Source organism: Candidatus Babeliales bacterium (assembly GCA_041660205.1).
Taxonomy (GTDB): domain Bacteria; phylum Babelota; class Babeliae; order Babelales; family Chromulinivoraceae; genus JACPFN01.
In genome coordinates this window covers 1-54,475 of the sequence record JBAZWT010000009.1, presented here as the reverse complement: position 1 = coordinate 54,475, position 54,475 = coordinate 1, and the positions used below count along the sequence as shown (strand labels likewise).

The window sequence follows — 54,475 nt, the reverse complement described above, 5'->3', positions numbered from 1 at the left end:
AGTTCATGCACGCTTCCCGAACTATTCAGTAGGAGTTGGACGTAGTCTTTTACAAAACGAAAAAGAGATAGGGTTGTTTGATGCTGGTATTGCATTTAACTTTCCTTTACCGCTCCTGCTCGATAGACCAGAGCGAGCAGTTGACGTCATTATTATTTATGATTCTAATCCTGGAGATGTTCCAGTATTTAAAACTGCTGAAAAATATTTTAAACGTAAAAACATTGCTATTCCTGATTTGTCTTCGGTAACAACTGGTGATAGTAAAAAGGCAAAAGCATTATTGCTCGCATCGGTTATGACGGTATTTAATGATCCAAGAACAGTGTCTTATAATCCAAAAGTACCAACGTTTATCTATTTCCCAACTCGTCCACCAATTGATATTTCAAAAGCTCCGTTTACGACAGCAAACTTTGGATATAGTGCGCAAGATATTACAACTCTTGCAGGAGACATGGAAAAAGCTTTTGAATCGCAAGTTCCTGCGATGAAAAACATTTTAAAAATGGTTGCGCAAAAACGACATGGACAAAAAGGAATGGAAAAAACAATTATTAAAAAAGTAGATGTGAAAGTCGTACCAAAGAAGAAAAAAAAGTAATTCGAAAAATAAGATAAATTTTCTTTTTGATTTGTGAATAAACGAGGCTGCGCAAGTGGCCTCGTTTATTTGAGTAAACTAATTTTGCAACTTCATGGGTGATGAGTTACACTAAAATAACGTTTAAACTATCACTTTCTAACCAGGTATTTCATGAATTATTCTTTTCTACAAGGTCGCAAATATCTTCTTGGAATTCCTGAAATTGACAGCGCAAAAGCTGTTGAGATCTCACAGCGCTTTAGTATTTCGATACCACTTGCCAAAACACTGCTTGCTCGAAATTGTAGTGAGACTGAAACTATTCAAGATTTTTTACTCAGCAGTGAAGAAAAAGATGTTGCAGATCCAGCACTCATGAAGGGTGCACAGCGTGCAGTAGAAAGAATTTTACAAGCAATTGAAAACAAAGAAAAAATATTAATTTTTGGTGATTATGACGTTGATGGAATTACATCATCTTCACTTGTGATGATGGGACTTTTACCACTAGGCGCTCTGGTTAATTTCTATTTACCAAATCGAGTTAAAGATGGTTATGGTATTTCGACCAAAATTGTCAAAAAAGCAGCAGAAAATAATTATAAAGTTATCATCACGGTTGATAATGGAACAACGGCTTTTGAGCCAGCAAAATTAGCTAAGGAGCTTGGTATCGATTTAATTATTACCGATCACCACAGGCCACATGATCATCTACCAGATGCATACACGATCGTTAATCCGCATCAAGAAGATTGTCCGTACCCCTTTAAGCATTTTGCAGGTGTTGGAGTAGCTTTCAAGATACTTACTTTGTTGTATCGGGAAAAAAAGATGGAAATCCCGGGGAAAGTTATCGAACTTCTTCTGCTTGGAACTGTTGCCGACGTGGTACCTTTGACCGGTGAAAATCGCTACTGGGTACGCCAAGGTCTTGCGTATGTCAACAAGCATGAAAGCTACGCTCTACAAGTTTTAAAAGAAAATAGTAAATTTACCAAACCAGAACTTTTTTCAACCGACATAGGATTTTCTGTCACTCCGCAAATTAATGCGTTAGGACGTTTAGATGATCCTCGTGAAGGTGTGCAATTTTTAATTGGAAACAATCTTGCTGATGTTGACCGGATTGGCAAAATATTATTTGAAATCAATCAATCTCGCAAATTAGTTGAACAATCAATTATTTCAGACGTGGTCAAACAGATAGAAAGTAAACAAGTCGATATTTCTAAAAATATTGTGATTGCTTGTAGCGGCAATTGGCCAGCTGGCGTGATTGGTTTAGTGGCGTCACGCATTGTTGGTGCGTACGGAAAACCGACGCTGTTGTTTCATCTAACCAAAGATGGCATTGCAAAAGGATCGTGCCGATCGATTAAAGAATTTAATATTTTTAATGCGCTGAGTGAATCGAAAGATATTTTAATTTCATTTGGTGGGCACTCACACGCAGCAGGGCTTTCACTAAAAGTTTCAGATTTGCCAGAGCTGCAAACGCGCCTTGAGAAAAAAGTTGCTGAGCAGTTAACTGAATTTGATTTAAAACAAAAATTATTTGTTGATGCACCGGCACAGCTCTCAGATTTTTCAGAAAAATTTATGAAAGATTTACGTTTATTTGAACCGTTTGGACATGAAAACTCACAGCCTTATTTTTATATCAAAGGTGTTGTTTTAGTTAAGCGTCCACAAGTTTTAAAAGATATTCATATAAAATGTATGGTTTTTGCCGATGGCGTTATCAAACCAGTTATGTTTTTTAATCGACCAGAGTTGCTCGAAGTGCTCACCTTTCAGGCTGATGAGCCGTTTGATATTGTAGGGCAGGTCATGCATAATTATTGGAATGGAACGTACACGGTAGAATTGCAGGGGATTGACGTAGCAGGGATGAAGGAATTGGTATGATTGTCACGATAGATGGACCGAGTGGAAGCGGCAAATCAACGTTAGCGTTAGCGCTTGCTCGCCATTTGAATTTTTTTTGTTTAAATAGTGGTTATCTGTATCGTGGTCTTGCCTACGTGTTAAAAACTTTTTACAACTATGATGAAAACAAAATGCGTAGTCCAAATCTGGCTGACATTCAAGCATGCTTGCAGGGTGGTAATTTTCGATATGAATATGAATCTGGTTTGGCAAAAATATATTGGTCAGGTGATAATATCACCATCTATTTAAAAGACGCGCAGCTTGCACACCTTGTAGCAGTTCTTGCGCAAAATGAAAGTGTGCGCACAGAAATAAGAAAATTTGAACGAGCATTGGTGCAAGATAAAGATGTAGTCGTAGAAGGTCGTTCATGCGGATCTGTTGTTTTTCCCGATGCGCAGGTCAAATTTTATCTAGATGCATTACCCGATGTTCGCGCAGGGCGTTTACAGGTTGATCAACGCAGACGTGGCACGATTCTTTCTCGTCAGCAAGCAGTAGAACTTGTTGAAAAGCGAGACAGCATGGACCGTGAGCGTGCTTATGAACCACTTATAAAACCTGAAGGGGCCATTCTGCTAGATTCATCGCTAGACTCGCGAGAGCAGACGGTACAAAAAGCGCTTGAATATGTTAAAGAAGCACTCAGAAAGTAAAAAAGAACTTATAAAAAAAGGAGAATGAAAATGTTTAAAAAATCTTTAGCGCTGTTGGCGTGTTTTGCAATTACGACATCTCAAATACACACAAAAAATAAAGTGCTGGGTAAACCAGCCCCAACATTTAAAGCTAAAGCGGTATTTCCCGATAGTTCTATTCGGGATTTTGACTTACAAGATTATTTTAAATTAAATAGTGGCGGCTCAGATCTTGTTTTATATTTTTATCCTTTTGATAATACTCCTGAATGCATCAAGCAAGCAAAAAGCTTTCGTGATTCGATCGATAGATTGAAAGAAAAAGGAATATCGGTTGTAGGAGTGAGTTGCGACGCACCCGCTTCACATAAAAGATTTCAAAAAAAATTAGGAATTCCGTATCCACTCGTTAGCGATAGTCGCTTGGCGCGAGAAATATCAATGAAGTATGGAGCTCTTGGATTTTTTCATAGCAAACGAAAAACGTTTTTGATTAACAAAAAAGGAATCGTTTTTAAAGTTTTTGAAAATGTCGATATTGATAAACAAATTGATGATATTTTAAGTAGCTTTGAAAAAGAGTATCGACGGTAACTTTCAGATTCTTGACTTCTTTGCGTACCACTTGCTATTTAAAATGTATGTTACAATAAATTTTTTTTAAAAGGGGTATCATGCAAAAGAAAAATTTTATCAGTTTGCTTTTGGGTGCGCTGGTTGTGCCGATATCTGTAAACGCAAGTGGATGGGTGTTTGCTCTTATTACTCCTGTAATATTGGTCAATACGCCATTTCGATTAATTGGAGCAGCGCTCTTTTTACTCGTTGTCTTGCTTGAATCACTTATTGTCTCTAGGGTTGCTCATGTTGGATATATACCCTGTGTAAAACGTATGCTTCTTGCAAAAATACTGTCATTTCTTGCAAACATAATGATTTTTGCATTCGGTGTATTGATTAATTGGTCATTTCTGTTTGGTGAAAATGGTTTATTTTCTTTGGTTCGCAAAGGCGTAGTAGCTTCAGATGAGCATAAAGCTTTCATTGCCTCAAAATTTACGATGATTTTGGTGGTATTTTTCATTGTTGTAACCATTGTTTCAATGCTTCTGCAATATGTCATTCTTGGTCGGTTGAAAATTGAGCGAAAAAAACTTATTACAGCGATCGTGCTTGCTAGTGTGATAACGTATGCAGTTTTAACGTTACTGCTTATAGCTTCTGATTATTTTCACATTGCTTTAATTTCTTTACGATAAATCTCTCTGCTATAAATTTATCAATAAAAAAGGGCTCGCTTTTATACGGGCCCTTAATTTTTAAAGTCTGATTATTTTGCTTTTTTCATATCTGCAAACAAACTATCAAGCTGCTTTTGATAGACATCATATTTTACAGGATCTGCGTTATGCAGTGATTTAATCGTATATTTGTCGCCATATTCACCTGGAATATCAGATACTGCTAAACAGAAGTATGAGCTTCCATCTTCTGTTTCAGTTGGATTTAATGCAGCATTTTTATCTTTTTCTTCAAGAAACTTTGAAGCTACAGCATTTGGATCTTTGCTTCCGTAGCCGCATGAAACGTATACCATGCTGTCTAAACAATTTTTACGAACAGCGATGCATAGTAGCTCACCGCGCTCACTTGTTTTCTGGTGATCAGCAGCAAGTTGTTTAATGTTTGATTCAAATTTTAAGTAAAGAGCATGCATGTTATGATCTTTAAACATTTTCTCAACATACCTTAAAGCTTGGCCTGATGAAGCTATGCTACAATTGTTCAAGAAGTAAGATCCTGTACAAATAGCTGAGCTACTTGAGTTGGTCAAAATCGTACGGTTCATACAGGTGAGTTCAGCGTCTTTTCCAGATGCCGTTGTACCTGTTCCACCATAATTACTTGGACCGTTAGCCATTAAATCTTTGCGATATGATTGCAAGGTAGCATTACTTTGCGTACCGCTTCGGAAGCGTAACGCTACAAGGTCAGGCATTTGTGCAGTATTATCTTTTAATGCACAGAGCATACGCCACATATCGTTGGCAAAGTTCCATTCCCAACTTCTACCATGATAAAAGGTTTGATAACCTTGTGTGTCAAATTCTTTTTCATGCTGGCATACGCGATTGATCATATTTGTTTTGATTAAATCATATGCCAAGTCTTGAGTAGAGTAGTTGTTTGAATTGATTGTTGGTTGCTTCATCAATCGTGTAGCAAGTCCTTGGAGCAATAAAAAATTATGGACTAAGTGAGCAGTCTGAGTCACGTTGTCGACGACAGCATTTGAGCATGTGGTCACTGTTCGTACTGAGTCATAATGCTTATAAAAATCAGCTTTTGAATTATCAGTCCAAGTTTGTAGCATTGCGATATCAAATTTACGATACGTGCTTATTTGCTCTTTTTTATTTTCATATAATTTTTTTGCTAGAAGAGACGCTACGTCTTGCGACGTATTATCTTGTGCAATTTTACGAATTGCTCGATCAGAGATACCATGTTGCTGCACTGTTGTTAAATCGGATTTCTGCACAGAGCGATCATTTAAAAAATGTCCCATATTGTAACTTTGACCACTTTTTGCAAGTGCTCGTACGATAATATTTTGTACATTTGACGGCATAACTATGTTGTGCGATAAAAAGTGTAAAATACTATAAGAATTATAATGATTGGTTAATTCTTGAACATGATTTTCAGTAAGATTTAGTGATTTCATGTGTTGCAAGATTAATGTTGTAAAGTGTTCTTTGTCTGATTTGTAAGATGATGCAATTTCGGTCAATGACTTCCAAAGAGCTTTTTCAGCTACTTTATGCTTCAATAATTCTGTTACCATATCTGCAGAGTTTGATTTTACAGCATATAGCAAAGCCGTACCTCTATCTTCTTTTGAGGCATGCGGCATCATAAATTTGATAATATCTGAGCGTTTTTCGTCTATTGCTTGTTGTAAAATTTGCTCGGCATTTTCAAATCCATACAAAGATTCACATTTGGATAGCCATAGTTGTATAGATAAGTCTTTACAGTTTTTCTGTAAAATCTCCAAAGATCGTGATTTTGGTGCTGATACAGGTGCTGTTGGCTGTGATGTGCTTGTAGATTTGCCTGAATTTGAGGCAAAAAAGGACATCCCGTGTGCTTGTGACATTGCCAACAAGCAGGAAAAAATCATAGTTTTTCTAAGTATATGTTTCATAAAAACCTCCATTTCGCGTCTTTTTAACGCGTCCGCCCAAGCTAAAAGCAAAGGCTGGATTATGTAATCTTATATACTTTAAGGGTACCTTATCTACCTGAAAAGCTCAAAAGGTATGGGGTATTTTAACGCAGCCATCAGGATACTGGATTTTATGCATGAGCGGTTAATGGGTGCTGCAATGGTTAGATTTTTTACAAAAAAAATAAGAGCCAGGTTTCCCTAGCTCTTATTTTTTAAAGCTTGATCAGCTTACGCAACGTATTCTTCTTTTGAAGATTCGTTAATTTCTTCTAAAGGAGTTGTCATTTCTTCTGTTTGAACAACAGGAGCTACTTCAACAACTTCTTTTTTAGACCAGCAACCTGAAAGAACAGGAAGTGCTGCTACGAGTACTGAAGCTAATACGAATTTTTTCATAATGGGCCCTTTTTAAGGTGTTTTTATGGAATATACTTTTATCTACTGCTTTTTACTTGCTGCCTTTTTTGTTTTCGAAGTTTTCTTTTTTAAAGAAATTTTTCTACGCTTGAATGGGTCTTTTGCAAGAGCTTCTTGCAAGACAACATCCGCCTGTTCTACAAATATAATGTTTAATTTTGTAATGTCACTTTTAAATTCAGCTAAATCAGATTCATTAGCCTTTGGTAGCAGAACAGTTGTGATGCCGTATTGTTGAGCTGCAAGCAATTTCTCTTTCAATCCACCGATTGCAAGGACTCGACCGCGTAGTGAAATTTCTCCCGTCATAGCCAAATGGTTTTTGAAAGGGATATTGGTTAACGCTGAAACAAGTGCTGTTGCGATAGCAATACCTGCAGATGAACCATCTTTTGGAGTTGCGCCATCAGGGAAGTGGATATGCACGTCATTGTTGGTAAATTCTGATTTTTTAATACCAAGCTTTAAAGCTCGTGATCGAACATAGCTGTATGCTGTTTGTGCAGATTCTTGCATCACTTCACCAAGCTGACCAGTTAAGGTTAAACCACCTTTACCAGGAAGCAGGCTGACTTCGATTTCTAAAACATCTCCGCCAAGTTCAGTCCAAGCAAGTCCTGTAGCAAGTCCAACAACGTCTTGTTTTTTGCAGATATCAGTTTTTTTATATTTTTCCTGTCCAAGCCACGCAGTAATTTTTTCTGCAGTAACTGTGACCGATTTTAATTTTTCATCAAGCAAAAACTCTTGAATTGATTTTCTCATAACCTTTGCAATCAAACGCTCAAGCTGACGGACACCAGCTTCTTTGGTGTATTCAGTAATAATTTGAAGCAATATTTCACTGCTCAATTTTACTTGAGACTTCGTTAAATTGTGCTCTTTCAGCATTTTTGGAAGCAAAAAGTTTTGTCCAATAGCTAGCTTTTCAGCGTCGGTATAACCCGAAAGGCTGATAACTTCCATACGATCATACAAAGGATATGGAATAGAATCTGTAGAGTTAGCCGTTGTGATAAACATAACATTTGATAAATCATATTCAGTATCAATGAAATGATCGGTAAATGTTTTGTTTTGTTCCGGATCTAACACCTCAAGAAGTGCTGCCGAAGGGTCGCCAGCGCTGTCATGTGACAACTTATCAATCTCATCAAGTAAAATTACAGGGTTGATCGTTTTTGTTTTACGCATAGCGTGTAAAATTTTGCCCGGTAGAGCTCCGATGTACGTTCTTCGGTGTCCACGTATCTCAGCTTCGTCTTTAACGCCGCCTAGTGAGATTCTGGTGAATTCTCGACCTAAGCTTTTTGCAATCGACGCCGCAAGGGATGTTTTACCAACTCCAGGAGGCCCGACTAAGCAAATAGTTGGCGTTCGTTTAAGATCTTGAGCATATTTTTGTGCTGCTACAAATTCAAGAATTCTATCTTTAACTTTTTGTAAACCAGCATGTTCTTTGTTTAAAATTTTTTCTGCATTGACCAGACTGATAGTGTCCTTGCTTTTTTTGTGCCAAGGTAGCGTTAAAATCCAATCGATATAATGTTTGCTGATCGCAGATTCAGCTGAAATCGATGGCATTTGCTCTAAGCGATGAAGTTCTTTTTCTGCTTTTTCTTGAGCATCTTTTGGCAAGCGTAAAAGCTTAATTTTGTGTCGAAACGTTTCGACTTCGCCTGAGTGATCGTCTCGGCCAAGTTCTTTATGAATAGCTTTGATTTGCTCAGATAAGTAATATTCTCGTTGATTTTTTTCAACTTGATGTTGAACTCTGCCTTTGATTCGCTCTTCTGCTTGCAGTATTTCAATTTCATTTTTTAAAAGAACCGCGACTAAGGTCATGCGCTCTGCAAGGTCAATTGTTTCAAGAATTCTTTGACGGTCATCAAAGGTGATATTTGCATGGACAGCAATCGTATCGGTAATAGCTTCTTTATCATGAACAGATTGAGCCGTGCTTACTAAGTCAGCTGGAATTTTTTGATTGAGCTTGCCGTACGCTAGATAGACTGTTTTTAAATTTCTCCAAGCAGCTTCGATGTTGACATCAGAGGTGGTTGTGGCGTGACAATCTTGTAAAAAAGCTGAAGTAAAAGATTCAGTTTCGTAGGTATCAATAATTTTAGTTCGAATAATGCCTTCAACAAGTATTTTAAGCGAATTATTCGGCATTTTCATAACTTGTAAAATGGTCGATTTGGTACCATAGGTGTAAATTTCATCTTTCGTCGGATTTTCAGTTTCAGGGTTCTTTTGAGCCGTGATGAAAATTGTTTTGTTGTGATGTTTAAGAGCATGCTCAACCGCTTTAACCGATGATTTTCTACCCACAATGATAGGGATAATGCTTGTAGGAAGAACGACGATGTTTTTCAAAGGTAAAATAGGCAAAATATTATCAGAAGATGTTGGCTGATGTAGCACTTCAGGCGCAGTAACTGGGCTTATGTTAAGCGATTGTTCTATATCCATGTATTCTGTGTTCATATATTTTGACTCCTATGTTTATGAGCAAGTTGCCTATGAGTAAGCCGCTTTTTTGAGTAACCAAATCCATTTTGGAACCATCTCCATTCAAGAAAATCAAGGTGATTTACTAAAATGATTCCTCTATAAGAATACCAGTAAATTAAAGCTTCGTAAACCACCTTTCGAGCAGGACTTTGGGTGTTTTTGTTGTATGTTAGCTGAAAATCGGGGTTTGTGATTAAAATCTTTTTTCGATTTTTGTAAATTCTTTGCGGGAATCTTTGGACATGGTATACTTCCTGTAATTATTATTCAAAAATATCTTTATTTAAAACAGTTTTTTTAGAGGATCTATGGTGCTTTTGGATAGTTCAGTATATAAAAATTTTCAGTTACGTGATCAATTGAGATCATGTATTGGTACCACCTTGGACAGGGTAACATAAGACTTTTGTAGCTTTCGATGCTTCAAGGGTCTTTTTTATTGCAAAAAATGGCATGAATCAAAAAAGGGGTTTAATGCTGGGGCTGGTCAAATAGTGAAATCTTTCAGAGTATAATTAAGTTTAAAAGGTACCAATATGGCTTCTTTCTTGGGGGGTATATTTAACTTAGGGTTAAATAGACACGAACGATTAAAATTCATTCTTTTAACAATTTCTTTTGCTTTTGTGCTTGGATCTTACACCATAGCCAAAGAGCTAAAAGATTCCATCTTTGTAAGCATTGTGGGCAAAGAATATTTGCCGATGGCAAAACTACTCGTTATTTTTCTTTTGATTCCAGCAGCTTTGGTCTATTCTCGGCTGGTTGACGTCTTCCGTCGTTATCAACTGTTGGCTTTTTATAGCATGCTCTATGGAGTAATTTTAGCTGGATTCACCGTTCTTTTAGGACATCATTCTATTGGTTTGTATAATATCGAAACTAGTCCTTATAGATTGTTTGGTTGGTTTTTTTACTTTTTCTTAGAAGGGTACTCGCCTTTTGTGGTCGGTGTCTTTTGGGCTTTTGCAAACTCGGTTTCAAGCCCGAATGAGGCAAAAAACTGTTACCCGGTAATGGTAGCAGGATCCAAGATTGGTGGTATTTTTGCTGCTTTATTTGCGTGGTATATCCTTGATCATGCAAAAGCTCTTGATTGTTTTGGTTGCCTGAATCACGATGTGGTTTCGCATCAAATACTCATGGGTCTTGTTTCTGTTATGCTTCTTTGCGTTCCCGTTATTTTAAAGATTTTAATGCGTACCGTTCCTGGCCAATATTTGCACGGCTATGAAGCTGTTTATCAGCTTGAAAAACAACAAGACAAAGAAAAAGAAAGCGAAGCTAAAACGGGCATTTTTTCAGGGATTAAGCTTTTAGCGCAGTCGCCGTACGTTCTTGGAATATTTGGGTTGGTGTTCTTCTATGAAACGCTCAATGTGGTTATCAGTCTTCAACGTATCGGAATCTTAAAAGAAGCTTCAACGTCAGTTGCTGGATTTACCGCTTCAATGTTCTGGCAAAGATTCCAGGCACATTTTTATGGAATGATTATATCATTCTTTGGGGTTCAGTTCTTGCTCAGACGTTTTGAGCTTCGTCGATGTTTATTCTTGGTTCCGTTTTTGATAAGCGGTCTTTTGATATTCTTCGTGTTTACCTACAGTGTCGATGCAATCATGTATCTGTTTATCGGTATGTCTACGGTTAACTATTCTATTTCCTATCAGCTCAGAGAGTCGTTGTATATTCCAACGTCAAAAGATATGAAGTTTAAGGCGAAAGCATGGATCGATACTTTTGGAACGAAGTTTTCTAAAGGATTTGGATGTTTATTCTCAAATGCTACCCGTTCACTGGCTGCTGGAACAACAGCGTTCACCGTAGTTTATGGCGGATTTTTCAGCCTCTTAATGCTGGCTTGGTTTGTAACGTCATGGTTGCTTGGTAAAAAATACGAAAAAGCGACTCGTAACAATGAAATCATTGGTAACGAGTAATTGAAATAAAAAAATAAAACAGTCGGCCCTCTTCTTTTGGCGAGGGCCTTGTTTTATAAGACAAGATAATAATTAAAACGTAGTACATGAAAGGATCATAAAGATGTTTAATGCTGTTTTGCATAAATTAGGCTTGTCGTTCGACTTAGACAAGCAAGAGCGTAATAAAATATTTTGGCTTGCTGTAGCCTTTTTTTGTGTGATAGGTTCATACACAGTGCTTAAAGAAATGAAGGATGTTCTTTTTGCTCAAATTGTAGGATCCAAGTCTTTATATCAAGTTAAAATTATTTCCATGTTTTTTCTTTTGCCGGCAACACTTTTGTATGCAAAATTAGTTGATTACATGAGTCGATTTTGGCTCCTTGTTTTTTATAGCATGCTGTATGGAATTGGTGGTATTGTTATAGCGTATCTGTTGTCGGATCCAGTTATAGGAATTGCCAATACAGTATCAAGCCCAGATCGATATTTTGGCTGGTTTGTCTATTTGTTTTATGAAGGAATAGTGCCGTTTGTTGTTAGTGTGTATTGGTCGTTTTCGAACTCGATTACAAAACCAGAAACTGCAAAAAAAGGGTACACTTTAATCATCGCTGGTTCAAAATTAGGAGGAATGTTTTCGGCTGGTATTGCTTGGATGTTGTTTGCGCCACGCTTAGGATCGTTTGCATGGTCATCGGTGTTTACACATCAAATTTTGCTTATTGGGGCATCTATTTTGCTTGTGCTTTCTCCAGCTGTTATCTACTACTTGCTGCAAGTGTCAACAGAAAAAAGTTTGCATGGTTATGAGGCTTCTTATGACTTTGAAAAACAACAAGAAAAAAAGGGTAGCTCTGAAACTGGCATGTTCTCAGGTTTATTTTTAATCTTAAAGCACCCATACATTTTAGGTATTTTTGGCATGATGTTCTTTTATGAACTGGTCAATGTGGTGCTTGGAATTCAGCGTACGGTAATACTACAAGCTGGCGCAAAAGATGCTGCAGCGTTTACAGGAGAAATGTTTAAACAACGGTTTATGATGCAGGGTGTGGGCTTTTTAGTTTCATTCTTTGGTACTCGCGTTTTGATCAAACGGTTGGGTGAACGTGTGTGCTTGATGTTGATCCCTATTGTCACAGGATGCTTGCTAGCATACTTTATGCTAGCGTACAACGAGCAAGCAGTGCTTCTTGTGTTTATGGTACTTGGCATGTTGAATTATGCTTTTGCTTCTCCAGTACGCGAAGCTTTATACATACCAACGGTTAAAGATGTTCGATTTAAATCAAAAGCATGGATTGAATCCTTTGGACAACGTTTTGCAAAAGCATGCGGGTCTGGAGCAATTGGTTCAATTCAAAGTGTAGCTGCTGTTGGAACGCCCTTGTATCTAGGCTTATTCTCATCATTTTTTGCAGGAATTGTTTTTCTGTGGATTGGTGTAGCGTGGCTTTTGGGTAAGAAATACGTTTCTCTCTTGAAAAAAGGCGAAGCTGTTGGCGCAGAATAATGGCTTAAAGTTTGTATTTTTTTCTTTTTCAGGTACTCTAGTACATAGAATTAGTAACATGTTTTTTATTGATAGTAACTTAATTTAAAGGACCTCAAAAGGTGTATTTATGATAGATTTTAGACAGTTGATAGATGTAGGTCTTCATTTTGGCCATCAAAAATCGAGATGGTGCCCAAAAATGCAACCGTACATTTGGGGGCATAGAGGCGGCGTTCATCTCATTGATATTTCTAAAACCGCTTATGCTTTGCAAAAAACTGCAACCTTTTTAGAGAGTGTTGTTGCCCGTGGCGAAACTATTTTGTGGGTCGGTACAAAAAAAACTGCAAAAGATACGATTGCTATCGTTGGCCAAGCGACAAATATGCCATACGTTAACTACAGATGGGTTGGCGGAACAATCACTAACTATCATCAAGTAAAAAAAGCTGTTACTAAGCTTCTTCACTTTGAAGATGTGATTGCAAAATCAACTAAAGAAAATTCTCCTTATACAAAAAAAGAAGTTGTGCGATTCCAAAAATTAGCAGAACGTTTACACAGAAGTGTTGGTGGTCTAAAGGCTTTGACCCAAAACATCGGCGCGATTGTGTTAATTGATGTTCGTAAAGAACAAACAGCTCTTCTTGAATCTATTTCATCAGGAGTTCCTGTTGTTGCATTGGTCGATACAAATTCTGATCCAAGCAACGTTCAATACGTAATTCCTGGAAATGATGACTCAGCAAAAGGTATTGCATTTGTTCTAGAATATTTGCAAGAAGCTGTTAAAAGAGGCATCGCTAAAAAAGCTGAAGTAAGCAAAAATGCAAAAAGTGCAATTGAAGCCCAAAGAGCTGCGCAAAAAGATGCTCAAGCTGAAGCTCCTAAATCATTCGAAGCGAAAAAAGCTGAATTGAGAGATATCATCATTGATATTTCTGATGAAAGCGATGAAGAAGTTTCGTCTAAAAAAGGTGTAGCTAAGCCAGCGTTTAAAAGACCTGTCAATAGAAAAGGCGCATAGTCTTTTTACTACTTGGAGAGATGTCTGAGTGGTCGAAAGAGCATGATTGGAAATCATGTATGTTCTGAAAAGAGCATCGAGGGTTCGAATCCCTCTCTCTCCACCATTCACTTTTTCCCGTGTGAACGAAGTTTATTTACGAGTTAAAGTGAACTGCGCGTAATTTGAAAAAAGTGAATGGCTCCGCCGCTCAATGCACTAAGCAGTAGAGCACGGTCATTACAGATGTTTGACAAGTACCGGTAAAAAACGTACCAGTATAAAATTGATTAAAAAACTGAGAGAAGTTTTTAAGATGTATGGTGTTCAACCTGTCAGGTCCGGAAGGAAGCAGCAGAAGCATTCATAGATTTGTAAAAGCTTCTCTCGATTTTGTTACATGAGCAAGGTTGATTATGGGCCAGGTAGCATTAAATTTAGCAAGAAAATGGCGGTCCTCAAATTTTAAAGAAATTATTGGGCAAGATTTGGTTGTGAGAATTTTGCAAAATAGTTTATTCAAGAATCAATTTTTTCCGGTATATCTTTTTTCTGGGCAGCGAGGTTGTGGTAAAACATCAACTGCACGCGTTTTTGCATCGGCTATCAATTGTAAAAAAATTTCTGAATTTCAAAAAAATCCTCAATCTTGTCAACTTCCTTGTTTGCAGTGTGATTCATGCATTGCTATGACTGCAGGTCGTCATCCAGATTTTATGGAAATTGATGCAGCATCATACACAGGCGTTGACAACATTCGAAACATAATCGATACATCGTCATTTCTGCCACTTCTTGGTGAACGAAAAATCTATTTGATAGATGAAGTTCACATGCTCAGCAAGGCAGCATTTAATGCATTTTTAAAAATTTTAGAAGAGCCACCAAAATTTGTAGTTTTTATTTTGGCAACTACTGAGGCTCAAAAATTACCAGAGACAGTTCGATCTCGTTGTTTTCAGCTATTTTTCAATCCTGTAAAGCTTGATACTGTTGCGGCTCATCTTGAGCACATGTGTAAAAAGGAATTGATAGCGTATGACGCTGCGGGTCTTGAGTTTATTGCACAGGTATCGCAGGGTTCGCTGCGTGATGCTATTAATCTTTTAGAGCAAGCGCGTTTTGCTGATAGCAAAGTGACAAAGTCAGTTGTTTTGTCGGTGCTTGGGTACCTTGATGATCGATCGTTGTACCAACTTCTTTCTTTCATGATTCAAAAAAATCATAAAGACATGTTGGCGTTCTTTCATGAACTATCAAAGCAAACGATTTCTACAGAGTACGTTGTTAAGCGATTTGTTGAGCTTTTGTACGACGGAATTATTTTAAAATACAGCGGTGAGCCGAAATACTTTTTAGATATTCCTCAAGAGCTTAAAGATTTGATCAATCAAATGCCTATGCAGCAACTCGTTACTTATTTTGATCAAATTTGTAACCTTGATATGGCTATGCAAAAAACGAGCCGAAAACAGCTTTTGTTTGAATCTATGTTGCTTCGACTGATAAGCCGCGATGAAATTGGTCAATTAGTCTTAGGTGAAGAAAAAAAAAAATGAGCAATTGGTAGCTGACGCTGTTGATGCAGATCAAGTAAAATGGCAGATGTTTGTCAAAGTGGTACATGCTCATATCGATCCAGTACTTGCATCAATGCTTTTTGAAACAGACTTTATTAAATTTGATCAAGCTAAAAAAATTATACACTTAGTGACGTTAAAAAAATTCACGATGTTTCAAGATCTGTTTATTGAGCAAAGAGCTCATTATCAAGAATATCTCGATAGAATATTTGGTTTTAAAGCTATCTTGGTTGTGGAATTCATAAAAACTACAGAAAGAAGAAGAGTGGAAGAAGAAAAAAGGCAGCCTGTCGTCTCAGGAGCTATGCGACCATCAGGGTCGGATATGGGGCGAACGGTTAACGACCGAATGGTCAACGACCGAACGGTCACTGACCGAATGGTTAACAATCAAACGGTTAACGACCGAATGGTTAATAATCGAACGATCAACGTGAGTTTGAGTAAGAATGAAAAAAATATTGATATTGCTGATGAAACAAAATGGAAGTTAACCCATAGATTGCTTGAGAATTTTGGGGGAACTGTGCGCGAAATTATAAAGGATTCACATGAGTTTGATGCCTAAGGTTGTCATTGTTGGACGGACGAATGTCGGAAAGTCTTCATTATTTAATCGACTAGCCACCAATGTGAAAAGCTTGACGCTTGACATTGAAGGGGTAACTCGTGACATGATCACTGATTTTGTTGAGTGGAATGGTGTTAAATTTGAATTGATTGATACCGGTGGTATTGATCTGTGTAAAAAAGCTGATGAAATGACCTGCTTGGTTACTCATAAAGTAAAAAAGACACTAGAAGACGCAGCATTGTTATTGTTTGTTGTAGATGGACAAACAGGAATTGCTGAGCAAGATATGCTCATTCGAAATTTTATACATGGTCTTAACAAACCAACGTTTGTGTTGGTAAATAAAGTTGATTCTATTGAACGTGAAGAAAATATTTATCAATTTCATAAATTTGGATTTGAAAATGTTTACGGTGTTTCTGCGACACATGGTCGTAATATTGGTGATGTTTTAGATCGCATCGTAGAAGTTATTTCTCAAACAAAGCCAACAACAAAAGTAATTGATGATACTCCTGAATTTAAAGTAGCTTTTTTAGGCCGTCCGAATGCAGGAAAATCATCGTTGATGAATATTTTGGTTGATCAAGACTTTTCAATCGTATCGCCTGTGGCTGGTACCACGCGTGAAGCTCTTCGTAAACGTGTGACGTTTAATAAACAAGTAGTTGAGTTGATCGATACTGCTGGAGTTCGTAAAAGAAGTGGAGTTTCAACTGAACTTGAATCAATGATGGTAACCAATGCGTTGCAAGCTGCAAAGCGTGCACACATTGTTTTATTGATGATTGATGTGCAAGAGCCAGAGTTGACTGCTCAAGAGTTAAAATTAACGTCTTATGCTTTTGAAAATGGTTCTGCTGTCATAGTTCTGTTTAACAAAATGGATTTGTTGGATGAAGAAAAACAACAGTATCTTGATTCATCAATGGAAGAGTACAAATACTTTTTGAAAAAGTTAGAAACGCTTAACATTTCTTGTAAAACTGGAAAAAACGTTGGCAAAGTTTTACCTTTGGTGCAAAAGGTATGGGAAAAATTTGGCTCTCGCTTTACGGATCGTTATTTAACTGATCTTTTCATGGATGCGCTCGTTAAGACTCCATTGTATAAAAATGGACAACGATTAACATTTCATAAAGCACATCAAGTTGGAGCTGCTCCGCTTAGAATCGAATTGATCGTTAGAAATACAGAAATATTTGAAGAAAATCATCGAGCATTCTTTGAAAATATTTTGCGTAAAGCGCAAGATTTAAAAAGTGTTCCAATGTTTTTCTATGCTAAGGCAAAAAGAGACGTTAAATAATTTAAATTTGTCTTTGAAAAAAAATTAACTTAAAAAAACAGGAATCTTCGTTTTTATCAAAATGAAGATTCCTGTTTTTTGTTGTGTAAGCTAAAGGTAAAAAATATCTATTTTTGTCAGATCATTGCGATTACATGAATTAGTTAACTATCATTCTTGTATGACTTATATGAAGTAAAAAAAATGGGAAAGGATTTTTATGCAAGCAGATATGACTTTTAGAGGTATGGAACCATCGCAAGCAATGGAACAATATGCGGCTAAATATTTAACGAAGTTTAAAAAATACTTTGGTAAAGAAGAACCAGATTCGATTTTTGTAAGTGTTGTCTTTGAAGGTCAACTGAATCATCATATTTATGCATGTGAAGTTCGCATTAAAACTCCTCATTTTGATGTACAAGTCAAAAGAGAAAGTGCTGATATGTATGAGCTGATTGATGAGACAATGAAGATTGTGGAACAAGAGCTGCAAAAAACAAAGCAACGTTTTGTTGATGATCTTAGAAAAAAGAAAAAATTAGTTTAGACTAAAAAAGTATTGTTAGAATTTAAAGGGGCGGAACAATCTGCCCCTTTTTATATTGTTGAAAGGTATTTACTCGTGTTTGATTCAAGATATTTTTTTATGGGATGTATTATTATCTCAGTGTTACTTGCAGCACAATACTTCAAAGGTAATCTTATGAAAAAAACGTATGGAACTGTCATTATTTTAAATGGTCCATCAGCGTCAGGTAAAAGTTCAATTCAAAAAGCATTTCAGCCACTGATGATGCCTAATTTATGGATTAAGCATGGAATTGATTCATTGTTCGATCAACCGATGCCTGATATTAATCCTGAAAATTTAGCATTTTGGCAATCAGAAAATCCAATTCGCTGGGTAGTAAACTCTAAAGATAAAGATGGAAACAACATTATGACGCTGTTTGTTGGCGATCAAGGTGACAAAGTTGCCTACGGTATGAACAGTGCGATAGCTACTTACGCTCAGGCAGGAAGTAATATCATTGTTGATTATATTGCTTATAAAAAAGAATGGATTGATGATCTACAGCAAAAATTAAAAGGTATTAATACCTTTTTTGTGAAGGTAAATATTCCATTAGATGTTTTAGAGCAACGTGAGCAAGTTCGTGGAACGTCACCAAAAGGTCATGCTCGCAGTCATTACGACACCGTGCATTGGGATATTGTGTATGATTTACAGGTAGATTCAGGTAAACAAAATCCAACAGAGATCGCACAAACGATTAAAGAGTTTATTGAAAAGAAATAAAAAAATAACAAAAAAGAAAAAATTTTAAAAGAGGCTTCAGGTTGCTTTATAGCCAATATTCGTGCAAATTCACCACAAACTATTGAATTATCCACCACCTGATGGTGAAATTGCATGAAATTGTAGCGTTGCCGATCAGTGCTTTATGGTCAAAGAAATAAAAACCTAAAAAAAGAAAGCCGACTTATAAAACAGTCGGCTTTCTTTTTTCTCTAAAATTTAAGTGAATCTATTATACGTTTTTAACCGCTTGTACAAATTCTTCAGGAGTCATGCTGTATGGTTCGCTTGACCATTTTTGCATCACTTCCTGCGTGTGCGGATTGATAATTAAAATAGAGGGTTGAGCAAAGACGCTAAACTTTGTTTTAAGTTGCGATGCTTGCTCGTCTGAGCTTTGAGTGCAATCAACTTTCACAAAAATTATGCTGCTGCTTAAACCTTTTGCAACAACGTCTTTATGAAATATTTTTTTATCAATTGCTTTGCAGATTGTGCAATGGTTTGCCCAAAAATCAAGTAGGACTAATTTGTTTTCAGCTTGAGCCATGCTTAAAGCTTGCTCATAATCTAAAACCCAGGTAACACCAGTTGGTACACAGACGATATTTTTTTGGCGTGTCAATTCATAGGTTTTAAATGCCATAAATACTGCAGCAGCCAGTAAAATAATACCTAGTAAGCTTTTAAGTGTTTTTGTTCCTGTATCCATGTTTTTTTGCGCGTCAATGATGTAAAATAGGGCCGCAAATAAAAGATAGAGAGTAAAGAGTATGCTGACTACCATAGCTGGTAAAATATTGCTTAGATAGTAAAAACAGGTTGCTAGCATTAAAAAGCCAAGAAGCTTTTTAATCTCAACCATCCATTGACCAGCGCGAGGAAGTGCGTTCATTGATGAAGAGAAAGTTCCGATGATGATAAGTGGAACGCTCATGCCAATTCCAAAAACAAATAAGAGCATGAATCCTGCAAGTACATGACCCATAGTTGCCACAATGGTAAGCAGTAATGCTAAGCCAGGAGATACGCAGGGTGATGCAACGCTACCGCTGATAAGCCCGAAAAGATAAGCTGACAGGAATGGTCCAAACGCTGAGCTAAGCTGTACGCTTTTTTGCATAAATGAAGGGATTGCAAGATCGATGACACCAATCATAGTCAGCGACATGTAACCAATAAACAACACTAAAACAAGGACAAAAATTGGTTGCGATAAAAGACTACCAAACGAAGCTCCGGCAAATGCGGCAAGTAGTCCCAGAAGTGCAAACGTTGTTGAAAGTCCGAATGCATAGCAGAGTGAACCTAAAAAATTACGAAATAATGAAGCATGTTGGTTACGATGCAAAATACCAATTGTTATTGGAATCATCGGGTAAATGCAAGGAGTTAAGCTTAAAAGTAGTCCAAGAAGGAAAGCAAAAAGAAAACGAACCCAGTTGCTGTTTGTATTTTGGACTATGCCTTGCAGTTTTTCTGTGATCGATTTTTTGACCGGAAGTACGCTGCACGATGTAGCGCGAGTAGTAATCGGTTCATTATTCGTTGAAGATATATTCGTAGGTGCTTTTTCATTGAAAGAAAGTTCAACAATTTTTTCCGTCATGTTGCTTTCTGGCAGAAGTAAAAAGCTCGTGTGAACATTTGTTTTTACCGGAGTATCGAGCGAGGTAGTAACAGGAATTGATAACGTTACACTTCCTTCAAAAACTTCTTTAGTCGCTAAAAATTCTGGGAGATATTTTTTAGTAGGAGTCTGTGAGTACGATACGGTACCGATATGAGCGTTAGGGGTGTCTAAAGAAACAGATAGAGTCTGTTTTAAAATCGCTTCATTTTCGCCGAGTGTCATGATCATGTCGATTTGTTTTTGATGAACTGACTGTGTAGTTTCGTGTGTTCCTATGGTGATTGGTTTGATCGTTGCAAACCCGAAAAAGGCAAGCGTTAAAAGTGCTTGATATAATTTTTTATTCACAAGTTTTCCTTATGGTTGTGGGGATATGAAAGCTTTGTAAGAGTTGTGTTAACTGTACAAGCTTTTTGATGCGATATCAAAGCATTATTTTTTCGTCGTTCATTTTACCTACAAATATAAATTACCCGTCGTTCGTCCCGAGTGATTTCGAAGAAATTGTATCGAGGGAAGCTGATTTAAATAATTTTTATCCCTCGATACATTTTGCTAACGCAAAACACTCGGGACGAACGACGACTAGAAAAATATTTATGGACAATACATAGTTATTTTATTTTTTTCTTTGAGTCGTATGTCGTAATTTTTACAACTCCAAATTCTGAGCTAAGCAGCATTGTTGCAATTTCTTGATTTTGTCTTAGTTGTCCAATGATCCCATGAACGTTATGTTTTAAATCTTTAAATGTTTCATCATTTAAAAGCATTGCTGATGGACGCAGCGTGATAAATAAATCTGATAGTATTTTCCCATGAAGACTTTGTGCTTGAATATCGCAATTTAAATCTTGTGGCACTGACACGGTAATATTTCCATGCTCACTGTGTAGATTTAAAGAATGATCAGGCTGCATGTTTAATCGCTGCACAAAAATATTTCCCTGAGTTGTTTTCGCTATAACCGTATTTGTTCCCTCAAAAATATTTATAGCTCCATAAGTGGTTTGCGCGTCTATAGCTCCAGAAAGATTTTTAATGGTAATGTCTTTTTCTGTCGTTGCAATTTTAACTGGCAATGTTTCAGGGACAAGAATTTGTAGAGCAATCGTTCCAGAGAGAGAATCATCAGTCATGGTTGTTGAAACTTGTAAGACATTATCTTTGACTTTGCATTGTAGCGTTGCACTTTGAAGAAATAAATCAGATCCTTGTTTTCTAAGCTCAACTAAAACACATGATTGCTTCCAAGTTTTGATTGAAATATCGCCATGTTCGCACAAAAGTTCTAACTTTTTGATATGATTAAATTCTTTGTGAATGATTTCTTCTTTGTTTCTGCTAAAAAAAGAAGAAACGCGTGATGGAAGCTTTGGTATAGAAATTTTTGTTTCTATCGGTATAGTAAATGATAACAGTAAGAGACTTGTAACTTTTTGATAAAAATTTTTCATAGAACCTCATCCTTGATGGTGGAAAAAATATGACTCATGGTCAAGACCGCATTCAGACATGCATCGCAAAGATTATACAGAATAATTCTGGAGTAAAAAACATTTTCGAAGAAATTTATCAGCAGGGGGGTCGAGTCCTTCTGGTGGGAGGCGCGGTTCGCGACTGTTTTCTTGGTTGTTTCGGATCAGATCTTGATTTTGAAGTGTATCATCTTACGTTTGAGCAGCTTCAAGACATCTTACAAAAATTTGGAAAAGTAAGTTTTATAGGAAAATCTTTTGGTGTTTTACGTTTGCACGGACTTGATGCAGATTGGTCTATACCACGAGTCGATAGTTATGGTCGTAAACCAACGGTAGAGTTGGATCCTAACATGAGTTTTCCGCGAGCTTTCCGTCGCAGGGACTTAACCATTAATGCAATGGGCATTGATCTTTATTCGTATGAATTAATCGATCCATTTGATGGATATAGCGATTTACAAAATAAAACTTTAAGGTCGCCAGATGTAACGTTTTTCGTACAAGATCCACTACGATTATTTCGAGTGATGCAACTATCAGCTCGTTTTAACATGAAAGTGGATGAAACATTAAGCCAAGTTTGTCGCACCATGGATATTTCAACTCTTTCCTGCGAGCGCATTGAAAAAGAATTTTCAAAGCTTTTCTTAAAAGCATATCGACCATCTATTGGACTGCGCTGGCTTGCAGAAATTGACCGGCTTAAAGATATTTTTGTTAATGTTGAATTCCAACCAAACTTTTATGATATCGTTGATTGTCTAGCTCAAGGCTACAATTACTCAGATGACCAAAAATTATTTGCTTTGTGGGGTATAATTGCACACAATTTGCAAAAAGATGAACTACGCAGTGTGCACAGTGATCAAAAAATTTCTCCCGCGCAATTGTTGCAAATCACAACGTTTTTAAAAACTTATATCGGTTCTTCAGATTTGGTTCATCGTGCTGGCATGATGAGTTGGTATGTTCGCTATGTACCGCTTCTTGCTTCTGCGCAAGATTTAACCAACTACAAATGGCTGGCTCATTGGATTGAGCCATATTTCACCATGGAAACACTGGGCACCATGGCTTCATGTTATTATCCACTCGATGTGATTGAAGCGTTTTTACAGAAAGCAAAATCTGCAAAAGTTTTATATAAATCTGAAGCACCCTTAATCATGGGCAAAGATCTTTTAGAGTTTGCTCAAGGTAAAGAATTGGGCGACTTAGTAAAAAAAGCCTATGAGCTCCAATTGAATGAATCTATTTCTGACAAACAAAAATTACTGCAAAAAGTTTTGTTGAAATAAGTTCATTGTCAAAATTGGATTTTTCCAGAAAAATTATGTAAAAAAATCATTTTATTTTGTGCTACACTACAAAGCATGAGTTTATCGTACATAAAAAAATTAAGGAAATTTTCATGAGTGAAATGATGGGAAATAATGCTGTTTGGGGACTTATAGTTCAGAGTGATTTTATGACCAAAATGGTCATGCTCACTCTTTTTTTTATGTCTGTAGTTTGTTGGGCGATTGCTGTATACAAATTAATTTTATTACGAATCAAACAAAAACAATGTCGCGATGTGCTGTATGAAATGAGAAAATGCACAACGTTGCAAGAAGTTTTACAAGTCGCAAGTGAAAACAAAAAAACATTACCTGGTTATGTACTTGTACAATTACTTTCACATGCAAAAAATGCACAAGAAACAAATTCTATTGAATTGTTTCAGTTTCAAGCAGATAGCATTATCGACGATGTGCTGTACCTTGAAGAAGCGTACACTCCGGTACTAACCATAAGCGCATCAGTTGCAACGCTGCTCGGACTTTTTGGTACCGTATGGGGACTTATTCACGCATTTGTTCGTATCAGTGAAAAACAATCAGCAGATATCGTTGCTGTTGCTCCTGGTATCTCAGAAGCTTTAATTACCACTATCGCAGGTCTTGTGGTTGCTATTCCGGCACTTGTTTTTGCTCAGTACATTGCTCTTAAAATAAGAAGCTTGGAACATAGTTTGGTAAGTTTGAGCGATAAAGTTACGGTCATGGTTCGTATGTCTATGACTACGAAGCAGTCACCGACTGTGCAGCATAAATCAGATGAATCTATCTAAAACATAAGGGGCAGTAGATGAGAAGAAATCGTTCACGCAGAGTGAAAAACAGAGGCCATGTCATGCAAGAACTGTCTATGACACCTCTTGTCGACGTTGCTTTAACATTGCTTATTATTTTTATGGTTGCGACTCCAATGATGAACAATGTGATTAAAGTAGAATTGCCTTCAAGCCGGATGGATGATGGAGCAATTCAATCTCACAGCCAGCAAGATTTAACGGTGTACATTGATAAACAGAGAAAAATTTATTTAAATGGTCAGCCATACTCACTTGATGGAATTTTAAAAGAACTGAAAGTTCTTGTGAAAAAAGATAAAGAAGAAATCGTTTTTGTGAAAGCTGATCAATCTGTGCCGTACGGAGCTGTCATTGATTTAGTCGATACGATTAAAGTTTCTGGAGGCGTCAAGTATGTTGCACTTGCGACTAAGCGCGCTTTCTAAGAAAATATGTTCATGTTTTTCACAGCGACAACTTTTTTTAGGGCAGTTAATCTTTCTTGTGCTGTGCGCGCATCTGATGATTTTTGGATGTGTCATCCTGAGTTCGATGTTGAGCCAAAAACGAGATACATTTTCTATATCACTAGCACAATCAGGTCAAACATATGTTTTAATGCCATTACAAAAGCACGTTGATAATTCTGACCTAGGCCGTAAAAAAAGAAACACATTATCACAAACAAAATCAAAGGTGATGGATTATGAGTCTTATCAACGACAAAAAAAAGAAGAATTACGCAAGAAACGTTTACTTGCTAAGCAGTCTTTGCAAACTAAAGTAGAGGCAAAAAAAAGTTCTGTTGTCGCTAAAAAATCTTTGCAGCAAGTTGATCAGTTTACTCAGCAAGCACAACCAGCTTCAAAAGCATCATTGATTTTGAGGTCTACGGCAAAACCAACACAGGGTAAAAAAAGCTCACTCAGAAAAACAGCTTCTGCTAAACAAAAAAAACAAAAAGTTCAGCATGTTGTAACACTTGAAATTATTGATATTGAAATAAGCAGTGACGAGCAGGAACAAATTTCTCCACAAGCAATCTTAGAAATTGAACAGATTGCTGTTGAACAACAAGTTGAGCAACCAGTTGCTACAGAAGAGTCACCCATTGAGCAACAAGCTGTTGCGCAATCAGCCATTGCACAATCTGCAAGTTCTGACAATTCTTCATCTGAAGATGCAGACCTTGAAAATGTTGTTTTTGTTGGGTATGAGCAATTAGACAACACAATTGTTGGATCAAAAATTCAACAAGAGATTTTACAGCATTGGAACCCTCCTATCGGAATTCCGCCAGGGGTAAGCTGTGAACTGTGCGTTCATGTTGACGCAAATGGTAAAGCTGATTCAATTAAAATTACGAAAAGTTCAGGCAGACTTGTTTACGATATAACCGCGCGCAAAGCTTTGTCTGCTTGTGTGTTTCCAAAAGAAATCTGGAATAAAAATAATACGATTACATTAGGATCATAATGTTTTTCAAAAAATTACTTACATCTTTTTTATGCATGTCATCATTTTTTCTTCACTCCTCGCTGCCGTCTTTGTCTGACGATTTGCAAATTGTAGTGCAAGCGCAGAAAACAAAAAAAGTATCACTAGGGCTCGTTGTTGTTGGCAAACATGATGCGTCCTTAGACGGCTTTGTAGAGCGTTTAAAAACAGATTTAGAGTGGAGCGGCCAATGCAAAATTATAACGCAAAAAAAAGACAAACTGCAGCATGTTTCTGAGCTGCAAACAATGTTTTCTAGTGACGTAACGCTTGCTATTTTTGTTTCAAAAGCTGGATTACAGTATTCATGGCGTCTGTACGATGTCATGTCTGCTGAAATGATTGTTGGCAAAAAAGTAATGCAAGAAGATAAACCAATAGCTTTGGTAGCTCACACGGTGGCTGATGAACTGTGGCCTGAACTGTTTGGGCATAAAAGTTCATTTCGTAGCAAGATTGCATTTTGCAAACAAATTTGGCGAAAAAAACATGGAAGAGAAAAACCATACAAACAAATTTGGATTGCTGATTTTGACGGTTCCAATCCACAACTTTTTATCGATGCTCCAACGGTAAGCTTTGCTCCACGATGGAATAATGACGTTGATAGTCCTCTTCTTTTTTACTCTGAAAACACTATGTCAAACGTGCAGCTGGTGATGAGCAATATGTTTTCCAAGCGTAAAGTGATTTGCTGTTTTGATGGGTTGAACATGCAACCATCGTTTTCCTCCGATGGAAAGCGTGTGGTCTTTTGTTTATCAAAAGATGGAACAAGTCAGCTATATCTTTCATACATGGATAGCATCACTCAAAAACGTGCTTTTAGTCGATTAACATTTAACGATGGAAATAATATTGCACCATGCTTTATCGACAATACCCATGTGGCATTTGTGTCTGATTTTGAAACTCATAAGCCGCAACTCTATGTGCTTAGTTTGTCTGATCAGTCATTGAAACGGATTACTGACGGTGGTTATTGTGCCTGTCCAAGCTATAGCAAGGTTCGACAGCAGTTGGTTTATTCAAAAATGATGGGCGGCGCTATGCAGCTTTTCACCTACGATGTGAAAACTGAAGAACATAAACAAATCACCCAGGGTGGTGGCAGTAAAGAAGAAGCAAGCTGGTCAGCTTGTGGAAATTATATTGTTTTTGGACTTAATCAAGGTTTGAAATCTCGTATTGCTCAATTAAATTTGATAACAAACAAAGTGAACTATTTAACCAGTGAACATGATCATTGTACCTATCCAGATTGTTCACCGATCTACTCTAAAAATCTGGGTATTTTAAACGCATAGAATTTTAAAATAAACGACAAAAAAGCCTACCGTTTTCAGGTAGGCTTTTTTATTAAATTCTGAATTTAAAGAGTCAGAGCTTAGTAACGGCTGCTGCCGCCACGATCACTGCTGCCACCACGAGAGCTGCCAGAACCAGAACGAAATCCGCCTGTGCTGCCACCCATGCTACCGCTGCGGCGTTCGCCACCAAATCTGCTGCCGCCTGTGCTGCCTGTGCTGCTACGAGGTGCAAAAGATTCTTTTTTGCCGTGTGCAATGTTAACTTTTAGGCTACGGCCGTTTAGTTCTTGTCCGTCCATTGTAAGCGCTTCTTTAGCTGCTTCTTCTGTTTCGAATTTTACAAATGCAAAACCACGAGGTTGTCCTGTTTCACGGTTTGTTGGAATGTTGATTTCAGAAATAATTCCGAATTTTCCAAATGCATCTTGTAGCTCATTTTTATCAGTGCTGAAAGCAAGATTGCCGATAAAAATTGTTTGTTGGTTGTCCATGTTTTGAGACCTTCTTAAAGGAACAGTGTTACTGACCGTTTCCATTCTCTAACTTTTGGAATGTACTTTGGTATCAGTAATAAATCAATAATAACTCTACTAGTATCTCATTTCTGGAGGCATTTGCAACATCAATAATCATTTTTTATGGATATTTTGTATCTTTTTTTTAAAAATCGTAGAAGATGTCGACAGGATGCCGTTTTTTTATTACAATGAATAAAAATCTAGCGAGTTTGTCTTATAATGTAATGAAGCGTGAAAATATATAATTGTTATTTTGTATCAACAGCAAAAATAAGCGAAAAGGTATTATGAAACCAAATAAACCATTTAATTCATTTAACCCTAAGGGTCTTTTGGTTGGTATCGTTGTGGCAGTCGGCCTTCTAGCTATGCTTACTCACCTTACCGAACATACAAAAAATATCGGAAATATTTCATATAAAGAGTTTCTAGACAAAGTCCGTGGCGATCAGGTTAAACAAGTTAAAATTGCCGGACAATTTGTTGAAGGCGTAACTAATGACAATCAAAAGTTTCAAACGGTTGTAGCAGAGCGTTCTGGCGACTTTGACCTGTTTGAAAAACATGGGGTTGATTTTTCAGTCTCTACACCATCTATGTCAACTGGTTCATGGCACGTGTTCTTGGTGATCGGTATTTTGATGCTGCTTGGCGTGATCTCTGGATGGTACCTCATGCGTCAAATGCGTAATGGCAAAAATGGTGGCGGCGCTGGAGGCATTTTTACCATTGGAAAAAGCAAGGCTAAAATGTTCTTGCCAGCTTCTATTAAAGAACGATTTTCATCAGTTGCTGGTGCTCATGAAGCCAAAGAAGATTTAAAAGACATTGTTGATTTCTTAAAAGATGCTGCAAAGTATCGAAGACTTGGAGCTCAAATCACACGTGGAGTACTGCTTGTTGGTGAACCGGGAACGGGAAAAACGTTGCTTGCGCGTGCAGTTGCTGGTGAAGCAAACTGTCCATTCTTTAGCGTGAGCGGATCTGATTTTATTGAAGTTTTTGTTGGTGTCGGTGCATCTCGAGTTCGAGACCTTTTTGCAGAAGCAAGAAAAAAAGCTCCATGTATCGTTTTCATTGATGAAATTGATGCTATCGGTCGTCAACGTGGCTCTTCTATGGGCGGCGGTAACGAAGAACGCGAACAAACATTAAACCAGCTTTTAACAGAGATGGACGGTTTTGAAACAAACAAAGATCCAATCATTGTTCTTGCGGCAACTAACCGACCTGATGTGCTTGATAAAGCTTTAATCCGACCTGGACGCTTTGATCGACAAATTGAGGTCCCAGTTCCTGATTTGATTAGCCGAGAAGAAATTTTAAAAGTTCATTTGAAAAAAGTCAAAGCTGCAGCTGATCTTGATGTGAAACGTATTGCGCGTGGAACACCAGGCTTTACCGGTGCTGATCTTGCAAACTTAGTCAATGAAGCAACAGTTATTGCATCGAAAAAAAATCTTACCGAAGTTGGTATGTATGAGTTTGAAGAAGCTCGTGATAAAATCATGCTTGGTACAGAATCAAAAACAATGATTTTGACAGATCATGATAGAAAAATGACATCGTACCATGAAAGTGGTCATGCGCTTATTCGGTTATTGATGCCAAAAGACACAGATCCATTACATAAATTAACCATTATTCCGCGTGGTCGGGCTCTTGGCGTAACTCATTTTTTACCAGAGCGTGAAAAATATAGCCGTAACAAAGAAGAGCTGCTTGCAACTATTGCAGCAGCGCTTGCAGGACGTGCTGCAGAAGAGTTAGTGTTTAACGAACTTTCAACGGGTGCTTACAGTGATTTTAAAGCTGCAACTGAAGTAGCTCGTTCAATGGTCTGCCTTTATGGAATGACTGATGAATTGGGTAAACGTGTATATCTTGATACATACGATAGCAAGGGTGGTTATTCACAAAAGACTTTTGAAAAAATTGATGAAGAAATTACCAAGATTTTAAACGATCAATACGCTATCGCTATGAAAATGTTGATAGATAATCGAGATAAACTTAATTTGCTCGCTGAAACATTGCTTGATAAAGAAACAATGTATGCCGCTGAGGTATACGAATTACTCGGTATCGAACCACGAGCAGATTTACGATTAGTATAAAATAAGTAGTATCAAAATTAGGGCCTTAGTCGGGCCCTAATTTATTTTAATCTATTTTAAAAGGAGTTTTGCAATGCAGTATGTTGAAACTATGCGCCCGATTATAAAAAAGGCTGGCGACCTCGTGATGTCTCATTTTCGCGGTTCTATCGAAATTCATCGCAAAAAAGATTTAAGCGTTGTCACTAATATTGATTTGTTAAGTCAAGAAATTTTAAAGCATGATCTATCTGTGGCTTTGCCTGGCTCTGGGTTTATCGCTGAAGAGTCTAAGGATCACGACATCCAAGAATTTACGTGGGTCATTGACCCAATTGACGGAACAAAAAATTTTACGCGCGGGATTCCTTATTTTTGCATAAACGTGGCATTAATGCAGGGTGCGCAAGTGATTGCAGCCGTGACCTATTATCCTGCTATGGATGAATGGTTTTACGCTCAGAAGGGCGCAGGCGCATGGCGCAATGGAGTTCGCTTAAACATGGAAAATAGAGGCTGGACTCAGGCTGGAGCTTTAGTGGTTGTGTCAGATTTTCGTCTTCGACAATGCGAGCTGCTTGGTAAAATTAAACACGAGCTAAAACATATTGAACACGGAGTTCGTTTCCGTGTGTACGGAGCGGCAGCATTAGATTTGGCCTACTGCGCAGCAGGATCGTACGATGCCGTACTTTTTGAAAATTTGGGATGGTGGGATGCAGCAGCTGGTACGTTGCTTATTTCTGAAGCTGGAGGCATGGTCTGTCAATATGACCGTTCTCCTGTCGATCGGTCGTTTCGCAGCTTGATTGCTGGTCATAAAGAAATTTGTAATTTGATACTTCCGGCATTGTAAAATACGGCTATTTGAGTTGGAAGTCGCAAGTTAATTTGCGATCAAAAAGAGCTTTGAGGACCCAAAGCTAGGAAGCACTTTTTCTTATTTTGAGAAATAAGGTGTTATTGCTCATTTAAATTTGATAAAAATCGAAAAGTACGATATTCTTAGAGTTGAATTTGAAAAATTAAACCACCAGCTCTTGGTGGGTCGAAAACATAGTCGAAAACAAAGGTTATCATGTCAAGAATTTGTTCTATCTGTGAAAAGCGGCCACAGGTCGCAAATTTAGTAAGCCACGCAAACAACAAAACAAAGCGTTGGGTCTATCCAAACGTTCATAAAATGACGTTCATCAAAGTCGACGAAACGCATAAAAAACGTGTTCCTGTTCGATGTGATAGCGTGTGCACTAAGTGTGTTAAAGCTGGCAAAATTCAAAAAGTTCTTTAAGGCTCAAAAGGTTAATTCCATATGGCAAATTTAAAATCATCAAAAAAAGCAGCGATCCAATCTGAAAAACGTCATGCAAATAACGTTGCTCGCAAATCTTCAATCAAAACTGCATTCAAAAAAGTTATTGTAGCTCTTGAAGCAGGCAAAACAAAAGATGAAGTGCAAGTATTGTTCAATGATGCTCAAGCACAATGCGCTCGCGCAAAAGGCAAAAGCACATTGCATCGTAAAACAGCATCTCGTAAAGTAAGCCGTTTAGCGCTTCGAGTGCAAACACACTTTACAAGCATTGTTGCATAGTCGTTCAAATCATTGAACTCAAGCTGTAGCTAAAAATTTAGAGCACGCTTTCTTACTTGAGAAAGCGTGCTCTTTTTTATTACTCAGTATTTTTTAAATTGCTTCCAAAGCAATCCCTTCTTGTGCAATCGATTGAGCTAAATTTCGTTGTTTGTCGTGTATAAGTTTTATCAACACAGGGTGAAGCGGTTGCCGTCTAAATTTTTGATATAATTCATTATATTCTTGAACGACTGGATCGATTTTTTTTAGCACTTCTGTTGGCTGAGATTTTTTCCAATTTTGAAAAGAGTTATGAAATTTGAAAATTTTATGAATGATTGGAAGCTTTTTATCTAGGTCAGAAGTAGAACCGCCCATTATATTAGATAAATTTCCAAGATTTTCTGAAAAGCCTTCAATTTTTTTTGGATACCAAGCAACTGGTTGTGCTTTAATTGATGCTTGATCAATTAAAGCCCTTGTTGAGCCATTAGCCTTTTTTTCAAAATTTATTTTGCCATGATGTAATTGCTCGCGCTTCATTGCTTTGTAGGGTTTTATAGCTCTTTCGTACAGTGGATTAGTATCAAATTTGGTATATAATTCTGAAAATTGGTTGTATTTTGGCGATAGTCTTTCAAAATCTTTCCAGCTTCTAAGCCATGCTGAGTATTGCTCTGTTGGTAAATATTGAGTTCTTTGTCCGCGCCACATAAAGCTTGGCGTTGGTTTTGGAGTAAATTTGGCGGTTGTGGTTCGAGCGGCTGGCTGCAGATTGTTATGTAGCATGGTAATAATAGTTATCGTGAGAAGTGTTATCTTTTTCATAATTGTAGTCCCCTAAATTTTTTTGCCTGGGTAGTTTTTAACCAAGCCTGGCCCCCTTTTTAAAGATGATACATGCTCTTAATGGAATTTTTCAATAGTTTTTAAAAAACACTGACTTAGCTCAAGAGCTGATTTTAATGTTATTTTTTATAAAATTTCTTGAAATATCATAATTTTTATGAGCACCTTGGGTTTATGTTTAAAGGGCCAAATCTATTTTAAAAAAAGGAGTGATTATGTCTTTGATTTCTAAAAAGCAGATGCTTTTGATGAGTTTATGTTGTTTTGTCGGTGATGGGCTGCATGCAAGTAAAGCTGGAGGACTGGCTGGAAAAGGTGTGCAAAAATTTACCAAAGCACAATTGAACGAAATTGCTATAGCTAAAAAAATGGTGGTTGACAATACGGTCGCGTTTTTAAATTCAATTCCAAAAAGTACGACAGCTGCAAAAGGATTAAGCTCAGCAGAAAAAGTTTCACTTGCTAAATTTAATAAAGGCTTTGAAAATGAAATTAAAGCGATGCCTGAAATGGCAATAGTTTCATTACTTCCTCAAGCAGCTTTGCAAAATCAGCAAGCAGCAGAGCAAGCAGTGAAAAAATTGTTTCAAGATGTTTATGTAGTTGAGGCTTATTTATATAACCAAGACTTTTTTACAAGAATGGTGAGCAATCTTAATAATTTGCGAACAAATAAATTAATTCAAGACAATCCAGCTAGTACTAAGTTACTAGAAGGTTCAACAAAGGCTGTAATTCTAATTCCAGCAACTCCTGCATCATCAATCGTTCCTTTAGATGATCAAATTGCTGCTTATCTATCATATGTGCAATATACACAGGCGTCAGCTCAAGGTCTATTGCAATATGCGGGTTCATCTAAGCCTTTGACGTCAGTGAATTTACCAGAGCAACAGTTGTTTTTAACCGCTGGACTGGTTGGATCTGAAATGTTTACGCAAGATTTGTCGAACTATGCAGAGATTATGGCAAGTTTGGCTGATGTGTATCAAAACGCAGGAATTATAGGAAAAACCAACATAGAAAGAAATGTAAAAATTGTCACTGAGTTTTTCACAAAACATGGTACTCAGATTCAAAGTTATACAGAAGATGTTATTGCGAATTTGATGAAAGATTCTGAAGAAACGCTTTTAAATATTTTAGATACTCCTGCTGTTGAAACAGGCTTGAAATCTGCTCAAGATTTTGTAAAAGGATTACCAGGTATAACTGAGGCACAAGTACGCCTATTTACATTGATTACGAAAAAATACGTGGTTGGAGCTTTTGAGGCTATATCAGTGCAGCTTGTTGAGCTGAGCTCAAGAAGTGAAGGCGAAATGGCTGATATTGGAGTAGGAGCAGGATCTGGTGAGCAATCGAAAATGAATTTTGATTTTATTCCAACTGAATTTGTAAGTTATCTTAAATTTTTACTTGGACTTTCAGCTGGTGTTGCTACGGTTGATGCTGTAGGTACATGGTCTGAAAAAAGAAAACTTGAAGCTCAAGAAACGGCCGCTCGTGATGCGCTACAAGCTGCGTTTCAGTTAGAATTTGCAAAACAAGAGCAAGCAGCTAATTTGGCAAAAATACAAGCTGCTATCGATGAAACAGCTGCAGGTATAGTTCCAGCTGAGAAATTTGAAAGCTTTGAGTTGCCAAAATTGGTAACCTTTACTTTAGAAGATTTTGAACAATTTATTAATGAATTGAAAGAGTCTCTTGTGGACCGTACAGATGTTGTTTCTAAGCAAATACTTGCGCGACTACAAGAGTGGTCAGCACAAGTTAAAGCAGTTGATTATCAGCAAGTGGTTCAAAATTTACGAGCGTACGCAGCTGAGCGTTCTGATGTGATTTCAAAGAAAATTTTAGAGGCTCTAGAGGCTTTACCAACGATTGATGAGTTAAAAGCTGTTGATTATGTAAAATTCATTCAAGCTTTGCGTAAGCATCTTGCGGACAATGAACAATTATTTCGTGGAGATGAATTTAATGAATTTAAAAATCTGCGAGAAATGCGATCTCCTATGTTAGTTGAAGATGCTAAAAAAATCGCGAACGAAGTAGGAAAATATTTTGAATCATTGACTCCAATGTTCATGAAGTTAGCGGCACAAGTTGCGACATCTGCTAGATTATATTCTGTAAACTTTAAAAAATCAGCAATTGAAATTATTCAAAATATTCATGATCAAGTTAAAGCGCAAAACCCAGGTTTAGCAGAACAATTACAAAATCGAAGTCTTTTATTAATGCCTAAACTTGGATCTCCTGTCGCTGTAGAACAATTGTATTTAATTGGATATTGCAAAGAGCAAGCTGCTCACCAACATGCAACAGGTTTAATTACTCCAGGGGCTAAAGGCATACTTGCAAAATCTCAACAGTTTCAAAAGTTTGCGCAAGTAGCAACTGTGGTAAATGCAGTTACTTTACAATATGGTCCAGCTACGGGTATTGCTTTTCATTCAGGCGTATGGTCAATGTGGCAAAAACCAAAAACTCAGACAAGAAATTATGTTGACCAACTTATGAGCGATCCTAAAATACAGCAACAGTTGAGCCAAGAAGCGGCGCCTGTTAAAATGATTGAAGGCAAGCCAACTCAAACAGCACAAACTGGAATTCTTACGCAAGCAGATATAGCAAAAATAAGAGATTTATCTGCATTTGTGTATGAACACAAGTCTGTGATAAAAGAATATATGGATAAAGCAGCAGACGCTATTGAAACGACTGAAGGTTTAACTCCTGAAATGGTAGTTAACAATACGATTCAACTTGCAGATGGAACATCATTGCCAGCATTAGAAAACTTTGTTCCTGATTCTGAATTGCAAGATGTTAAAGAAATTATTCAAGCTGGTATCGAAATTCTTATTGATCAGGATCGAGGAACAACGGAAACTTTAGAACTAATGCCTTCAGTTGCGAAGGAAGCAATTGAAGAAGTTTGGCAAGAAGGATCGTTTAAAAAGGTTTTCAATAAGCCTAGTGTTTCTAAAATGTTTGTAGCGAGCTCTCGCAAATACGGTATGAAATTAGCACAAGCTCTTTTAAGTGCTGGTATAAAAACTATAACATCACAAGATGTACGTGCTGCGATAGAAAAAGAAGGAATAGATATTATTGGTCTTTCAAATCCAAATAACATGGCTTATTTGATGGGTCACGTTCAGATGAAACTTTGGATGTTACAAGCAAATGCTCCGCAAGCAAATGTTTCAAGAGCAAGTGTATGGCCGGTGATTGAATTAGTTAGTTTTCTACGAGCTTAAAGCAGATCGTTAATTTTTAATCGAAACATACTTATATTAAAAAGGGCTTTGTTGCACGTGTGACAAAGCCCTTTTTATTTGCGAGCAGGCGTAAGATAATTTAAATTTGTTGATTTTTTTTAAATTTTGATAGTAAGTTGAATCATATTTCTGAAAATTTTTAAAAAGGAGTTGCTCATGAAGTTACAAAAATCAGGTTTATTGCTCGCGATTTTTTTGCTGAGCATGGAAGCAGAGATGCTGGGTTCTAGTTTTTCTGGACAGTTGACTCCGCCGCCAGCGCGTAACTTTGGAACCGATACTAATTCTCTTCCACCGCAAAACAATTCAAATGTAGAGATTGACGATGCTGTTATAAAGTGGGTACGCAATAATGCAGAAAGAATAGCTGGAAATATCGGACCTGATGTTACCTTAGAAAAAATAAAAGAATATGCATTAGATCATAATATTGGAATGCTAGTTGATTTAACTGATGAAGAAGGAGACTTCATAATTGGAGCTGTTGTAGCTGCTCAGGAAGCTCAAGACAATGAGCCTTTAGTGAACAATCAGCAGGATCAGTCTTCACAAGATTTATTTAAAATTGTTGAAGTTGTTAGCATGCTAAAAGATATGGAAAGAGAAGAAGTACAAGCGTCGAGAAAATCTCGTGAAGAAGAAAGACGAGCAGAAAAAGAAGAAAAAATAAAACGAGACAGCGCAAACAGAGAATTAGAAAGAAGAAGCAAAATAGAAGCAGAGCAACAGCTTGGTCGTACTTTAGAAGTTGTTAAGTTTGCAAAAGATGCGCAAAAAGAGCAAAAGCGTGCTGATCGTAAAGCAAGAAAAGACAAAGATCCATTTGGCGATGATGCTGCTGAGGCAATACGCTCGATGATAGAAGAATCTGAAATTGCTATAAGCAAAGCAAATAGCGCTATAAAACGAGAAGAAAGAAGAAGAAAAGAACTAGAACAGGCTGCAGAAAATAAACAAAACAGAAAAACTATAGCTGATTCAAAGAAAAAGCAAAGACAGATAGAAAAAATAGAAGAAGAGCTAAGTGCTTTGCGTACAAGTCTAGAAATAAACAGTGAAAAATGGGATAAAGCTAGTTCACTTCTAGAAAAAGCAGCGTTCGAAAATATTTTAAACAGACAAATGCTACAAAGCCAAGGCTTAGAAGAGCAGCTAGAAAAACTTACAAAAAACACAAAATAGTTTTTTTAACTAAAATAAAAAAAGTCCTTGCCGTAAAAAGCAGGGACTTTTTTTTATGAATTAATTTTCAGCAATTTCTAACTTTTTACTACGCAACCATTTCATATAACTTACTAAAAATTTGTGTGATGCGTTGACTGCAAAAGTAGATTTACCAACATGTTCTAGCAGCATAACGAGCACGAGCGGTTCTGTTTCGTCCGTATAAAAATAGCTAACAAACCAAGCATGCTCTTTGTGCAGGCGATTGGTTGCAACGTCTTCAGGATCTTCACTGTTGAGCCTGGTTCTGGTTTGTGCGGTTCCTGTTTTTGCAAAAATGGTCATGCTACCAATCTTGTGCATGATGCGTCTTCCAGTTCCTGTCATAGCTACCATTTTCATACAGTTTTGTAGAAATTGACGGGTATGGTTGCTGATGTTGATTGGTTTTTTTTCTATTTCGCTGTCCAGGGTAATGCGTGGCTTGACCAAATATCCATGGAAAATGGAACCGATCATGCATGCCACTTGAATAGGCGTGACAAGTAAAAAGCTTTGGCCAATTGATGCAGAAAGTGTTTCCCCGGTCCACCAGCGTTCACCTTTGTTTGCAATTTTCCATTCGTTGGTTGGCACCAGTCCGTGCTGCTCTGAAAAAGGAACATTTGTTTTGCTTCCAAGTCCAAATTCAAAAGCATAGCTAGCAAGGGTGTCGATATGCATATGTTTAGCCATTTCATAAAAAGGAATGTTGCAAGAATATGAAAGGCATTCTTCTGCTGAAATTTTTCCATGGCCCGTATGCTTGTGGCAGTAATATTTTCGATCTTTAAAGGTATGAAATCCGTTACAGACAAATGTTGATTGTGTCGTTATTAATTTTTCTTCAAGTGCGGTAGCAATGGTGACTAATTTAAAAACTGATGCTGGAGGATAGCTCGCATTAAACACGCGATTTAAAAATATTTTCTGCTGCTGCATCTCTTGCCACTCTTCGGGAGATAATTTTTTTGAAAAAATGGTTGGTTGAAAATTTGGTTTAGAAACAAGACCTTTTATCAGGCCAGTTTTTGGATCAAGTACGATGCACGAGCCTTCAATTTGATCAGACATACAGTCTTCAAGCATGAGTTGAATATCAAGATCGATACTTGTTTTAATATCTTCTCCCGATGATCCTTGTTTAATTTCCTCAGAGTCAAGCAGCGATCCAAACGAGTTAATCGATTGACGTAAAATTCCTGGATCTCCGCGCAACGTTTCTTCACAAATTTTTTCAAGACCCATTTTTCCCGATGTTGCGGCCTGCATATCACCCAAGTAACCTAAGATGTGACTCGCAAGTGTGTCGTATGGGTAGAACCGCTCAAATCTCGTTTTAAACGTAAGATTTAAAACATCTGAACACTGTTCTGCTATCAAGCTTAATTGTTGGCTCGTGATGCTTTCTGCTATGACTATTTCGGTAGAAAATTTTTCAGCACGTTTAATTTTTTGCAGCGGAATTGGTTCATACCCTAAAATCTCATTGATTTTATTGACCGCTGTTGCTTGTTGCTGCGTGAGGGGTGAGCAGCCGGTTCCTTTCCATATGAGCTGTGTGACCGGCTGATTCATTGCCAACGGGACGCCATGACAATCTAAAATATTTCCACGTTGTGCTGGAACAGTTTTGAAACGTAAAAAGTTTTTTTCACCAGATGTTGCAAAGCGTTGGTACTGAATAATTTGAAGATGCACAAGCCTGAGAGCAATGATGCCAAAATAGAGCAAAATGAGCCATGAAAGGTGAATTAATTTTTTATCATACATGTTGTACGGTGAAAACATTTTTGCCTTGGTTTAAGATAATTTTTATGGATATAAAGAAAATATCTTTTTTGTCAGTAATGCACAAGCAAGTTTATTTTTTACTCATCCAAGTCGTTCGTCCCGAGTAAAATTGCAAAGCAATTTTGTATCGAGGGATAATTATTTTTTACCCTTCGATACATTTTTCTTCGAAAAACACTCAGGGCGAACGACTGGGGGTAATATCGAACTCTAGTCTTTACTCGCTTTTTTCACTCAAAAACGCCATAGGATTAATTCTTTGGTACAATTCTTTTAAATCTTTCGTTGCAATGTGCGTGTACCGTTCAGTAGTTGACAGCGACGCATGGCCCAGCAGTTCTTGAAGCGCTCGCAAATTCATGCCAGCATTGAGTAAATGTGTTGCAAATGAATGACGAAGTTTATGAGGAGTTAGTATTTTTTTATGAGGTAATTTTTTGCTAAGTCGGCTTAAAATGTCTTGCAGCGTGCGATCAATAAATTTATTTCCATTGGTGCTCAGGAAAAAATAATCATTGTCATGATTTTTTAAATCGATAACGCGTTCCTCTCGAAGGTAGCGCAACATTTTTTCTTTTGCTTTTTCTCCGAACAGCACAATCCGTTGTTTATTACCTTTTCCTGTAATCAAGATAGATTTTTGGTCAAAGTCTATGTCAGAGAGTTTCATACCGGTCAGTTCTGAGCATCGTACTCCTGTGCTGTACAATGTTTCAAGCATAGCTCTATCGCGCAAAGGGCGCTTGGTAGGATAATCTTTGTCAGGCAAGATATCTAAAAGATACGTGATTTCTTCAATTGTTAGATAACTTGGTAATTTTTTATCAATGCGAGGTGCTGTCAATTTCAGATTGATTAAAATATTGCAGCTATGCAGATACGTGCCATACGATTTAAAGCAGGCAATTTTACGGGCAATAGAACTTTTTTGTATTTTAAGCGTGTACAAATGCATGAAAAATTTTTCTAGCATTTCCTGCATGGTAAAAGATGACATTGGATGTGCGTCGTTTGTTTTTTTCCAGAAGGTGAAAAATTGATTTAAATCATATTGATACGATTTGTAGGTGTTGAGGGCGACGTTACGTTCAACGTCTAAATGTGTTAAGAAGTCCTCTTTTTTTTCATAGGCTTGATCATACTTCATTGCAATTCCTCCACGGTATACCATGTAGGTTCCGTTTTTTAATTATTTTGTACCGTGGCCCGGCGTAGCTCCTTTATCCTTCGATACAAATTTTCTACAAAAATTCACTCAGGACGAACGGAGCTCTGTAAGTCATAAGCGAAGCCTGGGTTGTGCCTAATTTAAATTAAATGGAAATCTTTGCAACGTCTATTCACCGACGATCTGTTGACGCCAAGTAAATCAGCAATTTTTGTTTGACTACCTAATTTTTTCCACAAAGATGTCATAAGTTGAATGTCTTTAAGCGCATGTTTACCAAGCTGTGTAGCTAGTTGCAATTCAGGGCATGAACTGTCAAACGTTTTAGGACCGCTTAATTTTTCTTCCTGGCCCTTGCCTGACTCTGTTGATTTCATCATCATAAGTGTTTGAATTTTTTGTTTGAATTCAAACAAGCTCGGGATGCGTTTTTCAATTAAAGCATCTTTTTCTTTGTAATTGAGAGGCGTTAAGGATTTGCTGCTAACGTCTTGTAGGTTTTGATACATAAATCCATCGATGATGAGCGAAAGTTCTTGATGATCCATCGTAACAAGTGAAGGCAGGCGTAAAATAGAGTTTTGAGAATTTCTTTTAAGTTCGTTATAAAGCTCTGGAACAATCAAGCCATCATTTACAAGGGTTTGTAATTTGTGACTTGTTGAGCAAATGATTCGAGCGCTACTAAATTTACGCTGCTCGCTTTTGAGTGGTGAAAAAATTCCATAACGAATGAAATAAGCTAATTTTTGTTGTGACGTGATATCGAGTAATTCAACATTTTTAATAACGAGCGTGCCTGTCGTATGTTTTTCCAAGAGGGCTATTTCTCGCTGCTGGCTTAAAAGTGGGTTGATGCCAAACAGTTTTACAGCACATTCTTCTTGCCCTTGCTGCAGAGTTAAAATGTGTAGTGTTTCTTTACCACTCATTTGATGAACAATTTCGACTATTGGATTTATATCATCTTGATGCATTTCAAGCAGTAAAGCGCCTTTTTGAAGAGCAGCTTCGAGCAGTTGAATTTTAGCATTCAATATAGTTTCGTGATTGCTTGGTAGCAATTTATTAATCGATTGGCCAGCTTTTGTTGTTTCAAGATACAACAAATAATCGCGTTTTGAAGGATCTTTTAAAGCATCAAATTGCATTTTGATGATATCTGTTGCCTCAGGGTTTCTCAAAATAAGTAGCACACCACCAGAAGGTTCTGCGTGCGGCATACCAGAAATTATTAACTTTGAACCATTTTGCGTGGTCATGTGTGTTGTCTGAGCTGTTTGAAATCGTTCAATTTGCTGTGCAAAGTTGCTCAGCGTAGCGCTTGTTGAATGGTTTGGTTGCAGGTTTGGATTGATACCAAGAAGTGTTTGGGCTTCAGCGTTTTTAAATGAAAAATGTTTACTTTTGTAAAAAATAACGCCGATATGATTTTCAACACGATCTTTTAAAAGTTTTTTAATACTTTCTTTGTATTGATTAATTTCTTGGTGTTTTGCGTATAGTTCTTCTTTGATTTCTTTAGTTTCCTGGAGCATAACGTACACATTGTTATGTTGGAGCAAGTGAATTGCTGGAGCTAGAAACTGTGCAAGCACGATCATTTTATTTTGTTGATCAAGGTTGTAAATAGTTTGTGCATTGTCATTGGTAACCGTGATGTAACCGATCAATTTTTTATTATTTAAAATCGGTAGGAAAATATCACAATCGATAGTTTTTAAAAACTGTGAAAGCTCTGTAATGATCGGGTTGCTTGTATAAAATTTATCAAATTCAATTTCATGTCTGACTAAAATTTTATGCTTTATAAGAAGTTCAATGGGTTTAAACGTTGCATGATCATTATTCAAAAAGCTTTCGATCTCTTGCTGGGTACTATTTTCAGACTCGCTTTTAGAGCGAATGTAAGTGGTAATTCCTGATTTTGAAATGAGGAACTGTTCTTGAAAGAAATTTTGCACGATGTGCTCAATTTCACCTTCATTGCATGCTACATTGATTTGTTCCATTGTATCTTTGAAATTGGTAGTGATATTGATACTTGGTTGAGCTTGTACATGCTCTGATAGGTTAAGGAATCGAAATTGCATAATTTTTTTAAAGCAAAAATATAAACTAGCTGTGATAAAAATAATGTTTAAGTTTGAAAATGCAATAATTTGAGCTTTATCGAAAAGCACGATTGGTAAAAATTCTAATAAAATACAGATAAGATGTGGGCATAAAAGATAAAAGAAAAGAATTTTAAGCTGTTGTTTTAAGACAATAGGCAGTGATTGGTGAGATAATCCTTTTAAAATAGTGATCATGCTTGCAAACCAAAAAATGGTCATGATGTAATAAATATTAATGACAAATGGAAAAGGTGTTCCGTACTGAATTTGATGGATGGTGCTGATAATAAATGAGCAGCACAATGCAAATTCTAGGATGAAAAAGATCTTGTGATAAAATTTTAAATAAAAGTTTTTGTCGGTGAGTTGTTCCAAAAATAAAATAAGACTGTGAAATTTAATGCAGCTAAAAATCCAAGCAAGACAGTTGATACTACGAGCGAGTGATGTTTTTGGGATAATGAATTTAGTAATCCAAGAAACGTTTTCTATCATTAAAGCGAGCAACGGAATAATAAAAAGTAAAAATAGAATCTTTTTATCTTTAAATTTATTGTGCGTGAACAATAAGGTTGTTAGCTTTGTTACAATTTTTGAAAGCATTACAATTGAAACAAGTTGTACTGGAATTACAATGTAAGCACTCGATAAAAAATCTATGCCTTGTTGAAAAATTGTTAGAAAATTACTCATGTTACCTTGACCTTATTGTAGTGCCTTATTATACTCTTTGTAATTATTGTTCTGAAATTTAAACGTGTTTGTTAACTTTCTAAGGAGTATCGTGCTTACTCAATCATTTCTTTATAAATTATCTGATTTGGCAAAATCTTCAAGATTTCTTTTTTTTATGACCATTCTTTCATTCGGTTTAGTTCAATCATCACAAGCTAGATACGTTACTGAAACACTGGATGTAACGGAGTTAAGCGTAGCAGGATTTGTTCTTAATTTAGAAAATATCCCATCACAGCCAAAAAAACCAAATTTTCCAAGAAAACCAAATCCTATAAAACCAAGTCCAAAACCAGTTTGTCCGCCTTGGCCTGATTAATCCAATTTTAAAAAGTAACAAAGTAGCATGCAAAATACTTTTAGAATTGATCAGATCATAGAAATTCTTAAAAAAGACACGAAAAAGTCTCCTGAGCCAATGACTCGGGAGATTATTTTTTTATATGGCAAAAGCCCTTATCACATTCTCATCAGCTGCCTTTTAAGCCTGCAAGCGCGCGATGTGGTCACGTTGCCAGTATCCATAGAACTTTTTAAGCTCGCACAAACGCCGCAAGAGATGGTTGCGCTCTCATTCAGTCAAATCGAGCAAACAATCAAATCAATTAATTATTTCAAAACCAAGGCCAAACGGTTGCATTCAGTTTCTCAAGATTTGCTCGATCGATTCGATGGAAAAGTTCCAGCAGATCTGTTCTTGCTTCGTTCGATCAAAGGTATCGGTTTAAAGACAGCAAATTTGGTTCTAGCCGAAGCATTTGATATTCCGGCAATTTGCGTTGACACCCATGTGCATCGTTTATCAAATCATTGGGGTATGGTTGCAACCAAGACTCCTGAGCAGACTGAGGCTGCGCTTAAAAAAATTTTGCCAGAAAAATACTGGATAGAGTGGAACTATCTTTTGGTCAAATGGGGCCAATCGATATGTAAGTCGAAACGGTGTGATCTGGAGCAGTGTAGGGAAATTTCTGAGATTGTTAAAAATAAGGTTTAATCTAAAAGGACTATCTCTCGATACATTTTGCTAAAGCAAAACACTCGAGACGAACGGCGGTTTATGAATTATTTTTTTCAGTCGTTCGCCCCGAGTGAAATCGCTTGCGATTTTGTATCGAGGGGTATCTATCTAAACTTTATTTTCTTTATGTGCCATTTCTAAAATGGTTTCAAGCGTTAAACCAAATTCCTGTTTGCCCGTTACATGGCGCAGGGTGATGGTGTTTGCTTCCATTTCTTTTTGGCCAACCACGAGCATCCATGGAATTTTTTCCATTTGAGCCACTTTGATTTTTGCAGAAAGTGGTTCAGAGCTTTCATCCAGTTCAGTTCGCAGCCCAGCGCTTTTCAGTGCTTTGTAAATGTTTTGTGCGTACTCCGACTGATCAGAAGTAATTGGTATAACTTTGATCTGTGTCGGGCACAGCCAGAATGGAAAATGTCCTTTAAAATGTTCCAGCATGATTCCAAAGAATCGTTCAAGTGAACCAAGGATAGCTTGATGAATAATAACTGGGGTTTGTTTTTCGCCCTTGTTATTGATGTAGTACAATTCAAAATTTTGTGGCATGAAGAAATCAACTTGTACCGTTGAACATTGCCATGAGCGGCCCATTGAATCATGAATCGTGACTTCAATTTTTGGTCCGTAGAAAGCACCTTCGCCTTCATAGATTTCAAATTCTTTTCCAGCTTTAGTCAGACCATTTTTTAAAGCATCGATTGCGATAGTCCAAAGGTCATCGCTTCCCATAGCATTTTCAGGTTTGGTTGAAACTGCATAGTGCACATCTTCGATACCAAATGTTTTCCACACTTGGTCAATAGTTTGAATCGAGCTGACAATTTGAGCTTCAATTTGTTCAGGTGCGCAGTACATGTGTGTGTCATCTTGTGTAAAAGCTCTCACGCGGAAGAGTCCATGTAGCACGCCAGACAGTTCAAATCGATGCACGTGACCAAATTCTGCAAGCCGGAGGGGTAACTCTCGGTATGAGTGTAAGTTTTGCTTATAAATCAAAATTGACCCTGGGCAGTTCATAGGCTTGACCGCATACTCTTTATTTTCAACGGTACTAAAGTACATGTGTTTTTTATAATTTTCGTAGTGACCTGATTGTTTCCAGAGGGCAACGTCTAAAATGGTTGGCGTTATGGTTTCATGGTAACCGTTGTTTGTCCAGATGTTGCGAATGAAGTCTTTAAGTTTGTTAATAATGAAAGCACCTTTTGGGTGATAAAAAGGAAAGCCGGTTCCTTCATCTTGAAATGAGAACAGGTCCATTTCTTTACCCAGTTTTCGATGGTCATATTTTGCAGCCATCTCTTTTTGCATTAGGTAGGTGCGTAGTTCTTTGTCGTTAAAAAATGCTGTACCTGAAATACGCTGCAATGGTGCATTGCTTTGATCAGCACGCCAGTAAGATCCAGAAATGCCCGTAAGCATGATGCTTTTGATATCGCCAGTTGACGGTACGTGGCCACCACGACAAAGATCGTAAAAATCACCTTGGCGAGAAAGTCCAACAGTTTCACCTGGGATACCGTTGATCAATTCAAGTTTAAATGGATTATTTTTGTACAGTTTTCGTGCTTCTTCTTTTGAAATATCTTCATGGGTAATTGGATAATTTTTATCAGCCAATTCTTTCATGCGTTGCTCGATTGCTGGCAAGTCTGACTGAACAAAATTTTGTTCAGGTTGAAAATCGTAAAAGAATCCTTCTTTGGTTGCAGGTCCAATGGTCAGGATGGTATTTGGAAAAAGCTGTGTAATCGCTTGTGCGAGTAAGTGAGCAGCAGAGTGTCGTAATACTTCGAGGCGCTGCTCGGTTTGTTTGTTTGGCTTCATGGGTTAGTATCCTTTGCATTGGGATATGTTTTTTTCTTTTTTCTTGCCTCGGCGTAGCTTTTTGTGCCAAGCCGGGTCATTGCCAATGAGTATAGCAGGCTTTTTTCTGAGTGGAAAATTTCTACTATTGAAACGATTATTAATCTACTTCTTCTACGGTAGGTTCTGCTGTTGGTCTAGACTCTCTTCTTTCATTGCTACCAGTTGCTGGAATTCCGCTATTAGCGCGAGCAGTACGTTCATCGTCTTGCTGTCTAGCAATATTTTTAAGTTCATTAATTTTACGCGTCAGTTCTTTTTTTAATTCTTCAGGAGCTACTTCTTGCTGTAAGTTTTTCATTTTAGCCATGAGTTTGCTGATTTCTGTGGAGCGGAGTAATTGGTTATGCTCTCGCTCTGTTGGCGTTAAAGAAGATAGCATCTCCCAAGGTCGTATGCCAATTGTATTATCTGCGACTTCATCTATTTTTTCAAGAGCTGTTGAAGCTATTTTTGTAGCAATTCTATTGATTACGATTGAACGAATGGTAGGCCATAAATAACTATCAAAAGTATCGATAATAAGCTCATCAATGGCAAGAAGAACAGCAACAGATTGAGGATCTAATGGATTGTCATAAAACATATTTGCCTGATTTGCCAGAGGACAATTTTCATTTTTCGGATATTCAAGATTAAGGTCTGGCATGCTCAGATTCATTATAGATTTTTTATCTATCCATGGTTTGTTAGCTTGTGCAGCAGCCTGTTTACGGAGTAATTGTTGATGATGATTTTTTTTTTCTTCTTCTTTTTGCACAGCCGCTTCATATTGTAAGGTTAGTAAAGCGGTTAATATTTTATTTTGATGTTCGAGCAATTCGGTCTGTTTTTGTAATTGGCTATCAGCAGTAGGCAATTGATCGGTGGAAGTTGATGGTTTTTCTTCTGCCTTGCAACAGCTTGCAGCTGAAAAAATTATTAATAATCCTAAAAGTTGTTTTTTCATTGTATTATTCCTTTGTGAAAAAATATTGTTTATTTTTTTGTATGGCGCTACAATCCATTATTGTGAGTCTTAAGGCTTTTTATTGAAAAATAAGTATAACAAAAATTCGGAGATATTGCTGTGTTTTTAAAAAAAATAATATGTTCATGTTTAGTTTTATTTTGTTGTGATTTGCAATGCTCTTTAACGAACCGCAAAACGGAATCTGAGTTGCCATTGCCATCATTAAGTAGTTCGTTAATTATGAGTCCAAATAGTGATTTTGTTGGAAGTAGTGGTTATCAAGCTGGTAGTTCTGAGAGATTTGCAGAAGAAAGATCTGGAAACTTAGAGCTTGAGGCATTAAAAGGACAAGTTGAAGAGTTGAACCGTGCCTTAAAAGATTCTAAGAAAGAGAATGCCAAATTGAAAGATTATTTAAGAACTGCCTATACGAATCATTTAGAATTAAACGCAACATTGAATGATGCAAATAAATGTAACACGTCTATTTTGATAGGGGCAACGGCTTTTGTAAGTTCTGCATGTTGCATTGTGTTTTGTCTATCGCCGTTGTGTGATGACAAGATAATTAAAATTGATAAATCCAAATAAACTTTCATAGCTCATATCCATAAGCGCAATCTAGGTTTAAAATCATAAAACTCTATGTATTAGACATTGTGATCAGTTATTTCTTTTATGCCTTAAATTTAGTAAGATACGATTTCTAAAAAGATCGCTTTAAAAAAGATCACTTTAAAAACGATAGATAAAAAAGATTACTAAAAAAATGGCTCAAAAAAGTTACAGTAACTTTTACAAAGAAAGGACATGCATGGCAGTCAAAGAGCAACTTTATATTTTAGACACTAATGTTTTAATTGAAGATCCTGAAGTTATTTTCCGATTTCAAGAGGCTCGTGTAGGCATTCCTATTATGGTGCTTGAAGAGCTTGATAAAATAAAAATAGAAAATTCAAGTCGTGGAGCAAGTGCTAGGTTAATCGCTCGACATCTCGATAAAATAAGATCATCTGGATCTTTAAAAGATGGTGTTCAGCTTGAAAACGGTACCGTCGTTCAAATTTTATTTGAAGATGGTTGCACTTTAGAAAAAAAACCACGACTGCGCGTTGATATTACCGACAATAAAATTTTAATGGTTGCAGTAACTATGCAAGCATGCGGCTACGACGTGGTCTTTGTTACCAAAGATATTAACGCTCGAATCAAGGCTGATGCTTTAGGTATCAAATCGCAAGATTATATGCGAGGACTCGTTCTTGCTGAAAATTATTATAAAGGCTGGCAAGAATTTGATATTCCAGGCGTAGAGCTACGCAAAGAATTTCCTTCGCTTTTAAAAGATTTAGTAGAAGCTGGCACTGTTCAATGTAACGAATTTATAGCGTTGTACAGCAAGGGTAATGAATATAAAAATCGAATATTTCGCTATCGTGGCGGCGGCGTATTCCGCGAAGTTTTTCAGCCAAAAATTGCTTGGCCCATCGTAGCAAAAAACATGCATCAAATCATGGCGCTCGATCTTTTACTCGATAACGACATTTCGATGGTATCACTTACTGGTCCTGCCGGAACAGGAAAAACGTTTTTAACGTTATTTGTTGGTTTGTACAATGTGCTTGTCAGCAATGAATATTACAAAATGACCATTGCTCGTTCAGTTGTTCCACTTGGTCATGATATCGGTTTTCTACCTGGTGACGTGCAAGAAAAACTGCGCGGTTGGATGCAGCCGATGTATGACAACGTTGATATGATTACCCGTTTGCTTGCAGCGCAAGAAGGTGCTTTTCACGATAACGAAGAGCAACCGTATGAAGACAGCGGTAGGCATTCAAGATTTCATGAAGAAAATAGACATTCAAGAAATCGTCGATTCCCCAAAAAAAACTTTCACCGCAGAGAGCAAAGATCAAATCCGATTATCTCTCTTGATGATTTGATTAATCAGCGCAAAGTAAGCCTTGAAGCAATTTCTTACATGCGTGGTCGGTCTATAGCTCGTCATTTTATTTTTATTGATGAAGCGCAAAACTTAACAACTCATGAAATTAAAACACTCCTGAGCCGCGTGGCATCTGGAAGTAAAATTATTTTATCAGGTGATCCATATCAGATCGATGTTCCGTATCTTGATTTTTCAACCAATGGACTTGTAGTTGCTACTGATCGATTTAAAGGTCAGTCGATTTTTGGATCGGTATTTTTACCAACAAGTGAACGTAGTGAAATATCGCGGTTAGTTCAAGAACTACTTTAGGTTTTTCCAACTCGTCATACTTGGGCTTGACCCAGGTATCCAGCATTAAATTGGTCAAATATGTTTTTAGAAAGAGGGGCTCAGTGCCCCTCTTTTTTTGTTTAAGCTAATCGGTCACCAAAAATAACCATCATTTTTTAATTTAATCTTCTGTTTCGCTCATGCCGCGAAGGCACCCAAAGCATGGATGCGCATGCTTTGGAATCACGCATCTAAGTGGAGTGCCACTTAGATATCTCCCGTCGGAATTAATACTCGCATTCGCCCTTGGCTCATACGAGCTAATTCCTGGGTATGCCATAATAACTTGGATTCTTGAGTCGGAGTTAATACTCGTATTTGCCCTTGGCGCATACGAGCTAACTCCTGGGTATGACTAAAATTTAATTAATTTTTTATCGTTGATGATAGATGCTCATAATTCTTTAGCGTAAAATATACTTTTGCTCCCGTCATCCCGGACGTGCCTGTGGGGCGTAGCCTTAGCGAAGACCTAATCCGGGACCCATGTGCTGAAAATTTATAAAATAGTTTCATTATCAGGAAAGCTTAGCGTGGTGAGCCAAAGGCGAATGCGCGTATCTTTCCGACTCAAGCTCAAGAAAAACGGATTAAAGAATCAAGCTTCCTCATCAGGAAATACTTTGCGATGAAGCCCTGCAGCCTGCCCGGCGTAGCCTTGTGCGAAGCCTGGGTAGTGTTAACGAAGCAGAATCGGCGAATGCATTTTTATTTCCGTCGGGAGATATCTAAGTGGCACTCCACTTAGATGCCCGTTCCCCAAGTGTTGGCAAGAACATTTGGGAGCCTGTTCCGGCTTGAGGAACAGAGTTGAATGCTTGAAAATTGGTGATTGTTTGTGGTGACCGATCACTAAAAAATATTTTCATCTACTTTTTCAACCCTTTTTCACTCCTCTAGCATTAGCCTGTCAGGCTGTTGCGGAAGGCCATGATAATGTTACTCTAATCATGTTATTATAACTTTAGGGTTACATTTTTAGGGGTCCTATGAACAAGTTACAATTTTTCTTGTGCGCTTCGATTCTGATGAGTGCATCAATTTTTCAAGCAGTCGACATTTTTTATGAGATTTCAAAAGGCAATCGCAAAGCGGTTAATGCCTGGGTAAAGTCTAAACCAGATACAACAATCTGCAACGAGCAAGGACAATCAGTTTTGCATGCGGCAGTGCTTACTGGTGACAAAAAAATAGTTAAAGCTATTTTGAAGTCTAATGTTGATGTAAATATGTTAGATAAGTCAGGGACAACAGCTTTGGATTGTGCGATAGATCATGGATATAAATCAATTATTTTAGAGATGATTAAGCATAAAGCAAAAGTGACAACCATGGAAAATGCTGAATTTGTAAAAGTTATTATTGGACAAATGGGTTCTGGTTTTTCAATAGGTAAAATTCTTGCAATTATTGGGTTGTGTTGGATAGGCGCTGCATTAACATCATTTGTTTTACTAGCAGACTTATTTATGGCAGGGGACTTACTAGGTTGGACTTTGTTAGTTACTGGAGCATGTAGCTTATGTGGTGCTGGAATATTAATAATAAATTCTTGGAACAAGCCTTTGTATGTTCAGTTTTATGAACAAGAATCATATCAAGTAACTGCTCTGCATTAAAATTAACCAACGCATGTTTTACAAATCTTGGTAATATTCCGTAAATGTTCTTCCATATCTTCTGACGTCATCTTGGTAACATTGTCGATCAAATAAATTTCAACTTCGGGGATCCCGATAAACTTGCAGGTTTCGCACAGTTGTTTTTCAACAGGGCTATGTAACCCTTTTTCCAAATGCTCTTTGCCTTGCATTGAGCTGTATAAAATAAATGCTTTTTTTATGTTATGAAGCGGGTTTGCGTGCAAGCCCGTTTCGTATTTATAAGCCCAGCCGTTAATCATATCCAGCCACGCTTTTAAAATTCCCGGTACTGAGTACCAAAAAAGTGGAAACACTATCAAAAGGGCATCCGCCTGTAAAAAACGTTCTTTATTTTCTAGATAAAACGGATGACTTTCCATAAGGCCTCGATCGTGCCGAAAGAATGGAATATCTTTTTCCCGCTTATATAAATCTAAAATATCAACCTCGTGACCTTGCTGTGTAAGCGTTGCTACAGCTTGCTCAAAGATCTTGTACGTGGTCCCTTTGGTATTGTCATTAGCAAAGATTGCATAAACTTTCATGGTAAACCTCCATTTCCCATTGAAAGTAGCATAAGCGTTTTACCTTTTGAAAGTAAAGAGATGGTTGAGCTTTTTTTAAAAATTACTGTCTTGCTCTATGGATCCTTGCTCCTGATTTGCTCTCCTCTTGCTTCTTTACGTGCATAAAAGCCATTCTTGAAGCATCTGTTTTTATACGTAGGGGAGTGTCAAAAGTGAAAAGATTTTTATTAAGAATTTTATGTGTTGTTACGGTGACGCATGGGTTAATGCTAGGCAGTAGTGGGCAAGCTCAGCGGCAACGGTATTTTCAACAACAGCCGCCGCAATATGAACAGTATCTGCAGCAACAACAACAGCCTCCGCAACCCCTGTCGAGCCAACAGTTAATGCTTCCGATTCCAAAATCGAAAGCAGATTCTTCATCAACACTACTAGGGAGTCAAATTCCTCAAAACTTGAGTAATTCAATGTTAGATTCGTCAAAACGAAGTAATATTACGCCTACAAAAAGACTTTCTTACTATCAAGAAGATACCTCATCTCCATCAAGGCAGGGAGACAATTTTTCATCTGGGGCTGCTTATGGAGGACCGTCTGGGGCTGGTTATGGAGGACCATTTGGTGCTGCTTATGGTGGACCGTCACAAGATGAGTTGGAAGAGTCAATCAAAGGTGAACCTAGAACGCCAGAACCAGTTAGGCGTGAAGGGGTACTTTTTAGAATAGGCCTATTTTTAGAAAACATAGAAAAAGACCTAGCGCAAAAGGTTGAAGGCACGCCAACTTCAAAGGAATCTCCATCGCTAGTACGAACAGATGATGTTTCGCCATCGCCATTTAATCAGCAACCAAGGTCTGCTAGAACTGATGAGAAATTATCATCGAGTAGGTTAGGTCAATCAATGACGCCTCCTATACCTTCAGAGACAGTTAACAATGATACAGGACAGTCTCCTCTGCAAGGTATAAATGAGGGCTCTTTTCGCAGTACGCCAGAGATACCAAAACCTCGTAAGCGATTAGGACAGTCAATTGGTAAAAATAGAGATAGTGGAGGTCGTCCAGTATTTGCTCGTGATCAGGTAAATATATTGTTAAACCGAGAGCAATTCCAAACAAGTGATGAAGAGTATAAAGAGGCCTTAAAAACTCTTAAGAAAATTGCAAAGATGAATGGAGGGATACCTAACGATTTGGTTAACGAAGTAAAAGAAGTAGTTGAATATTTTGTTGCCATTATCAATGATGATTTAAGTGACGCGCAACAAGGATCTCATGTTATTCGCATTGATCCTTCCATTAAAGCAGGCCTCTCTGGAAAAGTTTTGGTTAAATTTAAAGGTGGGCATTTAGGAGGTACTAGTGAAAACTTACAAGAATTTGGTTTAGTGAAAATTTCAAAAAAAGTATCAGATAGTAATGGTTCTACTTATTATCTTTTAATAAATCCATTTAGTGGTCATGGTGAAACAATTGAAAAAACAGAATTTCCAACAACGTGGAAACCTGCGGATATAATAGGATCTATAAAAAAGGCACTTAAAGAAAATATTACATGGGCTGTTGATCAGAATGACACAAGCGGTTGGGTTAATGCTTCAATAAAGATTGAGGGCGTTAAGGTAAATCTAGTTGCACCAAAACGTAACCAAAACATTATAATAACAGCATATCCTGTTATAGAAAATGTAGAACAATTGCTGAAAGAGCAAAAAGAAAAACAGCAAGAAGAAATAAAATCTAAAAAAGAAGATCAACAGAGGTTGGATTCATCTTTGAAATTGGAAAGTTCACTGTCTTTAGAGGATTTCTTTGGATCGTCAACAAAGCCAATAAGAAAAGAATCAGAGGTAAGATTTATTGAAAATGATCCATCTAAAAATTTATTTGAACAAATGAGTAGTGGTGTTGTAGCATCATCAAAAAATACTAAATCAAGAAATTTAGATGATGATGAAACAGAGTTTACAATAGTCGCACCGTTAGAAAAAAATGTAGTTGATCGTAATTTATTTAGTAATCAGTCAAAACCAGTGGCAAAAATATCAGCAAAGCCAGCAGCACCTGCATCAAATGAGCAACATTTACAACAGTACGTTAAACGCGAAATGCTTCCCACAACAAAATCAGTAGAGCAACAACAAAGAATAGCGGCAAGCTCTGCAGCCGCAACAGCTCTATTAGCAAGTTCATCTGGGAGAACACCAAAAGTATTATCATTAACACCTAAAAAACAACAACCATTGCCATAATTTTGATATAACGGTAGAGGGCAACTAATGTTGCCTTCTATTTTTCAGCCAGATCGAGACAGGGTTGCAACTTAAGAGACGTTTGCAGATGGCTGGCAACGACTGATACAAGTACTCAGTCTCCAGCTGTAAGATCGCAAATTGAGTGCAACCCAGGGCAAACGGGCAAATGCTTTGTTGTCCTAGAAGCGGGCGAAGCAAAATGATTAAAAAAATGAGAAGCTTTGAGATGATACGATCGGCTTTAGATAAAAATTGCAAGCAGAAGTTCTTTAAGTTGAGCGAAATCATATTTTTTTCCAGAAGGTCGAGCAATGATTATAAGATCGATCTTTTTTTCATATAATTTTTCTTCCCAGAAAATAGCCTTACATCTACGTTTAAGTAAATTGCGCTCGGGAGAGTTTCCATATTTTCGGGATGCGATAACTAAAATTCTACCGAATGGTAGAGAGATTGTCGGAGCCGTCAAAAAAGTAAAAGCTTGATTCTTTTTTTTACACGTTGCCGTATTAAAGAAGTGATCAAGCTCTTTCTTTTTGAACTTTGAAAGATTTTTAGATGCGTTTTGCATAGATTCAAGATTCACGTTTACTGCCTAAGCAAAAGCTTATGCATGAACTGCTAAACGAGTTCTGCCTTTTGCTCGGCGACGTCTGATGATGTTACGACCATCTTTGGTAGACATACGTTTTAAGAATCCGTGTTTTCTGTTACGTTTAACGCGACTTTTTCTAAAAAATGTTACTGACATAAGAAGAACCTTTTCTCTTGGACTGAAAAATAGCTATTTCATAAGTAATATTGTAAAGAATATAGGATTTTTTGCAATACAAACATCTAATCCAGATGCTGGTCAGCTAAATATCTTTCAGCTTCAAGGGCAGCCATACATCCAAAACCAGCAGAAACAATGGCTTGACGATACTTTGGATCTTGCACATCACCAGCTGCAAATACCCCAGGAACCGATGTCTTAACTAAATCATGCACAACTATGTGACCAGTTTGAGTTCGCTCAACTTGACCGGCAAACATGGTAGTGTTTGGCTTAAGGCCGATAGCTAAAAATAGTCCATCCGCTTTCAGTTCTTGAGTTTGCCCAGTGAGCTGATTGGCAACCGTAGCACCAGTGAGCTTACCATCTTTGCCATGGATAGCCGTAACCGTGCTGTTGTAAATGATGTTAATTTCTGGTTTGTCCAGCACTCGAGCTTGCATCGCATGCGATGCAGTCAGTTTGTCGCCAATGTGGACAATGGTTATTTTATTGCCATTACGGCGTAAAAAAGAAGCAGCTTCCATGCTTGAATCTCCGCCGCCCACGATAATAATTTCTTGATCTCTATAAAACGCTCCATCGCAGACAGCGCATGTCGACACACCTTTGCCCCAAAATTCTGCCTCTCCGGGACAATTAAGTTGGTTTGGTGTTGCTCCTGTAGCGATGATGATACTGTGTGCCTGAATCTGTTTTTTTCCATCAACGGTTATAACAAAAGGCTTTTGGGAAAGATCTACAGCAGTAACTGAGCCAGATATAGTTTCAACGTTAAATTTTTTAGCATGATCAGCCATATTGATCATGAGCTCAGGGCCTTTAATGGAGCCAGATCCAGGCCAGTTTTCAATGTCGGTAGTTCCCATAAGCTGGCCACCAGGCTTAGGGCCTTCAATGATAACAGGTTTTAAGTTTGCGCGTGCCGCGTAAATAGCTGCTGTAAGTCCAGCAGGACCTGCGCCTAAAATAACTAAAGAGCGTGTGGAATTTTGCATGTTTGGGTTCCAATGTATTGGGGTCCGAATTATTTTTTCGTTAGATGATGAATAATATGATTGACCGATTTTTCGCGTAAACAAAATTGAACAAGGCTTTCTCCTTCAACGGGAAATTCTTGGCCGTTGAGTTGTGTTTTCAAGAAGGGGAAGTAGAGAAAATCTTTTAACCGAGATCGTTGGGTAATTTGTAAAATCGCTTTAATGTCTTGAGGACTCACGGTTAAATTATCTTGGTATCCAACATATTCAGCAACAACAGAATCAAG

General features: G+C 37.4%; 48 protein-coding genes, 1 tRNA gene and 1 other RNA gene. 33 read left to right on the top strand and 17 right to left on the bottom strand.

Annotated features, from left to right (window positions below; all coding sequences use genetic code 11):
- From WC747_04020 to WC747_04000, 5 genes are all read left to right on the top strand, one after another.
- Nucleotides 1-604, top strand: a 604-nt coding sequence (locus tag WC747_04020) for a hypothetical protein (protein ID MFA5999155.1), incomplete at its 5' end; no start/stop codon positions are given.
- Between the two features lie 153 nt (nt 605-757).
- Nucleotides 758-2,497: a single-stranded-DNA-specific exonuclease RecJ gene (recJ, locus tag WC747_04015; protein ID MFA5999154.1), complete on the top strand. Its 1,740-nt coding sequence runs from the start codon at nt 758-760 to the stop codon at nt 2,495-2,497.
- Nucleotides 2,494-3,177, top strand: coding sequence for a (d)CMP kinase (cmk, locus tag WC747_04010; GenBank protein MFA5999153.1), 684 nt, complete (start codon nt 2,494-2,496; stop codon nt 3,175-3,177). Before recJ ends, cmk begins: the two co-directional genes overlap by 4 nt.
- A 30-nt stretch (nt 3,178-3,207) precedes the next feature.
- Entirely contained in the window at nt 3,208-3,753 is a 546-nt protein-coding gene (locus WC747_04005; GenBank protein MFA5999152.1) for a peroxiredoxin, read from the top strand.
- A gap of 80 nt (nt 3,754-3,833) precedes the next feature.
- The gene (locus WC747_04000; GenBank protein ID MFA5999151.1) at nt 3,834-4,418 is read left to right on the top strand and encodes a hypothetical protein; all 585 of its coding nucleotides are present in this window, start codon (nt 3,834-3,836) and stop codon (nt 4,416-4,418) included.
- Between the two features lie 71 nt (nt 4,419-4,489).
- On the opposite strand, the gene WC747_03995 is transcribed toward WC747_04000, so the two are convergent.
- The 3 genes from WC747_03995 to lon all read right to left on the bottom strand — a co-directional run bounded on the left by WC747_03995 (nt 4,490) and on the right by lon (nt 9,301).
- A complete protein-coding gene (locus WC747_03995; protein MFA5999150.1) occupies nt 4,490-6,370 on the bottom strand; it encodes a hypothetical protein in 1,881 nt (626 codons plus the stop codon).
- A 252-nt stretch (nt 6,371-6,622) separates the two neighbouring features.
- Nucleotides 6,623-6,790: a hypothetical protein gene (locus tag WC747_03990; protein ID MFA5999149.1), complete on the bottom strand. Its 168-nt coding sequence runs from the start codon at nt 6,788-6,790 to the stop codon at nt 6,623-6,625.
- A 42-nt stretch (nt 6,791-6,832) separates the two neighbouring features.
- Nucleotides 6,833-9,301 carry an endopeptidase La gene (lon, locus tag WC747_03985; protein ID MFA5999148.1) on the bottom strand — a complete coding sequence of 823 codons (2,469 nt, stop codon included), beginning with the start codon at nt 9,299-9,301 and terminating at the stop codon, nt 6,833-6,835.
- Between the two features lie 563 nt (nt 9,302-9,864).
- On the opposite strand from lon, the gene WC747_03980 reads away from it, so the two are divergent.
- The 10 genes from WC747_03980 (at nt 9,865) to WC747_03935 (ending at nt 18,502) form a co-directional block, all read left to right on the top strand.
- Complete coding sequence (locus tag WC747_03980) at nt 9,865-11,268, top strand: Npt1/Npt2 family nucleotide transporter (GenBank protein MFA5999147.1); 1,404 nt, start codon at nt 9,865-9,867, stop codon at nt 11,266-11,268.
- Between the two features lie 103 nt (nt 11,269-11,371).
- Entirely contained in the window at nt 11,372-12,766 is a 1,395-nt protein-coding gene (locus WC747_03975) for an Npt1/Npt2 family nucleotide transporter (protein MFA5999146.1), read from the top strand.
- 109 nt (nt 12,767-12,875) lie between these two features.
- The gene (rpsB, locus tag WC747_03970; protein ID MFA5999145.1) at nt 12,876-13,775 is read left to right on the top strand and encodes a 30S ribosomal protein S2; all 900 of its coding nucleotides are present in this window, start codon (nt 12,876-12,878) and stop codon (nt 13,773-13,775) included.
- A gap of 14 nt (nt 13,776-13,789) precedes the next feature.
- Nucleotides 13,790-13,881: transfer RNA gene (locus WC747_03965), tRNA-Ser, on the top strand.
- Between the two features lie 172 nt (nt 13,882-14,053).
- Nucleotides 14,054-14,149, top strand: an RNA gene (gene ffs, locus WC747_03960) — signal recognition particle sRNA small type.
- Nucleotides 14,150-14,170: 21 nt separating this feature from the next.
- Nucleotides 14,171-15,313 carry a DNA polymerase III subunit gamma/tau gene (gene dnaX / locus WC747_03955; GenBank protein MFA5999144.1) on the top strand — a complete coding sequence of 381 codons (1,143 nt, stop codon included), beginning with the start codon at nt 14,171-14,173 and terminating at the stop codon, nt 15,311-15,313.
- Nucleotides 15,294-15,905, top strand: a complete 612-nt coding sequence (locus WC747_03950) for a hypothetical protein (GenBank protein MFA5999143.1) — start codon at nt 15,294-15,296, stop codon at nt 15,903-15,905. Before dnaX ends, WC747_03950 begins: the two co-directional genes overlap by 20 nt.
- Entirely contained in the window at nt 15,889-17,220 is a 1,332-nt protein-coding gene (der, locus tag WC747_03945; GenBank protein ID MFA5999142.1) for a ribosome biogenesis GTPase Der, read from the top strand. The genes WC747_03950 and der overlap by 17 nt, the downstream gene beginning before the upstream one ends.
- Before the next feature lie 199 nt (nt 17,221-17,419).
- Nucleotides 17,420-17,749, top strand: a complete 330-nt coding sequence (gene raiA, locus WC747_03940) for a ribosome-associated translation inhibitor RaiA (protein ID MFA5999141.1) — start codon at nt 17,420-17,422, stop codon at nt 17,747-17,749.
- A gap of 156 nt (nt 17,750-17,905) precedes the next feature.
- Nucleotides 17,906-18,502 carry a hypothetical protein gene (locus WC747_03935; protein ID MFA5999140.1) on the top strand — a complete coding sequence of 199 codons (597 nt, stop codon included), beginning with the start codon at nt 17,906-17,908 and terminating at the stop codon, nt 18,500-18,502.
- Between the two features lie 232 nt (nt 18,503-18,734).
- Here the strand turns inward: WC747_03935 and WC747_03930 are convergent, their stop codons facing one another.
- Nucleotides 18,735-20,483 (bottom strand): cytochrome c biogenesis protein CcdA, encoded by a 1,749-nt coding sequence (locus tag WC747_03930; protein MFA5999139.1) that lies wholly within the window; start codon nt 20,481-20,483, stop codon nt 18,735-18,737.
- Between the two features lie 266 nt (nt 20,484-20,749).
- On the bottom strand, nt 20,750-21,592 hold the full coding sequence (locus WC747_03925; protein ID MFA5999138.1) for a DUF4097 family beta strand repeat-containing protein: 843 nt from the start codon (nt 21,590-21,592) through the stop codon (nt 20,750-20,752).
- A 29-nt stretch (nt 21,593-21,621) separates the two neighbouring features.
- Here WC747_03925 and WC747_03920 point away from each other — a divergent pair, with 29 nt between their 5' ends.
- The 5 genes from WC747_03920 (at nt 21,622) to WC747_03900 (ending at nt 26,536) form a co-directional block, all read left to right on the top strand.
- Complete coding sequence (locus WC747_03920) at nt 21,622-22,914, top strand: hypothetical protein (GenBank protein MFA5999137.1); 1,293 nt, start codon at nt 21,622-21,624, stop codon at nt 22,912-22,914.
- A 113-nt stretch (nt 22,915-23,027) separates the two neighbouring features.
- Nucleotides 23,028-23,729: a MotA/TolQ/ExbB proton channel family protein gene (locus WC747_03915; protein ID MFA5999136.1), complete on the top strand. Its 702-nt coding sequence runs from the start codon at nt 23,028-23,030 to the stop codon at nt 23,727-23,729.
- Between the two features lie 17 nt (nt 23,730-23,746).
- Complete coding sequence (locus WC747_03910) at nt 23,747-24,178, top strand: biopolymer transporter ExbD (protein ID MFA5999135.1); 432 nt, start codon at nt 23,747-23,749, stop codon at nt 24,176-24,178.
- Nucleotides 24,147-25,208, top strand: coding sequence for a TonB C-terminal domain-containing protein (locus tag WC747_03905; GenBank protein MFA5999134.1), 1,062 nt, complete (start codon nt 24,147-24,149; stop codon nt 25,206-25,208). The genes WC747_03910 and WC747_03905 overlap by 32 nt, the downstream gene beginning before the upstream one ends.
- The gene (locus WC747_03900) at nt 25,208-26,536 is read left to right on the top strand and encodes a hypothetical protein (GenBank protein MFA5999133.1); all 1,329 of its coding nucleotides are present in this window, start codon (nt 25,208-25,210) and stop codon (nt 26,534-26,536) included. Before WC747_03905 ends, WC747_03900 begins: the two co-directional genes overlap by 1 nt.
- Nucleotides 26,537-26,616: 80 nt before the next feature.
- Here the strand turns inward: WC747_03900 and WC747_03895 are convergent, their stop codons facing one another.
- Nucleotides 26,617-27,075, bottom strand: a complete 459-nt coding sequence (locus WC747_03895) for an RNA-binding protein (GenBank protein MFA5999132.1) — start codon at nt 27,073-27,075, stop codon at nt 26,617-26,619.
- Between the two features lie 269 nt (nt 27,076-27,344).
- Between WC747_03895 and ftsH the strand changes: the two genes are divergently transcribed.
- From ftsH to rpsT, 4 genes are all read left to right on the top strand, one after another.
- Entirely contained in the window at nt 27,345-29,174 is a 1,830-nt protein-coding gene (gene ftsH / locus WC747_03890; GenBank protein MFA5999131.1) for an ATP-dependent zinc metalloprotease FtsH, read from the top strand.
- A gap of 73 nt (nt 29,175-29,247) precedes the next feature.
- Complete coding sequence (locus tag WC747_03885) at nt 29,248-30,009, top strand: inositol monophosphatase (protein MFA5999130.1); 762 nt, start codon at nt 29,248-29,250, stop codon at nt 30,007-30,009.
- A 222-nt stretch (nt 30,010-30,231) separates the two neighbouring features.
- Nucleotides 30,232-30,444 carry a 50S ribosomal protein L28 gene (gene rpmB / locus WC747_03880; protein ID MFA5999129.1) on the top strand — a complete coding sequence of 71 codons (213 nt, stop codon included), beginning with the start codon at nt 30,232-30,234 and terminating at the stop codon, nt 30,442-30,444.
- A 21-nt stretch (nt 30,445-30,465) separates the two neighbouring features.
- Nucleotides 30,466-30,747, top strand: a complete 282-nt coding sequence (rpsT, locus tag WC747_03875; protein ID MFA5999128.1) for a 30S ribosomal protein S20 — start codon at nt 30,466-30,468, stop codon at nt 30,745-30,747.
- Nucleotides 30,748-30,840: 93 nt separating this feature from the next.
- On the opposite strand, the gene WC747_03870 is transcribed toward rpsT, so the two are convergent.
- Nucleotides 30,841-31,557 (bottom strand): hypothetical protein, encoded by a 717-nt coding sequence (locus tag WC747_03870; protein ID MFA5999127.1) that lies wholly within the window; start codon nt 31,555-31,557, stop codon nt 30,841-30,843.
- A 236-nt stretch (nt 31,558-31,793) separates the two neighbouring features.
- On the opposite strand from WC747_03870, the gene WC747_03865 reads away from it, so the two are divergent.
- Nucleotides 31,794-34,844, top strand: a complete 3,051-nt coding sequence (locus tag WC747_03865) for a hypothetical protein (protein ID MFA5999126.1) — start codon at nt 31,794-31,796, stop codon at nt 34,842-34,844.
- A 177-nt stretch (nt 34,845-35,021) separates the two neighbouring features.
- Nucleotides 35,022-36,047, top strand: a complete 1,026-nt coding sequence (locus WC747_03860) for a hypothetical protein (GenBank protein ID MFA5999125.1) — start codon at nt 35,022-35,024, stop codon at nt 36,045-36,047.
- A gap of 60 nt (nt 36,048-36,107) precedes the next feature.
- Here the strand turns inward: WC747_03860 and WC747_03855 are convergent, their stop codons facing one another.
- The 3 genes from WC747_03855 to WC747_03845 form a co-directional block, all read right to left on the bottom strand.
- Nucleotides 36,108-37,859: a penicillin-binding transpeptidase domain-containing protein gene (locus WC747_03855; protein MFA5999124.1), complete on the bottom strand. Its 1,752-nt coding sequence runs from the start codon at nt 37,857-37,859 to the stop codon at nt 36,108-36,110.
- Between the two features lie 220 nt (nt 37,860-38,079).
- The gene (gene xerA / locus WC747_03850; protein ID MFA5999123.1) at nt 38,080-39,033 is read right to left on the bottom strand and encodes a site-specific tyrosine recombinase/integron integrase; all 954 of its coding nucleotides are present in this window, start codon (nt 39,031-39,033) and stop codon (nt 38,080-38,082) included.
- A gap of 137 nt (nt 39,034-39,170) precedes the next feature.
- Entirely contained in the window at nt 39,171-41,840 is a 2,670-nt protein-coding gene (locus WC747_03845; protein ID MFA5999122.1) for a sigma 54-interacting transcriptional regulator, read from the bottom strand.
- Nucleotides 41,841-41,931: 91 nt separating this feature from the next.
- Between WC747_03845 and WC747_03840 the strand changes: the two genes are divergently transcribed.
- A complete protein-coding gene (locus WC747_03840) occupies nt 41,932-42,201 on the top strand; it encodes a hypothetical protein (GenBank protein MFA5999121.1) in 270 nt (89 codons plus the stop codon).
- A 27-nt stretch (nt 42,202-42,228) separates the two neighbouring features.
- A complete protein-coding gene (gene nth / locus WC747_03835; protein MFA5999120.1) occupies nt 42,229-42,879 on the top strand; it encodes an endonuclease III in 651 nt (216 codons plus the stop codon).
- Nucleotides 42,880-43,011: 132 nt separating this feature from the next.
- Here nth and thrS read toward each other — a convergent pair whose 3' ends face one another.
- Both thrS and WC747_03825 read right to left on the bottom strand, forming a co-directional pair.
- Entirely contained in the window at nt 43,012-44,733 is a 1,722-nt protein-coding gene (thrS, locus tag WC747_03830; protein ID MFA5999119.1) for a threonine--tRNA ligase, read from the bottom strand.
- A gap of 139 nt (nt 44,734-44,872) precedes the next feature.
- Entirely contained in the window at nt 44,873-45,721 is an 849-nt protein-coding gene (locus WC747_03825) for a hypothetical protein (protein MFA5999118.1), read from the bottom strand.
- 243 nt (nt 45,722-45,964) lie between these two features.
- Here WC747_03825 and WC747_03820 point away from each other — a divergent pair, with 243 nt between their 5' ends.
- The 4 genes from WC747_03820 to WC747_03805 all read left to right on the top strand — a co-directional run bounded on the left by WC747_03820 (nt 45,965) and on the right by WC747_03805 (nt 49,627).
- Nucleotides 45,965-46,315 (top strand): hypothetical protein, encoded by a 351-nt coding sequence (locus WC747_03820; GenBank protein ID MFA5999117.1) that lies wholly within the window; start codon nt 45,965-45,967, stop codon nt 46,313-46,315.
- Nucleotides 46,316-46,538: 223 nt separating this feature from the next.
- A complete protein-coding gene (locus WC747_03815) occupies nt 46,539-47,987 on the top strand; it encodes a PhoH family protein (protein ID MFA5999116.1) in 1,449 nt (482 codons plus the stop codon).
- A gap of 161 nt (nt 47,988-48,148) precedes the next feature.
- A complete protein-coding gene (locus tag WC747_03810; protein MFA5999115.1) occupies nt 48,149-48,367 on the top strand; it encodes a hypothetical protein in 219 nt (72 codons plus the stop codon).
- A gap of 630 nt (nt 48,368-48,997) precedes the next feature.
- Nucleotides 48,998-49,627 carry an ankyrin repeat domain-containing protein gene (locus tag WC747_03805; GenBank protein ID MFA5999114.1) on the top strand — a complete coding sequence of 210 codons (630 nt, stop codon included), beginning with the start codon at nt 48,998-49,000 and terminating at the stop codon, nt 49,625-49,627.
- Between the two features lie 2 nt (nt 49,628-49,629).
- Here the strand turns inward: WC747_03805 and WC747_03800 are convergent, their stop codons facing one another.
- A complete protein-coding gene (locus WC747_03800; GenBank protein ID MFA5999113.1) occupies nt 49,630-50,196 on the bottom strand; it encodes an NAD(P)H-dependent oxidoreductase in 567 nt (188 codons plus the stop codon).
- A 194-nt stretch (nt 50,197-50,390) separates the two neighbouring features.
- On the opposite strand from WC747_03800, the gene WC747_03795 reads away from it, so the two are divergent.
- The gene (locus WC747_03795) at nt 50,391-52,430 is read left to right on the top strand and encodes an EndoU domain-containing protein (protein MFA5999112.1); all 2,040 of its coding nucleotides are present in this window, start codon (nt 50,391-50,393) and stop codon (nt 52,428-52,430) included.
- Nucleotides 52,431-52,674: 244 nt separating this feature from the next.
- Here WC747_03795 and rnpA read toward each other — a convergent pair whose 3' ends face one another.
- From rnpA to WC747_03775, 4 genes are all read right to left on the bottom strand, one after another.
- A complete protein-coding gene (rnpA, locus tag WC747_03790; GenBank protein MFA5999111.1) occupies nt 52,675-53,019 on the bottom strand; it encodes a ribonuclease P protein component in 345 nt (114 codons plus the stop codon).
- A 21-nt stretch (nt 53,020-53,040) separates the two neighbouring features.
- A complete protein-coding gene (gene rpmH, locus WC747_03785) occupies nt 53,041-53,184 on the bottom strand; it encodes a 50S ribosomal protein L34 (GenBank protein MFA5999110.1) in 144 nt (47 codons plus the stop codon).
- Between the two features lie 86 nt (nt 53,185-53,270).
- Nucleotides 53,271-54,206 carry a thioredoxin-disulfide reductase gene (trxB, locus tag WC747_03780; GenBank protein MFA5999109.1) on the bottom strand — a complete coding sequence of 312 codons (936 nt, stop codon included), beginning with the start codon at nt 54,204-54,206 and terminating at the stop codon, nt 53,271-53,273.
- Between the two features lie 29 nt (nt 54,207-54,235).
- Nucleotides 54,236-54,475 (bottom strand): hypothetical protein (locus WC747_03775; protein ID MFA5999108.1); only part of this gene is annotated, 240 nt, incomplete at its 5' end.

Coding starts and splice junctions, on each gene's coding strand:
- WC747_03925 (MFA5999138.1), bottom strand. CDS start 21,592: ATGAAAAATTTTTATCAAAAAGTTACAAGTCTCTTACTGTTATCATTT.
- dnaX (MFA5999144.1), top strand. CDS start 14,171: ATGGGCCAGGTAGCATTAAATTTAGCAAGAAAATGGCGGTCCTCAAAT.
- WC747_03910 (MFA5999135.1), top strand. CDS start 23,747: ATGAGAAGAAATCGTTCACGCAGAGTGAAAAACAGAGGCCATGTCATG.
- trxB (MFA5999109.1), bottom strand. CDS start 54,206: ATGCAAAATTCCACACGCTCTTTAGTTATTTTAGGCGCAGGTCCTGCT.
- WC747_03820 (MFA5999117.1), top strand. CDS start 45,965: ATGAGTCCAAATAGTGATTTTGTTGGAAGTAGTGGTTATCAAGCTGGT.
- WC747_03990 (MFA5999149.1), bottom strand. CDS start 6,790: ATGAAAAAATTCGTATTAGCTTCAGTACTCGTAGCAGCACTTCCTGTT.
- WC747_03870 (MFA5999127.1), bottom strand. CDS start 31,557: ATGAAAAAGATAACACTTCTCACGATAACTATTATTACCATGCTACAT.
- der (MFA5999142.1), top strand. CDS start 15,889: ATGAGTTTGATGCCTAAGGTTGTCATTGTTGGACGGACGAATGTCGGA.
- WC747_03920 (MFA5999137.1), top strand. CDS start 21,622: ATGACTCATGGTCAAGACCGCATTCAGACATGCATCGCAAAGATTATA.
- rpmB (MFA5999129.1), top strand. CDS start 30,232: ATGTCAAGAATTTGTTCTATCTGTGAAAAGCGGCCACAGGTCGCAAAT.
- WC747_03855 (MFA5999124.1), bottom strand. CDS start 37,859: ATGTTTTCACCGTACAACATGTATGATAAAAAATTAATTCACCTTTCA.
- WC747_03845 (MFA5999122.1), bottom strand. CDS start 41,840: ATGAGTAATTTTCTAACAATTTTTCAACAAGGCATAGATTTTTTATCG.
- WC747_03915 (MFA5999136.1), top strand. CDS start 23,028: ATGAGTGAAATGATGGGAAATAATGCTGTTTGGGGACTTATAGTTCAG.
- WC747_03825 (MFA5999118.1), bottom strand. CDS start 45,721: ATGAAAAAACAACTTTTAGGATTATTAATAATTTTTTCAGCTGCAAGC.
- rpmH (MFA5999110.1), bottom strand. CDS start 53,184: ATGTCAGTAACATTTTTTAGAAAAAGTCGCGTTAAACGTAACAGAAAA.
- WC747_03805 (MFA5999114.1), top strand. CDS start 48,998: ATGAACAAGTTACAATTTTTCTTGTGCGCTTCGATTCTGATGAGTGCA.
- WC747_03815 (MFA5999116.1), top strand. CDS start 46,539: ATGGCAGTCAAAGAGCAACTTTATATTTTAGACACTAATGTTTTAATT.
- WC747_03975 (MFA5999146.1), top strand. CDS start 11,372: ATGTTTAATGCTGTTTTGCATAAATTAGGCTTGTCGTTCGACTTAGAC.
- recJ (MFA5999154.1), top strand. CDS start 758: ATGAATTATTCTTTTCTACAAGGTCGCAAATATCTTCTTGGAATTCCT.
- WC747_04005 (MFA5999152.1), top strand. CDS start 3,208: ATGTTTAAAAAATCTTTAGCGCTGTTGGCGTGTTTTGCAATTACGACA.
- WC747_03865 (MFA5999126.1), top strand. CDS start 31,794: ATGTCTTTGATTTCTAAAAAGCAGATGCTTTTGATGAGTTTATGTTGT.
- rpsB (MFA5999145.1), top strand. CDS start 12,876: ATGATAGATTTTAGACAGTTGATAGATGTAGGTCTTCATTTTGGCCAT.
- WC747_03980 (MFA5999147.1), top strand. CDS start 9,865: ATGGCTTCTTTCTTGGGGGGTATATTTAACTTAGGGTTAAATAGACAC.
- WC747_03885 (MFA5999130.1), top strand. CDS start 29,248: ATGCAGTATGTTGAAACTATGCGCCCGATTATAAAAAAGGCTGGCGAC.
- WC747_03935 (MFA5999140.1), top strand. CDS start 17,906: ATGAAAAAAACGTATGGAACTGTCATTATTTTAAATGGTCCATCAGCG.
- WC747_03810 (MFA5999115.1), top strand. CDS start 48,149: ATGCCGCGAAGGCACCCAAAGCATGGATGCGCATGCTTTGGAATCACG.
- WC747_03995 (MFA5999150.1), bottom strand. CDS start 6,370: ATGAAACATATACTTAGAAAAACTATGATTTTTTCCTGCTTGTTGGCA.
- WC747_03900 (MFA5999133.1), top strand. CDS start 25,208: ATGTTTTTCAAAAAATTACTTACATCTTTTTTATGCATGTCATCATTT.
- thrS (MFA5999119.1), bottom strand. CDS start 44,733: ATGAAGCCAAACAAACAAACCGAGCAGCGCCTCGAAGTATTACGACAC.
- rpsT (MFA5999128.1), top strand. CDS start 30,466: ATGGCAAATTTAAAATCATCAAAAAAAGCAGCGATCCAATCTGAAAAA.
- WC747_03860 (MFA5999125.1), top strand. CDS start 35,022: ATGAAGTTACAAAAATCAGGTTTATTGCTCGCGATTTTTTTGCTGAGC.
- WC747_03905 (MFA5999134.1), top strand. CDS start 24,147: ATGTTGCACTTGCGACTAAGCGCGCTTTCTAAGAAAATATGTTCATGT.
- WC747_04000 (MFA5999151.1), top strand. CDS start 3,834: ATGCAAAAGAAAAATTTTATCAGTTTGCTTTTGGGTGCGCTGGTTGTG.
- cmk (MFA5999153.1), top strand. CDS start 2,494: ATGATTGTCACGATAGATGGACCGAGTGGAAGCGGCAAATCAACGTTA.
- xerA (MFA5999123.1), bottom strand. CDS start 39,033: ATGGTATACCGTGGAGGAATTGCAATGAAGTATGATCAAGCCTATGAA.
- WC747_03895 (MFA5999132.1), bottom strand. CDS start 27,075: ATGGAAACGGTCAGTAACACTGTTCCTTTAAGAAGGTCTCAAAACATG.
- WC747_03800 (MFA5999113.1), bottom strand. CDS start 50,196: ATGAAAGTTTATGCAATCTTTGCTAATGACAATACCAAAGGGACCACG.
- ftsH (MFA5999131.1), top strand. CDS start 27,345: ATGAAACCAAATAAACCATTTAATTCATTTAACCCTAAGGGTCTTTTG.
- lon (MFA5999148.1), bottom strand. CDS start 9,301: ATGAACACAGAATACATGGATATAGAACAATCGCTTAACATAAGCCCA.
- raiA (MFA5999141.1), top strand. CDS start 17,420: ATGCAAGCAGATATGACTTTTAGAGGTATGGAACCATCGCAAGCAATG.
- nth (MFA5999120.1), top strand. CDS start 42,229: ATGCAAAATACTTTTAGAATTGATCAGATCATAGAAATTCTTAAAAAA.